This is a genomic window from Sphingobacterium litopenaei, assembly GCF_014692495.1.
GTDB classification, from domain to species: Bacteria; Bacteroidota; Bacteroidia; order Sphingobacteriales; family Sphingobacteriaceae; genus Sphingobacterium; species Sphingobacterium litopenaei.
Genome location: NZ_JACOIJ010000017.1, coordinates 1 through 57,671, shown reverse-complemented (window position 1 = coordinate 57,671; position 57,671 = coordinate 1). Strand labels below are relative to the sequence as shown.

At 39.4% G+C, this 57,671-nt stretch carries 49 protein-coding genes, 1 tRNA gene and 1 pseudogene; 36 read left to right on the top strand and 15 right to left on the bottom strand.

Annotation, left to right across the window (positions count from 1 at the left end; translation table 11 throughout):
- Window positions 1–72 precede the first annotated feature (72 nt).
- A pseudogene (locus H8B04_RS10075) lies at window positions 73–1,052 on the top strand (IS1634 family transposase); the annotation flags it as partial.
- A complete protein-coding gene (locus H8B04_RS10070; protein WP_190302277.1) occupies window positions 1,048–2,379 on the top strand; it encodes a glycoside hydrolase family 97 catalytic domain-containing protein in 1,332 nt (443 codons plus the stop codon). The pseudogene H8B04_RS10075 and the gene H8B04_RS10070, both read left to right, overlap by 5 nt.
- Window positions 2,380–2,870: 491 nt before the next feature.
- Here the strand turns inward: H8B04_RS10070 and H8B04_RS10065 are convergent, their stop codons facing one another.
- Together H8B04_RS10065 and H8B04_RS10060 are read right to left on the bottom strand one after the other, a co-directional pair.
- A complete protein-coding gene (locus H8B04_RS10065; protein WP_190302276.1) occupies window positions 2,871–5,378 on the bottom strand; it encodes a cation-translocating P-type ATPase in 2,508 nt (835 codons plus the stop codon).
- A 234-nt stretch (window positions 5,379–5,612) separates the two neighbouring features.
- Window positions 5,613–6,131, bottom strand: a complete 519-nt coding sequence (locus H8B04_RS10060) for a GNAT family N-acetyltransferase (protein ID WP_190302275.1) — start codon at window positions 6,129–6,131, stop codon at window positions 5,613–5,615.
- Window positions 6,132–6,349: 218 nt separating this feature from the next.
- Here H8B04_RS10060 and H8B04_RS10055 point away from each other — a divergent pair, with 218 nt between their 5' ends.
- The 7 genes from H8B04_RS10055 (at window position 6,350) to H8B04_RS10030 (ending at window position 10,728) form a co-directional block, all read left to right on the top strand.
- Window positions 6,350–7,423 carry a tyrosine-type recombinase/integrase gene (locus H8B04_RS10055; RefSeq protein ID WP_190302274.1) on the top strand — a complete coding sequence of 358 codons (1,074 nt, stop codon included), beginning with the start codon at window positions 6,350–6,352 and terminating at the stop codon, window positions 7,421–7,423.
- Window positions 7,424–7,446: 23 nt separating this feature from the next.
- Window positions 7,447–8,196 carry a hypothetical protein gene (locus tag H8B04_RS10050; protein ID WP_190302273.1) on the top strand — a complete coding sequence of 250 codons (750 nt, stop codon included), beginning with the start codon at window positions 7,447–7,449 and terminating at the stop codon, window positions 8,194–8,196.
- Between the two features lie 404 nt (window positions 8,197–8,600).
- A complete protein-coding gene (locus tag H8B04_RS10045) occupies window positions 8,601–8,876 on the top strand; it encodes a helix-turn-helix domain-containing protein (RefSeq protein ID WP_190302272.1) in 276 nt (91 codons plus the stop codon).
- A gap of 4 nt (window positions 8,877–8,880) precedes the next feature.
- Complete coding sequence (locus H8B04_RS10040) at window positions 8,881–9,198, top strand: hypothetical protein (RefSeq protein WP_223815363.1); 318 nt, start codon at window positions 8,881–8,883, stop codon at window positions 9,196–9,198.
- Window positions 9,185–9,739, top strand: a complete 555-nt coding sequence (locus H8B04_RS10035) for a BfmA/BtgA family mobilization protein (protein ID WP_190302270.1) — start codon at window positions 9,185–9,187, stop codon at window positions 9,737–9,739. The genes H8B04_RS10040 and H8B04_RS10035 overlap by 14 nt, the downstream gene beginning before the upstream one ends.
- 3 nt (window positions 9,740–9,742) lie before the next feature.
- The gene (locus H8B04_RS17340; protein ID WP_317170655.1) at window positions 9,743–10,048 is read left to right on the top strand and encodes a DUF5712 family protein; all 306 of its coding nucleotides are present in this window, start codon (window positions 9,743–9,745) and stop codon (window positions 10,046–10,048) included.
- A gap of 20 nt (window positions 10,049–10,068) precedes the next feature.
- Window positions 10,069–10,728, top strand: coding sequence for a DUF5712 family protein (locus H8B04_RS10030; RefSeq protein WP_317170654.1), 660 nt, complete (start codon window positions 10,069–10,071; stop codon window positions 10,726–10,728).
- A 248-nt stretch (window positions 10,729–10,976) separates the two neighbouring features.
- On the opposite strand, the gene H8B04_RS10025 is transcribed toward H8B04_RS10030, so the two are convergent.
- From H8B04_RS10025 to H8B04_RS17080, 3 genes are read right to left on the bottom strand one after another with little or no spacing between them, the layout of a single operon-like run.
- The gene (locus H8B04_RS10025) at window positions 10,977–11,585 is read right to left on the bottom strand and encodes a Fic family protein (RefSeq protein WP_223815362.1); all 609 of its coding nucleotides are present in this window, start codon (window positions 11,583–11,585) and stop codon (window positions 10,977–10,979) included.
- Window positions 11,561–12,298 (bottom strand): transposase, encoded by a 738-nt coding sequence (locus H8B04_RS17085; protein ID WP_449449427.1) that lies wholly within the window; start codon window positions 12,296–12,298, stop codon window positions 11,561–11,563. The genes H8B04_RS10025 and H8B04_RS17085 overlap by 25 nt, the downstream gene beginning before the upstream one ends.
- A 28-nt stretch (window positions 12,299–12,326) precedes the next feature.
- Window positions 12,327–12,692, bottom strand: coding sequence for an ISAon1 family transposase N-terminal region protein (locus H8B04_RS17080; protein WP_223815360.1), 366 nt, complete (start codon window positions 12,690–12,692; stop codon window positions 12,327–12,329).
- 560 nt (window positions 12,693–13,252) lie between these two features.
- Between H8B04_RS17080 and H8B04_RS10015 the strand changes: the two genes are divergently transcribed.
- The 16 genes from H8B04_RS10015 to H8B04_RS09935 all read left to right on the top strand — a co-directional run bounded on the left by H8B04_RS10015 (window position 13,253) and on the right by H8B04_RS09935 (window position 36,809).
- A complete protein-coding gene (locus H8B04_RS10015) occupies window positions 13,253–13,786 on the top strand; it encodes an efflux RND transporter periplasmic adaptor subunit (RefSeq protein ID WP_190302269.1) in 534 nt (177 codons plus the stop codon).
- Between the two features lie 61 nt (window positions 13,787–13,847).
- Window positions 13,848–14,426 (top strand): RNA polymerase sigma factor, encoded by a 579-nt coding sequence (locus H8B04_RS10010; protein ID WP_190302268.1) that lies wholly within the window; start codon window positions 13,848–13,850, stop codon window positions 14,424–14,426.
- Window positions 14,427–14,511: 85 nt separating this feature from the next.
- Window positions 14,512–14,886: a DUF1304 domain-containing protein gene (locus tag H8B04_RS10005; protein ID WP_093099140.1), complete on the top strand. Its 375-nt coding sequence runs from the start codon at window positions 14,512–14,514 to the stop codon at window positions 14,884–14,886.
- 10 nt (window positions 14,887–14,896) lie between these two features.
- Window positions 14,897–15,793 carry a 3-hydroxyacyl-CoA dehydrogenase gene (locus H8B04_RS10000; protein ID WP_190302267.1) on the top strand — a complete coding sequence of 299 codons (897 nt, stop codon included), beginning with the start codon at window positions 14,897–14,899 and terminating at the stop codon, window positions 15,791–15,793.
- Window positions 15,794–16,175: 382 nt separating this feature from the next.
- Window positions 16,176–16,541, top strand: a complete 366-nt coding sequence (locus tag H8B04_RS09995) for an ISAon1 family transposase N-terminal region protein (RefSeq protein ID WP_093099137.1) — start codon at window positions 16,176–16,178, stop codon at window positions 16,539–16,541.
- Between the two features lie 577 nt (window positions 16,542–17,118).
- Window positions 17,119–18,144 (top strand): LacI family DNA-binding transcriptional regulator, encoded by a 1,026-nt coding sequence (locus H8B04_RS09985; RefSeq protein WP_190302265.1) that lies wholly within the window; start codon window positions 17,119–17,121, stop codon window positions 18,142–18,144.
- A 219-nt stretch (window positions 18,145–18,363) separates the two neighbouring features.
- On the top strand, window positions 18,364–20,949 hold the full coding sequence (locus H8B04_RS09980; protein WP_190302264.1) for an alpha-amylase family glycosyl hydrolase: 2,586 nt from the start codon (window positions 18,364–18,366) through the stop codon (window positions 20,947–20,949).
- A 26-nt stretch (window positions 20,950–20,975) separates the two neighbouring features.
- A complete protein-coding gene (locus tag H8B04_RS09975) occupies window positions 20,976–23,936 on the top strand; it encodes a SusC/RagA family TonB-linked outer membrane protein (RefSeq protein WP_223815359.1) in 2,961 nt (986 codons plus the stop codon).
- 36 nt (window positions 23,937–23,972) lie between these two features.
- A complete protein-coding gene (locus H8B04_RS09970; RefSeq protein ID WP_093099668.1) occupies window positions 23,973–25,571 on the top strand; it encodes a RagB/SusD family nutrient uptake outer membrane protein in 1,599 nt (532 codons plus the stop codon).
- Window positions 25,572–25,579: 8 nt separating this feature from the next.
- On the top strand, window positions 25,580–26,599 hold the full coding sequence (locus H8B04_RS09965; protein ID WP_190302263.1) for a SusE domain-containing protein: 1,020 nt from the start codon (window positions 25,580–25,582) through the stop codon (window positions 26,597–26,599).
- A gap of 17 nt (window positions 26,600–26,616) precedes the next feature.
- Window positions 26,617–28,473 (top strand): glycoside hydrolase family 13 protein, encoded by a 1,857-nt coding sequence (locus H8B04_RS09960; protein ID WP_190302262.1) that lies wholly within the window; start codon window positions 26,617–26,619, stop codon window positions 28,471–28,473.
- 18 nt (window positions 28,474–28,491) lie between these two features.
- Window positions 28,492–29,148 (top strand): beta-phosphoglucomutase, encoded by a 657-nt coding sequence (pgmB, locus tag H8B04_RS09955; protein ID WP_093099127.1) that lies wholly within the window; start codon window positions 28,492–28,494, stop codon window positions 29,146–29,148.
- Window positions 29,149–29,157: 9 nt separating this feature from the next.
- A complete protein-coding gene (locus H8B04_RS09950) occupies window positions 29,158–31,476 on the top strand; it encodes a family 65 glycosyl hydrolase domain-containing protein (RefSeq protein ID WP_190302261.1) in 2,319 nt (772 codons plus the stop codon).
- 13 nt (window positions 31,477–31,489) lie between these two features.
- A complete protein-coding gene (locus tag H8B04_RS09945; RefSeq protein ID WP_190302260.1) occupies window positions 31,490–33,607 on the top strand; it encodes a glycoside hydrolase family 97 protein in 2,118 nt (705 codons plus the stop codon).
- A gap of 22 nt (window positions 33,608–33,629) precedes the next feature.
- Window positions 33,630–35,453: an alpha-amylase family protein gene (locus tag H8B04_RS09940; protein ID WP_223815358.1), complete on the top strand. Its 1,824-nt coding sequence runs from the start codon at window positions 33,630–33,632 to the stop codon at window positions 35,451–35,453.
- A 51-nt stretch (window positions 35,454–35,504) separates the two neighbouring features.
- Window positions 35,505–36,809, top strand: a complete 1,305-nt coding sequence (locus tag H8B04_RS09935) for an MFS transporter (RefSeq protein ID WP_223815357.1) — start codon at window positions 35,505–35,507, stop codon at window positions 36,807–36,809.
- A 160-nt stretch (window positions 36,810–36,969) separates the two neighbouring features.
- Here the strand turns inward: H8B04_RS09935 and H8B04_RS09930 are convergent.
- Window positions 36,970–37,041, bottom strand: a tRNA-Glu gene (locus H8B04_RS09930).
- 98 nt (window positions 37,042–37,139) lie between these two features.
- Between H8B04_RS09930 and H8B04_RS09925 the strand changes: the two genes are divergently transcribed.
- Window positions 37,140–39,611 carry a family 20 glycosylhydrolase gene (locus H8B04_RS09925; RefSeq protein ID WP_190302258.1) on the top strand — a complete coding sequence of 824 codons (2,472 nt, stop codon included), beginning with the start codon at window positions 37,140–37,142 and terminating at the stop codon, window positions 39,609–39,611.
- Window positions 39,612–39,652: 41 nt separating this feature from the next.
- Here H8B04_RS09925 and ribH read toward each other — a convergent pair whose 3' ends face one another.
- The 3 genes from ribH to H8B04_RS09910 form a co-directional block, all read right to left on the bottom strand.
- Window positions 39,653–40,141 carry a 6,7-dimethyl-8-ribityllumazine synthase gene (gene ribH, locus H8B04_RS09920; protein ID WP_190302257.1) on the bottom strand — a complete coding sequence of 163 codons (489 nt, stop codon included), beginning with the start codon at window positions 40,139–40,141 and terminating at the stop codon, window positions 39,653–39,655.
- A 68-nt stretch (window positions 40,142–40,209) separates the two neighbouring features.
- Window positions 40,210–40,866, bottom strand: a complete 657-nt coding sequence (locus H8B04_RS09915) for a tetratricopeptide repeat protein (RefSeq protein WP_165290351.1) — start codon at window positions 40,864–40,866, stop codon at window positions 40,210–40,212.
- An 86-nt stretch (window positions 40,867–40,952) separates the two neighbouring features.
- A complete protein-coding gene (locus tag H8B04_RS09910; RefSeq protein WP_190302256.1) occupies window positions 40,953–42,878 on the bottom strand; it encodes a polysaccharide biosynthesis protein in 1,926 nt (641 codons plus the stop codon).
- A 101-nt stretch (window positions 42,879–42,979) separates the two neighbouring features.
- Between H8B04_RS09910 and H8B04_RS09905 the strand changes: the two genes are divergently transcribed.
- The 3 genes from H8B04_RS09905 to H8B04_RS09895 are packed head-to-tail and all read left to right on the top strand — an operon-like array spanning window position 42,980 to window position 45,553.
- Window positions 42,980–44,182 (top strand): alanine dehydrogenase, encoded by a 1,203-nt coding sequence (locus tag H8B04_RS09905; protein WP_190302255.1) that lies wholly within the window; start codon window positions 42,980–42,982, stop codon window positions 44,180–44,182.
- Between the two features lie 4 nt (window positions 44,183–44,186).
- On the top strand, window positions 44,187–45,047 hold the full coding sequence (locus H8B04_RS09900) for an alpha/beta hydrolase (protein WP_165290348.1): 861 nt from the start codon (window positions 44,187–44,189) through the stop codon (window positions 45,045–45,047).
- Complete coding sequence (locus H8B04_RS09895; RefSeq protein WP_165290347.1) at window positions 45,044–45,553, top strand: TlpA family protein disulfide reductase; 510 nt, start codon at window positions 45,044–45,046, stop codon at window positions 45,551–45,553. The genes H8B04_RS09900 and H8B04_RS09895 overlap by 4 nt, the downstream gene beginning before the upstream one ends.
- On the opposite strand, the gene H8B04_RS09890 is transcribed toward H8B04_RS09895, so the two are convergent.
- The 6 genes from H8B04_RS09890 to porX all read right to left on the bottom strand — a co-directional run bounded on the left by H8B04_RS09890 (window position 45,528) and on the right by porX (window position 50,796).
- Window positions 45,528–46,577 (bottom strand): ABC transporter ATP-binding protein, encoded by a 1,050-nt coding sequence (locus tag H8B04_RS09890; RefSeq protein WP_190302254.1) that lies wholly within the window; start codon window positions 46,575–46,577, stop codon window positions 45,528–45,530. The genes H8B04_RS09895 and H8B04_RS09890 overlap by 26 nt on opposite strands.
- 63 nt (window positions 46,578–46,640) lie before the next feature.
- Complete coding sequence (locus H8B04_RS09885; RefSeq protein ID WP_190302253.1) at window positions 46,641–47,444, bottom strand: outer membrane beta-barrel protein; 804 nt, start codon at window positions 47,442–47,444, stop codon at window positions 46,641–46,643.
- A 16-nt stretch (window positions 47,445–47,460) separates the two neighbouring features.
- On the bottom strand, window positions 47,461–48,207 hold the full coding sequence (locus tag H8B04_RS09880) for a hypothetical protein (protein WP_190302252.1): 747 nt from the start codon (window positions 48,205–48,207) through the stop codon (window positions 47,461–47,463).
- A gap of 1 nt (window position 48,208) precedes the next feature.
- Window positions 48,209–48,748 (bottom strand): RNA polymerase sigma factor, encoded by a 540-nt coding sequence (locus H8B04_RS09875; RefSeq protein ID WP_190302251.1) that lies wholly within the window; start codon window positions 48,746–48,748, stop codon window positions 48,209–48,211.
- A 65-nt stretch (window positions 48,749–48,813) separates the two neighbouring features.
- On the bottom strand, window positions 48,814–49,230 hold the full coding sequence (gene tsaE / locus H8B04_RS09870) for a tRNA (adenosine(37)-N6)-threonylcarbamoyltransferase complex ATPase subunit type 1 TsaE (protein WP_190302250.1): 417 nt from the start codon (window positions 49,228–49,230) through the stop codon (window positions 48,814–48,816).
- A gap of 9 nt (window positions 49,231–49,239) precedes the next feature.
- A complete protein-coding gene (gene porX / locus H8B04_RS09865; protein WP_190302249.1) occupies window positions 49,240–50,796 on the bottom strand; it encodes a T9SS response regulator signal transducer PorX in 1,557 nt (518 codons plus the stop codon).
- A gap of 239 nt (window positions 50,797–51,035) precedes the next feature.
- Between porX and H8B04_RS09860 the strand changes: the two genes are divergently transcribed.
- The 7 genes from H8B04_RS09860 (at window position 51,036) to H8B04_RS09830 (ending at window position 57,513) form a co-directional block, all read left to right on the top strand.
- Complete coding sequence (locus H8B04_RS09860) at window positions 51,036–52,292, top strand: HD domain-containing protein (RefSeq protein ID WP_190302248.1); 1,257 nt, start codon at window positions 51,036–51,038, stop codon at window positions 52,290–52,292.
- Between the two features lie 35 nt (window positions 52,293–52,327).
- The gene (gene lpxD, locus H8B04_RS09855) at window positions 52,328–53,356 is read left to right on the top strand and encodes a UDP-3-O-(3-hydroxymyristoyl)glucosamine N-acyltransferase (RefSeq protein ID WP_190302247.1); all 1,029 of its coding nucleotides are present in this window, start codon (window positions 52,328–52,330) and stop codon (window positions 53,354–53,356) included.
- A 25-nt stretch (window positions 53,357–53,381) separates the two neighbouring features.
- Window positions 53,382–54,773, top strand: coding sequence for a bifunctional UDP-3-O-[3-hydroxymyristoyl] N-acetylglucosamine deacetylase/3-hydroxyacyl-ACP dehydratase (locus tag H8B04_RS09850; protein ID WP_190302246.1), 1,392 nt, complete (start codon window positions 53,382–53,384; stop codon window positions 54,771–54,773).
- Between the two features lie 10 nt (window positions 54,774–54,783).
- The gene (lpxA, locus tag H8B04_RS09845; RefSeq protein WP_165290337.1) at window positions 54,784–55,578 is read left to right on the top strand and encodes an acyl-ACP--UDP-N-acetylglucosamine O-acyltransferase; all 795 of its coding nucleotides are present in this window, start codon (window positions 54,784–54,786) and stop codon (window positions 55,576–55,578) included.
- A 19-nt stretch (window positions 55,579–55,597) separates the two neighbouring features.
- Window positions 55,598–56,218 carry an ABC transporter ATP-binding protein gene (locus H8B04_RS09840; protein WP_165290336.1) on the top strand — a complete coding sequence of 207 codons (621 nt, stop codon included), beginning with the start codon at window positions 55,598–55,600 and terminating at the stop codon, window positions 56,216–56,218.
- A gap of 73 nt (window positions 56,219–56,291) precedes the next feature.
- Window positions 56,292–56,852 (top strand): elongation factor P, encoded by a 561-nt coding sequence (gene efp, locus H8B04_RS09835; RefSeq protein WP_165290335.1) that lies wholly within the window; start codon window positions 56,292–56,294, stop codon window positions 56,850–56,852.
- A gap of 88 nt (window positions 56,853–56,940) precedes the next feature.
- Window positions 56,941–57,513 (top strand): 5-formyltetrahydrofolate cyclo-ligase, encoded by a 573-nt coding sequence (locus tag H8B04_RS09830; RefSeq protein WP_190302245.1) that lies wholly within the window; start codon window positions 56,941–56,943, stop codon window positions 57,511–57,513.
- Window positions 57,514–57,671 lie beyond the last annotated feature (158 nt).

Here is a 57,671-nt window from a genome sequence, read left to right as displayed (position 1 = left end):
AAAGGCCAATTTTTGATGTGTTTTGGGTGTCCCGCGGTTATATTGTCATCTATTTCATACATTTGAGACAATATGTTCGTTCGATGCAAACGTAATAAAAGCGGTTCCACTAGTGTTCAGATTATTGATAAATCTTCTGGTCGGTATATTGTTCATCAAACTGTCGGTAGTTCTTCAGATCAGCAAGAGATCGATCGTCTTATAAAAAAAGGTAAAAGGATTATTGAAAGTAATGGTGGGCAAACCAGTATTCCATTCCAGCGTTCCCAAGAACTAGACTTAATAGATACCTTTCTGAATAGCTTAGATGCAATGAATCTCGTTGGTCCAGAGTTGTTGTTAGGACATATTTTTAATGATATTGGCTTCAATGCTATTGATGAAGAACTATTTAAACATTTAGTTATCACGCGTATAGTCTATCCTGTCAGTAAGCTGAAAACGACTGATTACCTGATGAAGTATAAAGGTATAGACGTGAGCGTCTATTCGATTTATAGATATTTGGATAAACTTCATCAAGAGCAAATAGACCTGGTCAAAGAAATAAGTTTTGCACATACTCTAGGTATTCTTGGAGGAAAACTATCAATCGTATTCTACGATGTAACAACCTTGTATTTCGAGGCCAGTGATGAAGATGACTTGCGTAAAAGAGGTTTTAGCAAAGATGGGAAACACCAACACCCACAAATCGTACTTGGTTTACTAGTAAGTGAAAATGGGTACCCACTGGATTATGATATTTTTGAAGGGAACAAGTACGAGGGAGAAACCATGCTACCTATCATTGAACATTTCACTTCTAAATATTCATTTGAAAATTTGATTGTTGTTGCTGACTCGGGTCTACTATCTAAGAGTAACATACAAAAACTTAAAGATGGCGGCTATCAGTATATTTTAGGAGCTCGTATAAAGAATATGGGAAACAGCATAACCGAGCAGATCTTGAACCTTAAACTGAGGGACAAAGAGAGTGCAGAAATTAAAATGGGAGGGAAGATAAATTGATTGTTGGCTATAAGAAAAGCCGTGCCTCAAAGGATGGGAACACCTGAGCCCAATGGCACGCGTGGTTCATTACAAGCTCCTTGTAATACGCAATGGAGAACAATAATAGTAGGCGAAAAGGCAACAGATATTTTGGCTTCACGCATTACTTTAAATTTGAATGAACCATCCAAAATAGCAGATGTATCCTGGATTAAACCGACAAAATGTATAGGTGTATGGTGGGAAGTGATAACAGGTAAAAGTGATTGGTCATATTCTTACGATTTACCAGTGATTCAAATAGGCACTACAGATTATTCTAAACTAAAACCCCATGGTCGTCACGGTGCTTCGAATGATAACGTAAAAAGATATATAGATTTTGCATCGAAACATGGATTTGACGCGGTATTAGTAGAAGGCTGGAACATAGGCTGGGAAGATTGGATTGGTAATGCCAAGGATCATGTATATGATTTTGTTACGCCTTATCCTGATTTTGATATAAAAGGCATTCAACGATATGCTAAAGAGCGCGGTGTAAAAATGATTATGCATCACGAAACATCAGGATCTATTCGCAACTATGAACGCTATTTGGATACGGCATATCGTTTTATGAATGAATTTGGCTATGATGCGGTGAAAAGTGGATACGTGGGAGATATTGTTCCGATTGGGAATTATCATTACAGCCAATTTGTTAACAATCACTATCAATATGCAATAGAAAAAGCAGCTGATCACAAAATCATGGTAAATGCACATGAGGCTGTTCGTCCGACTGGAGTTAGCCGTACTTGGTCAAATCTGATTGCGAATGAATCTGCACGTGGGGCGGAATATCAGGCTTTTGGTGGCACAAAGACACCTCATGTGACAATTCTCCCTTTTACAAGAATGATTGGTGGTCCGATGGACTTTACGCCAGGGTTTTTTGAAATGGATTTGAAAAAGGTGAATCCTGGTAATAGCTCTTATGTTAATTCCACTATAGCTAATCAACTGGGATTGTATGTGGTAATATATAGTCCTTTGCAGATGGCTGCGGATTTGCCCGAAAATTATGAACGTTTTCCAGATGCTTTTCAATTTATTAAAGACGTGGCAATAGATTGGGATTATAGTAAATATTTGGAGGCAAGCCCTGGAGATTATGTTACAATCGCTCGCAAGGCGAAAGGAGAAAATAAATGGTTTGTTGGTAATGTAAGTGCAGAAGCTGGGCATAATTCGGTGATAGATTTTAGTTTATTGCCTGCAGGTAAGAAATACGAAGCTACTGTCTATGCAGATGCCGCGGATGTCCATTATAAAACAAATCCTCAGGCATATACTATCAAAAAGCTACAAGTGACTAATAAGACCAAATTCAAACAGTAAGTAGCTCCTGGCGGTGGTTATGCCATAAGTATTATAGAGAAATAGGTTTAGATAACTTAAATATGATGAGTACGTGGTAACAGCAATTTGTTGCCACCTTTTTTATTGATATGCATGTTAAAGTGTTACACACAAATAAAAAAAGCGACTCTTTTGAAGTCGCTTTTGTAGCCCGTAGGGGAATCGAACCTATCGGACATTAATCTCTTTGTCAATGTTTTACAACCACCCCTTTTCCCAACTCACCGAATCACTCACTGGTTTGACATACGTTTTAGCTGCAATTGCTATGCTGCTAAGATACAGAATTTCTGTGATGTAAGAATGATGGAATATTACGTTTTGGTGCTTGACGCAGTGGCGGATTTCGGAGCACCAAACTGTCAATACACCACAAAAGTTGATGCGAGGTAGAATGTTCAATTAACCACTTAACCCGCCATTGAGCCAAACGCCTGTTACAGGCTGGCGTTTTCGTTAACGGTGTAATTTTAGCTATTTATTTTCAACCTTTTAACCCATTTATACACTTCGACCCACAACACCGACACGGCAGCAATTAAAATTGAGATTAAGAATTGCTGGAAATTTATACTACTCAATTGAAAGAAAGAAGCGAATGGCGGAATATAGAGTATTGCAATAAGTAAAACCAAAGATGCTCCAAGTATTAATGGGAACAATGTATTTTTATTTTTAAAACTATCAAATACACTGTAAATGAATGAGCGATTAACCATACTCAAAAACACATTTGCAAATACTAAAGTTGTGAAAACTATTGAACGTGTAGTTGCTTCATTACTACCGTTTTGTACAGCATACTGATATGCAGTTAGAACGCCTACGGTAATGGCCAATCCCTGAATAATACTAATGCTTAATTCTTTCCAGCTCAAGAATGTCTCGGTCATTTTACGTGGTTTCTCTAGCATTGTATTTTTTTCCATCGGCTCATTTTCATAGACAATAGAACAGGTTGGCCCCATTATTAGCTCCAAGAAAATAACATGTACCGGTGTGAAAATATGCGGATATATCCAACCCAAAAACAAGGGTAAAGAAACCGTTAGAATAATCGGAATATGAATGGATATAATATATTGAATGGCTTTTTTGAGATTGGAATAAATTCTTCTTCCAGCCGCTATTCCAGTGATCAATTTGTCTAAATCATCATTTGCAATAACCAATGCTGCCGCTGCTTTTGCGATTTCTGTTCCTTTATTTCCCATCGCTACACCAATATGAGCTGCTTTCAAAGCAGGTGCATCATTCACGCCATCTCCCAGCATGGCCACCACTTCATCGTTCTTTTTAAGAGCGTTTACAATTGCCAATTTTGCCTCGGGGAACATACGCGTAAACAGTGTGGTGCTTTTAGAAAGTTCCATCAATTCGGTTTCTGTATGATGAACGATATCGGTTCCGTTTACTGCTGCTGTTTCGTTTATAATTCCTGCTTGATGCGCAATAGCCCTTGTTGTATCTGCATTGTCTCCTGTGATGACTTTTACCTTGATGCCTGCAGCATATATCTTTTTAAATACTTCTTGAATGTTCGCTTTCGGTGGATCGTAGAAAACAGTGAATCCTAAAAAGTCAAAAGAAAAATCTTGTTGTTTTTCAGGAAAGTGATTGCCTTCAAAATTACATTTAGCCACGCCCAGTACTCGGTACCCTTGCGCTCCGAAATTGATGATGTGTTGTCGTAAATTGTCCTTCTCGCTTTCCGTAAGATTAGAAACGGCAAGAATGGCTTCGGGCGCACCTTTGGCTGCAATAATTCTTTCACCTAAACTATTTTCAAAAAGATGCGTCATCATTGGAGGTTTCCCTTCTAATGGATATTCGTGTATCATTTGAAAATTCTTCCGCTCATCATTGGATTGTGTTTGCTCATAAATTTGATGCAGTGTTTTTTCCATGGGATCAAACGGAATGGGTTCACTACTCCACATAGCGAAACGAATAAGCTCTGAAAGCTCAGGTGTATTGAATTGCGTATCCTCAAAAACCTTGTTTGATTTGTAATCAAATAAAAGTTTCAGTCGCATGGAGTTTTCAGTAATAGTTCCCGTTTTGTCCGTACAGATCACTGTAGTACTGCCCAATGTTTCGACCACACTACTACGTTTAATTATCACACCTTCACTCATTAACTTCCAGGCACCTAAAGCCATAAAAGTAGTAAAGGCTACAGGGATTTCTTCTGGAAGCACAGACATGGCCAAGGTTAATCCAGCGAGTAAACTTTGTATGATATCTCCTGATTTCCAGTAACTAAATCCCCAAACCATCAGAAACACGATAACACCAATAATCGCCATTCCCTTTACAAATTTGGTAATCTGAATTTGCAGTGGCGAATGAACTTCTTTGATATCTTGAATGGATTGACTGATTTTCCCTAGTTTGGTTTCTGCTCCAATTTTCTCTACATTAAAGATGGCCAAACCAGATACTACCAGCGTTCCGCTATATATTTTTCTATCTTCGGTTTCTTGACTTTTAAATACTGAAAAACTTTCACCTGTTAGTGAGGCTTCATTAACTGAAAAATCATTGCTGTGCACAATTTCGCCATCAGCACTAATCATTTTTCCTTCTTCGACAATGCATAAATCGCCAACGGCAATTTCGTTTGTGGGAATTTGCATCACGATTGAATCTCTGATAACAGTACTTAACGGTTCGTTCAATTTTTTCAACGCTTCCAGTGCTTTTTTACTGCGATTGTCTTGATAGAATGAAATGCCAGAAACGACAATAATAGCGCCCAACATAAAAATAGCTTCGGAATAATTGCCAACTATTATATAAATAACTGTTACCGCAATAAGCAAAAGCAGCATTGGTTCTTTCAAAATATCGAGCAACATCCTATACCACGCATTTTTTTTAATAGCGTCTATTTGATTGAAACCAAATTTTTTTCGAGAGGTTTTTAATTCCTCAGTTGTGAGACCTTTAAAGTGTTTGGGGACATTATACTGCATCAGTCTAATTTTTTAAAAACATAAAACTGTTAGATTTATTTAAATTACTGTGAAAAGCGTTTTTGTGATTTTAGTGCATTTTTCCACGCTTGCCGCTAACGGGCGGGGTATTGCCGAAGGCGGGGATTTTTAGTACAAAAGTTCAATCGAAGAACGAAAGTTGAACTTTGTACAAATGCTCAATCGAAGCTGTTCAGCCCCGCTTTTGGCAATACCTTGTTAGCGGTTCGTTGTTTATTTATTCCAGTTGTTTCGTCTGATTGCATAAATTAATTCGTCTAATAAAATGCCATCTTTCATTAATACTTTCTCGAACTTCCCTTCCAAAACAAAGTTGTTCTTTTCCAAAACCTTTTGTGAAGGAGTGTTTGTTCCAAATGGTCTGGCAAATACTCGGTCAATGTCATATGTTTCAAAAGCAAAGTTTATTGCATGTTTGATGGCACTACTAATTATACCCTGTCCCCAGAACGGCTCTGCCAGCCAGTAGCCAAGTTCAGCATTTTTTCTATGTATGTCGTCTTGCGGATGAATGCCAATTCCACCGACAGCCTGCCCGTCAATTTCAATTGCAAAAATATGTATTGGGTCGTCTTTAGTCGCAAATTCAATAAATGCTTTTCCATTGTTTTCAGAATATGGAAATGGAAATTTATCTGTCATATTTTTTGCAATATTCCAGTTGTTGGCATATTTGACCAGACTATCTAAGTCCGCAATGCTCCACGGTCTAAGTTTGAATTCATTTTTCATATCAATTTCTCTTGTCTTTGGGTGTCGTTCTACAATGACCGCTAACTCTCAAATATACGCAATAATCTTATGTATGCAAGGACGTCAAACGTCCTTCTATTAATCCCTATAAATAGTTGTTCTTAAGTGTCTTGCTTTGGTGTTGTCGGATTTTATCTCTTGCGCATTTTGTGTAACTTTGTTAGATTTGCTTTATTAGGTAATACAAAATGCGCAGTATGGAAGCTATTGATTTTTCCGATTTTGCTTTCCGGGAGGGTAGGCATAATGATTCGGCGGTCATTTGGGTGGATTTCAAATACGACCGGGCAAAAATTGATTTAGTCAAATCGCTGAAAGGCAGGTGGAGCAGGTCTGAAAAGTGCTGGTATGTACCGGACAGCACCCATTTCCGCACACTGTTCGGGATGGAAACCCCACCGGTTGGCAAAGGGGTATTGTCCAAATTGTCACCGGTGAATGCTCGGGAGTTGCAAAGCATGAAAGAGGTGTTGCAGATGAAAGCCTACAGCCCATCCACCATAAAGACCTACATGGTCGAATTTGCACAGCTACTGTATATTTTGAAAGATGTGCCCGTTGATTCGCTGGGCTACGACCGTCTCCGAGCTTACATCCTTTATTGCATCAATACATTGAAGATTTCGGAAAGCCAGCTGCACAGCAGGCTCAACGCCATCAAATTCTATTTTGAACAGGTGCTCCATAAACCGGGTTTCTTTGCCGAAATCCCACGGCCGAAGAAGCCATCCACTTTACCAAAAGTGCTGAGTCAAAAGGAAGTAAAACGGATATTCGACACGGTACGAAACCGAAAACATTTGCTGATGCTGCAACTGTGCTACGGAATGGGATTGCGAGTAAGTGAGGTTGTCAACCTGAAAGTGAGTGACATCGACGGCGGACGGATGCAGGTGCTCATCGAAGCGGGCAAAGGAAAGAAAGACCGGTACGTACCGCTACCGTCCGCGGTGGTGGATTCGCTGCGGGAATATTATAAAGCGTACCACCCTAAAACTTATCTTTTTGAAGGTCAGTACGGTGGGCGGTATTCCGTCCGCAGTGTCCAAGCGGTGTTTAAGAGTGCGATGAAAGCCGCAAAGGTAAACAAGCCGATAGGGATACACGGTTTGCGGCATAGCTACGCCACACATTTACTGGAATACGGCACGGACATGTCATTCATACAGCAGCTACTTGGTCACAATGACATCAAGACCACGATGCTTTATGCAAAGGTTGGCAATGCGCAACTGAATTCAATCAAAAGTACATTGGACAGGATTTTGTAGCTACAGGTTTAAAGATTATCAAAATGGGATTAAAATACTTTAAAAGCAGTAAACGTTTTGATTTTTCCCCGCACCCATTTGATGTAGGTAACATATTTGGTTTGAAGACGTGGTACGGCGACAACCATTTCCTGCTCAAAATCTACGGATTGGACAAGGCCGAGTTCGAAGCCTATTACACCCACCACTTTAACCATTTCATATCAACCGGGAAGGGCACCGAAAAGGACTTCCTTGCCCATGTGTGGCAAATTGTGCAGAAGCGGATTGAATATTTCGAGCGAAAAGATCCGTTCTCATCCGGGCATTCACGGCATTTGTCAAACATCGGGAAACTTACCGAATTCCAGCAATACCTCGGCACACGCGATAAATGGAACATCCGGCCTAACGACGTGCTGCTGAAAGAAAAAGACGGAAAGATAGCCGAACTCGAAGCCCATATACTGGATTTGGAAGAACAGTTGAAAGCGCATACGAAATTTGGGATTTCACAGAAAGTGTACGTGGAGGACGGCTACCTGCCCACGCTCATCGACCTCATCCAGCAACTGCGCGTAGTGGAACTACCAAACGGGAGGAATCTGCTCAAAAGCGACCATCATAGCCCATATTACAAGCTAATAGCGAAATACTTCAACCACGGCGGCAAGGAAATCCCGCTGGATACCGCTCGCAACTATTTTGTGGGCAAGGGCGAAGCCCCGATAAAAGGTTCGCAGGTTCCCGAAGACAGGAAGCTATTCCGCATTGTCCCCGCAGACCAAGCCTGACCCCGACCCGTTCAATTTCCGAACATGACCATGCCGCTCCGGTTGGTCATCCACATCCCCGTTTTATCCCCCAACTTTGCCCCAACGGAATGGGTGCCGCCCGACGGAAACACCGGATATCACCCTGTTTGGCCGCAGCGCCAAACCGTGCTGTTCGCACACTCCACCAAATTGCCATTCCCCGATGGGAATGGAGCAAGCGGAAGTTGGGCATAGCCCTACTTGCTTGCCCCCACGCTATCGCCATGGGGGTTTCGGGTATCCTCCGGGGATACCCTTATACGCTGGCACAGCCCCAGCATAAGGTTTCGGTATACTTGGCGGTATACCATATGCCGTGTAAACGGCGTAAATCAATATCCCGCTACCGGGATATATGGATATGGGAACATAATGATAGAGATATGGAAATAGACATCGTCACACGGGAAGACCTCCGGCAGTTCAAGCGGGAAATGCTGGAAGAGTTCAAGCAAATCATCGGGAGCAGGGAAAAAGAAGGCCTTGACAGGGAATGGCTGAAAAGTGCCGAGGTGCGCAGGCTGCTGGGCATATCGCCCGGTACATTGCAGAACCTCCGTGCGGGCGCCACGTTTCCGTACCGCAAGGTGGGCGGCAGCATGTACTACCGCAGGGAGGACATCAGGAAAATGATGGAGGGAGGTAACTGCAATGGGTGAACGGATGGAATTGCCCAAGCACGCATTCAGTGCGTTCTTTGAGCGGGTTGGCGATGATAGGCGTTTACTGCCCACACACATCGGGTTGGTGGCGGCGTTGTTCTACCACCAAGATTGGGGCAATCCCAATAATCATTTCCACGCCAGCCGCCGGGAACTCATGCGCTTCTCGCGGATACGCTCCATCGCCACCTACCACAAATGCCTGTCGGAACTGGTGGCCTATGGCTACTTGGGGTACCGCCCCTCATGGCATCCGGCCAAGGGCAGCAGGTTCAGGTTCATCATCCACGGGGAGGGAGGGGTAAATGGTCAGGATTGACGAGAACACGAAATCCGTCCGTTTCCCCGAGGCGGTGGACGAACGGCTCACCCTGCTTGCGCGGAAACTTGTCCGCACCAAGCGGGAAGTGGTCATGCAGATGGTGGATTATTTCTACAAAAGCAAGAAAGACCCCGCCGACCTGAACGACGAGGTGCTGAAAAAGGAACTGTCAAGCGGTATCAGCCGCATCCTCTCGTTCATCCGCAAACAGGAGGGTGATATGCTGGTGCCGATGTATTCGGCAATGGAGGAACTGATGGCCATCGCCAAGATGCAAAGCCCGCTTTTGAAGAACATCGGCAAAGGGCGGTCGGAGGCAACCATCATGGGCAGGGAAACCATCGGCTACCTGAAACTGGTGGACGGTACACTGAAAAAGATACTTGGCAACATGCGGGAAAGGGAAACATTGAAGTCCAGGTTCCGGCAGGTACTGGATTACTACATTACCCAAAGGGAAACCCTCGGCTGGCCTGTATCGGCGGCCAAAAAGGAGGAACTGGCCAAGCATGCAAGGCAATCACTGGATAATCTGTAACGTATGTACATCAACATCACCAAGTCGGAAACGGGCGACAACAAGGGCAGCAGCGGTGCGCTGGTGCATTACCTCGAAAAGGAAAACCGGATGAAGCCCGAAAACGGGATGGAAAATAAGCCGGAGCGTTGGTTCAACGGGACGACCAACGACATCAAACCCCACGAGGTGCGGACGGGCATCGACCGCAACGTGGCCAAGCTGGGCAGGGACGACAGCAAGTTCTTCCTCATTAACGTCAGCCCCAGCCACAAGGAACTGGCGCACCTCGTGTCCAAATACGGCGAGACGGGGCAAGGGAAAAGCTAAAGGAATTTGCCACGAGGGTAATGGACGAATATGCCCGTAACTTCAAACGCCCCGGCATCGACAGCCACAGCGATTTGCTTTGGTTCGGCAAGCTGGAAAACCACCGCTATTACGGCCACAACGACAGGGAGGTGAAAAGCGGGCAAAAGAGAAAAGGGGAACGCAAGGAGGGGCGGCAGATGCACGTCCAGATTATCGTGAGCCGCAAGGACATCACCAATAAAATCAAGCTAAGCCCGCAGAACACGTCACGCGGCAAAAACAAAGCCCATTCGCGGAAGCTGGGGCAATTCGACCGCACGGCGTTCAAGCAGTCCGGCGAAACGCTGTTCGATGAACTGTTCGATTTTGAGCGTAACCTGAAAGACAGCCTGCAATATGCCAACACGATGAAGAACGGCACGGCACAACAAAAAGCGCAGATGCACACGCTCACGGAATTAACCGAGCGGCATCCGCAGGGTAAGCCGTTGGCGATGGAACTGGCACATGATGTTGCCCAAGGCATGTTCGAAAGCGTGGGCGAAATGCTGACCACCACGGGCAGCATGGCTGCCGACCTATTGGGATTGCTGATGGCTCCGGTGGAGGGAGCGGGTGAGCAGCAAAGCCCCATCGAGGAGGAGGAAAAGCGGCGCAAACGGAAAAAGAAAGCGCAGTCACGGGGTATCAGGAGGTGAGTTTACGGATGGTTCAGGATATCCGGCCTTTGCACCGCCCGGCCAAAATTACCCTCGGCGTGGGAAAGGTCAAGGGTATATAAACGCCGCTGCCCGCAGGCCTTTGCCCTCCGGCGCCCTTGACCCAATTCCCTCGCCTTGCGTTCGGTGGCCTAAGCGGTGAGAATGCCTTGGTTTGTGCAGATTTAGAAACACGGTGTCTGAAATGAGCCGATATGAGCCAGTAAGAACCAATGGTGAGCCGATGACTATAACAGTGTATAATAAGACCCGGGGCCGATTCCGTGTCTTTCTATCAGTTTTGCCGACAAAAGACTGTCCAACATCCTTTTCACTGTTGCACTTGAAACACCAAGTTTTTTCGCCATGTCGCTGGTTTTTATACCCGGATTTGCCTCAATTATGGTTAACAAATGTCTTTCCCTTTGTGAGATGGCCTGTTGTACTCCATGGGTTTCGATCTTCAGCATCAACGACTCCTGAACATTCTTCAAACTCGTCAGAAAAAACATGACCCACGGCGTGATATCCTCTCCCGGCCTTTGGGATTGGCAAGTCCTTAAAACCCTGTAATACTCATTTTTTTGACTCTCGATTTCGTGTTCAAAACTTACATATCGTATCCATTTATACCCATATTTGCGTAAAAGCAGCGTAGCAAGCAAGCGGCTTAACCTCCCGTTTCCATCCTGAAAGGGATGGATGGATACGAAATCATAGCAAAAAAGCGCACATTTAACCAAAGGATGTGTATCCTTGTCGGCATCATGCCATGTTATTAATTCACGCATCGCGTCTTCTGTGGGAAATCCCGGCGCGGTGGTTTGAAATATTATCTGTGTTGTTCCGTCAGGCATATTCGCTTCGACAGCATTGGAGTGCTGCTTATAGTTTCCCCTATGCCATCTATCTTTTCACTATATTTCAAAAGAACATTATGCAGGTTTTTTAAACCGTTTTCAGTCACCGGAATTTCTTCAAAATTTTCATCAATAACGTCCAGGGCCTCATAATATCCGACGACTTCTTGCTCATCCCGCTCTTGAAGTTTTGAGATGTCCATGTTCTTAAGAAGAATATCGACTTCTTCATCCGTTAGTTTGGAGCCCTCAATTGCCTGATTTTCATCGTCAATGGCCTGCCAGCGGTGCTTTATCCTTATTTCCTGAGGCGCTTCGGTAGCAAGTTGCTGAACATGGAAACGGTCTATTACCTGAACAGCATTGGGAAAGCATCTTTTGGCTATCAATCCCATATTACCGGCTAAATCAAGCGTTATCTCCTGAACTTTATTTCGTAATCTCTGTGGGATCTTTTGAAGGATCGGGATAATGTTCTCTGATTTTGTCCCGTTCAGTATGGCTACAATGGTCTCTTTTTTGCCCCGTGCTTCTTTATTGGTGACCACGGTATAGAGCTCGCCATGGGATAGGCAGGTCTCGTCAATAGAAAGATGGCCGCTGACATTCTGTGGGAAGATCAATCCATCTCGCGCATTTTCGCGATGCTCCCAATCCTGGAAATCGCTCAGTTTATTGCGGTAGTATCTCCTTAGTTTACTGGCTGATATCCCATAGAATGAACTGATGGTCTGAATGCTATGAGCCTGGTTGTCCGCTGATACCTTTTAAAAAAGCTGCGAAATCCTGTGTGATGCGCGTCCCTTTGGCTACTAGTTCCCAATTTCTGTAGACTACTTTATCGGTATCCTGGTTGAGCCACCTGCGGCGCTTAACATGACGATAGACCTGCATGCCATGGATAGGAAAATCTTGAAGGGTAACGGGTTCGAAAAACCCCTTGGAAATCAACTTCTGGCCTTGATATTCTTCAGGTGTATTATTGAGTTCCTCCAGAAAGATATCCAGTCTTTTTTCTTCTTTGGAATAGTGGGTCATCTCAAAATAATCGGAAACTCCTTCGGGAATAATTAAGGGCATTAACGCGTTGAAAGATTCGTGCATCTGTATAAATATCAAAACACAAATATCTAATTATTTTTTATCCCCTCCACAACTTTTGTACATGACCCTTTTTATGCGAATAATTGAATGAATCAAGATGCTGTAAAAAACAAAAAGCCTGCAAACGTTTAATTTGCAGGCTTTTGTATGTTTTGACTTCAAGATGTGTAGCCCGTAGGGGAATAACACCTTTAGATCATTAGTCTCTTTATCAGTGTTTTAAAATCCATCTATTTCTCTACTCACCGAATCGCTCACTGGTTTGACATACGTTTTAGCCGCAATTGCTATAAATCTAATATAGGCTTTTTTTATAAATAACAAACAAATTTTAAGTGTTTCACCGAATCGCAAGTCTGCACGTAAAGGTAACTACTTTGTTGTACCCGTATATAATTTATGCAGTTGGTTTCGTAGCATTTAAATGACATACTACGAATTCAAATATAGAATTAAAAAAACTTAGCTCACGATTTTCCCCACTTCAGTTTCTTTTACATAAATGCAAGTGCGTAACAGATTTACTTTTGTTACCAATAATGATTTTAAAGAAAGAATCGATGATACGTCTGATAAGTAAAAAAAACAATGTAATGGTTTTGTTCTTTGCCGCTGTGCTGGCTTTGCAAAGCTGTAATTGGAAAGAGCAAAATAACCAAGAGACTCCGCAAGCTGTGGATGCAGAAGTGTTGACGCTTCAACTAACTGATGCTGTTATTGAACAGTCTTTTCCGGCAAGTCTACAAGGTAAAACCAATATCGACCTGCGTCCTCAAATAAGCGGTTATATCGACAAAATATATGTGGATGAGGGTGCGTATGTACAAGCAGGACAACCTTTGTTTCGCATCAATGCTAGCGTTTATGCTGAACAGAAAAATAACGCTTTAGCTTCATTAGATATGGCTAACTCACAGTTAGCGACAGCAGAATTGGAATTGGAAAAATATAAAGTATTAAGTGACAAAAAAGTTGTTGCTGATTTCCAGTACCAAAAAGCAAAAACCGCCTACGACAACGCTAAAGCAAGTGTTAAGCAGCAGCAAACCTTGGTCGCTTCGGCTAATGTAAACATAGGCTTAATGGGGGGCTGAGTTTTTTAATTAAGATAATATCACTATTTTTTAGCTAACTTGCGGTCCATTTTTTTTGCCAATGACCGATTACACATCATATAGTGATATAGAGTTGGCTGATCTTGTACGGTCAGCAGATGATCGTGCATTCAAAGAAGTCTACGATAGGTACAATAAGCTGCTTTATTTATTCGCCTACAATAAGCTCCACAACAAAGAAGAGGCTAAGGATGTTGTGCAGGAGGTATTTGCTTGGCTCCTTAACAATAGGGCCCGTTTTGCCATCAATTCCTCGGTTTCTAGCTTTCTTTACAAATCAGTACTCAATAAGATCTTTGATATCTTTAGACACCAGTCCGTAATCCGTAAATATATTGAACAGGGAGATCATTATATTGATATTGATAGCACGGAGACCGACTATCTGATTCGCGAAAAAGACATTGCCCAGATGATCCGGCAAGAGATCGATGCTATGCCGCAAAAGATGAAAGAGGTATATCTACTTCGCTTTGAACAGTATCTCAGTGCTAAGGAGATCGCCGAGCAACTGAATATCTCTGAAAATACCGTAAATACGCATTTGAAAAGAGCCGCAAAAAAGCTTAGAGATAATCTTGGGATGCTGATCTATGTGGTCTACATCATGAACAGATAGTTTTTTTTATATTGTAAAACAAGTTGTCCGTTTATATTGTTTCTTAGGTTAGGAAAGCATGTTAGAAGTTATGGAGATTTAAAATATGGAAACTTTAAGCTTAATATTAACGGGAATTGTAGCTCTTGAACATTTGTATATCCTTTGGATGGAGATGTTCGCTTGGGAAACGGTTGGCAAAAAGACTTTTAGAGGTGCTTTACCGGAAGAACTGTTTAAGGCAACCAAAGGCTTAGCGGCTAATCAAGGTTTGTACAATGGCTTTTTAGCGGCGGGGCTGATATGGTCTTTTTTTATCGAAAACCCAGAATGGAGTTTTAATATCCGTGTATTCTTTCTGGGATGCGTGATTGTTGCAGCACTTTATGGAGGTATAACCTCTTCTAAAAGTATCCTTTTAAAACAAGGGCTGCCCGCAATACTTGCGCTGATTTGTGTATTGATTTCTTATAATTCTTAAAACAAAAAGTATGGAGTTTAAAAATGTAATAATAGCGGGAAGCGGTGTATTAGGCTATCAAATCGCTTTTCAAACGGCTTTTCATAACTTTAATGTAACTGTTTACGATATTAATGATGAAGTTTTAGAAAAGGCAAAAGCAAAGTTTGCTATTTTAAGTGCTGCTTTTAAAAGAGACTTAGGTGCTACAGATGAACAATTGGCAGCTACCAAAGCAAGATTATCCTATAGTTCGGATTTGGGAGAGGCTGTAAAAGATGCCGATTTAGTTATTGAAGCTGTTCCTGAAAATCCGGAAATTAAGATTGATTTCTATCAGAAATTGGCAAAATTGGCACCCGCTAAAACGGTATTTGCAACAAATTCATCGACTATGTTGCCTAGCCAGTTTGCCGAGTATACGGGGCGTCCGGAAAAATTTGTTGCACTTCATTTTGCGAATGAAATATGGAAACATAATACCGGTGAAGTGATGAAGCACGCAGGTACATCTGATGAGGTATTTGAAAGTTTGCTGCTATTTGCTAAACAGATAGGCATGGTGGCCTTGCCTTTGCACAAGGAACAGCCCGGTTATATTGTAAATTCCCTCTTAGTACCGCTTTTAAGTGCTGGTATGGATTTGTGGATAAGAGATATTGCGGATATTGAAACGATCGATAAGACTTGGATGGTAGCTACAGGAGCGCCGCTTGGTCCCTTTGGAATATTGGATGTAGTAGGTATTACTACTGCTTATAATATTAACAAAATGGCCGCAGACGCGACTAAAGATCCTGTAAAGGTTGAAATTGTAGAAAAATTAAAATCGGAGTTTATAGATCAAGGTAAATTAGGCGTTGCAACAGGTGAAGGATTTTATAAGTATCCTAATCCAAAATATAAAGTAGAAGATTTCTTAAAGTAATTAAAAATGCCTAATTATCAATATCTTCTGGCTTGTAACCTTTAATGTTATAAGGGTTGAAGGTTGAGATGTTAAACATGAACTTTATAAAATGGTAATTGTCAGTCCAAGAGGCACTGGGAATTACCATTTCTAGTTAGTACTGCTGCCTTGATACTATAATCTATTTGACCCAGATCTGCGATTTTTCGGTGATTTTTACCTTTAGTAGCACTATTTATCCTTGTCAAACACCTACTTGATTTTGTTTTTTTGAGTTGTTTTTGAAATAATCCAAAAAAAAGTTTTCTCCTTGTCACCAATTGGGTATAGTTGGATCATGTACAAAAGTTGTGGAGGGGATAAAAAATAATTAGATATTTGTGCTTTGATATTTATACAGATGCACGAATCTTTCAACACTTTAATGCCCTTAATTATCCCCGAAGGAGTTTCCGATTATTTTGAGATGACCCACTATTCCAAAGAAGAAAAAAGACTAGATATCTTTCTGGAGGAACTCAATAATACACCTGAAGAATATCAAGGCCAGAAGTTGATTTCCAAGGGATTTTTCGAACCCGTTACCCTTCAAGATTTTCCTATCCGTGGCATGCAGGTCTATCTTCATGTCAAGCGCCGCAGATGGCTCAGCCAAGATACGGACAAAGTAGTTTACAGAAATTGGGAGTTAGTAGCCAAAGGGACGCGCATCACACAGGATTTCGCAGCTTTTTTAAAAGGTATCAGCGGACAACCAGGCTCATAGCATCCAGACTATCAGTTCATTCTATGGGATATCAGCCAGTAAACTAAGGAGATACTACCGCAATAAACTGAGCGATTTCCAGGATTGGGAGCATCGCGAAAATGCGCGAGATGGATTGATCTTCCCACAGAATGTCAGCGGCCATCTTTCTATTGACGAGACCTGCCTATCCCATGGCGAGCTCTATACCGTGGTCACCAATAAAGAAGCACGGGGCAAAAAAGAGACCATTGTAGCCATACTGAACGGGACAAAATCAGAGAACATTATCCCGATCCTTCAAAAGATTCCACAGAGATTACGCAATAAAGTTCAAGAGATAACGCTTGATCTAGACTTCCTCCACTCGGGGGCCTGTCTCGGCCTGCTTGATCGTAAAAGCGATCTGCGCTTCAAGATTAGTAATTCGATCCCGAATTCTTTACTTTTTAAATACTCCAGCTTTTGGGGATGAGGTTAGTTTTTCGTAAAGTACGCTGAGACTTAAACGGTTAATTCATAGGAAATTCAAAATTATAATATGCAACGGTTGTGGATCGTCCTCCGAAATAGTATCTTTGTAAGATTTATCATAAAAATGGCAAACAGCATCACTATCATCGAGTTGGCAGCAGCGTTGGGGTTATCAAAATCTACTGTGTCACGTGCGTTCAGGGGCAATAATGATATTAATGCCGCTACCAAAGAGCGGATATTAAAAAAAGCCGAAGAATTGGGATTCTCCCCAAATCTGTATGCCAGTAATTTAAGAGGAAGTAAGAGCTCTACTATTGCGATTATCATTCCGGAATTTGGCAATAAGTTTTTTTCCCAGGCTATTAAGGGAATTGAACTTATAGCCAGGAATAATGATTTTCATGTATTGGTGTATGTCACGGATCATAGTGCTGACAAAGAGGCTGCAATAATCCGCACATTGGTCAATGGCCGGGTGGACGGCGTGATCATGTCGGGGTCGGGAGAGGGCAAGAGCCATCAATACCTCAAACTGTTAAAGAAACACAATCTTCCTTTGGTTTTTTTTGACAGGTATTATGAAGATATCAATACCATTTGTGTAACTGGTAATGACTTTGAGTCCAGTTACCTGGCCACGTCGCACCTGATTGAGAATGGATGTAAAAAAATAGCTTACCTGGCTATCAATAAGAATGTCTCTATCGGTAAAATCCGTATGGATGGTTACGCTAAAGCGCTGTCTGATGGAGGCATTAAGTTTGATGAACAGCTGACTCTTGACACTTCGAATGATGCCGAAATCAACTATCGAGATATTGAGCAATTAATAAAAGAGCAATCGCCAGATGCCATATTTGCTTCCGTGGAACGGTTGGCAATTAGTACCCTGCGTGTGACAAAAACCTTAGGCATACATATCCCTGATCAAATAAAATTGATCTGCTTCTCCTGTCTTGAAATCGCAGATATGCTGAGTCCCGCTTTGAGTGTGGTAAAACAACCCGCTTATGAAATGGGGAAAAAAGCCACTGAATATCTTTTTGAGATCATGCGCGGTAACCGAGAGGCTGATATACAGGAAGTGTTATTTTTGGAATCTGACCTTATCTTCCAGGAATCAAGTCAAAAAAAATTAACTAAATAGCATTTTTTATTTTCAAAATATTTTTTTTTCCCTACTTTAGCAGAAGTTTCGGGAACGTTCCCAAATCTAGCAGTACATCTTTTTGGAAAAAGATAATGCACCAATTATAAGTTTTAAAAATAAGATTTAGCATTAGTTAGTGATATATAGAAGTTTTTGCAATGCCAAATTTGGTTATGATATCATCTGCTACTTTCTGACGCCCTTATTACAATAGTTATGATAAACAGGTTTCCGCTCATATTATTTGTGTTGTTTTCGACAACCGTAATGCTATCGTGTAAAAAAGATATACGAAATGGAAATGAAATAGAAATTCCTGCTGAAACAGCGAAAGAGGGATTCATAATTTCTACGACTGATTTTGTATTTCTGGATGAAGAAGTTACCCTAGTCTTCGACTTATCTAAGGGGAACAAAGAATTGATGCAGGAAAAGGATGGCCTTTATTTACATGCAGGCTTGATTACCAGTGCGAGTGCTTCAGAAAAAGACTGGAAACATGTGACTACAGAATGGGGAAAAGCTGATGCGGCTTATAAGCTCAAGCACCTTGAAGCCAATAAATTTAGCATTAGCTTTGTACCAAAGGACTTCTTTAATATTTCGGAGCAGTTATCTGCCACACATATCGCGCTATTGATTCGGAATATGGATGGATCTAAGGTCGCCCGTAATAAGGATGGCTCGGACATGTATATCCCGATCCGGGCAAAGAGCCAGTTGCAAATAGGTGTTTCAGCACCCGTTCTGCAGCCAACCTATCAGGAAATAACAGAACAGGATGAGTTTGAGAAGGGTTATGATTTGCCTTTGGTTTTTGCGGTATCAGCAGCTTCTGCTGTAGAAATATCACTGAATAACGAGGTTGTAAATACTTTCTCGCAAACGACTAAAGTTGATACTAAGATCAGGTTAGACAGTGGTGGACTGAACAGGCTATCGATAAAAGCTACCTCAGCTAATCAATCGGTCCAGCGGGATATTTATGTGATGGTATCTCAGGATGTGACGACTGCCGAACTGCCTTCCGGAGCCAAAGCTAATGGTGTTACGATCAATAATTCGACTAAGAAAGTTGTTTTTGCCTTATCCGCACCCTCAAAAAGCAGTGTCTACCTGTTGGGTAGCTTTAATGATTATGTGGCTACGGAACAGTCTTTTATGAAAAGAACGGCTGATGGCAATACCTGGTGGATAGAAGTTTCGGATCTTGATTTTTCTAAACAGCATACGTATCAGTTTTTGGTGGGTGGGCAGATTAGGATAGCAGATCCTTATGCCGTTACCGTTTTGGATCCGGAACATGACACATCTATCCAAATACCTGCTGAATTGCCGTCATATCCTACCGGAAAGACATCGGGTATTGTTTCTGTCCTGAATCTCTCTCCGGAATCCTATACCTGGCAATCAACTTCATATGTACGTCCGCATCCCTATGATTTGGTTATTTATGAACTGCATGTCCGTGATTTCTTGGAAAAGAAAAATTATACGACGCTACGGGATTCTATTCCTTACCTCAAAGCTTTAGGAGTGAATGCTATAGAATTGATGCCAGTGCAGGAATTTGAAGGCAACTCAAGCTGGGGTTACAATCCTTCCTACCATTTTGCACTAGATAAGTATTATGGTAGTGCAAAAGCATTTAAACAATTTGTCGATGCGTGTCACGCGAATGGTATTGCTGTAATATTGGATGTCGTGTTGAACCACGCGTTTGGACAATCGCCTTTGGCCCAACTGTATATGCAAGGAGGAGTGTTGCAAGCTAATAACCCATGGTTTAATGTAGTGCCGACACATCCATTTAATGTAGGATACGATTTTAACCATGAAAGTCCACTGACCAAGCAGTTTGCAAAAGATGTGATGCGTTATTGGATAGAAGAATATAAGATTGATGGCTATCGGTTTGATTTATCCAAAGGTTTTACGCAGAAAAATTCGGGAACGGCTGAGAGTAGTGTTGGGACATGGTCTGCGTATGATGCAAGCCGCGTAGCATTATGGAAAGAGTATAACAATTTTATCAAGGCCATTGATACGGATTTCTATGTGATATTGGAACATTTTGCGGACGATCAGGAAGAAAGGGAATTAGCGAATGAGGGTATGTTTTTGTGGAACAATTTAAATCACAATTTCAATGAGGCATCCATGGGATATATTGCTAATTCGGATTTAAGCAGGTTGTTTCCACAAAGCCATGGTTTTACGCAGCCGCGTCTGATTTCTTATATGGAATCTCATGATGAAGAGAGGCTGATGTTTAAGAATCAAATGTATGGGAATACAGGTTCAGGCTATTCTACCAAGACATTGACAACCGCCCTGAATCGCATGGAGCAGGCAGCCACCTTTCTGCTATTTGCTCCGGGTCCAAAGATGATATGGCAGTTTGGAGAAATTGGTTATGATATTTCCATCAATGAGAATGGACGTACAGGCGATAAGCCGTCGAAATGGAATTATCGTTCGGATGCCAACCGTGCTAATCTTCTTAAGCATTATGCCCGATTGATTCATTTTAAGAAAGAGAATACTGTATTTCGGAACCCGGCTAGTGAATACGTTCTGACAGGTGCTGTAAAGTATTATATCCTGCAACAGGGTAATCAAAAGGTGATGGTTATCGGAAATTTCGATGTCGTGAACCAATCTTTTCAGGTCAGTGCGGCAATGGAAGGCCCCTGGTATGATAACCTGAATAGCGGAACAACAGTCAATTGGTCCGTAGGGCAAACAATCCAGTTGTCTCCGGGACAATATTATTTATTGAGTAAGGATATTTTAAAATGAAATTATAAACCCAAGAAAGCAATATTATGATGAGCAAATTTACAATTCAGCGGATCATGCTGTTCTATCTCATGATTACCTTGTCGCTCACCGCATTTTCACAACAGCTTACCATATCTGGTAAGATTACGACTACGGCTGGGGAATCATTGGCTGGTGCGACAGTACGGATTAAGGCATTGAACCGATCTACTTCGACCAGTGTGCTGGGCGAGTATCGTTTTGATGGTTTGGCTGCAGGAAACTATATTGTAGAGGTGAATAGTGTGGGGTACGTATCGCAGTCTAAATCTGTAGCTACTCAAAACAACAGTATACAGTTAGACTTTACGCTGGAATCAGATCAGGCTAATATCGATGAAGTCGTCGTTATCGGATACGGTACGCAGCGTAGGGGAGAAGTAACGGGTGCTGTGTCCACAGTAAATGAAAAAGATTTTCAAAAGGGAGTTATTTCAAGCCCTGAACAATTGATTACAGGAAAAGTGTCGGGCGTTCAGATTACTTCGGGTGGCGGACAACCTGGTGCAGCCAGCACGATCAGGATACGTGCCGGAGCATCGCTCAATGCCAGCAATGACCCGTTGATCGTGGTAGATGGTGTGCCGTTTGGCGGACAAGGTATATCCGGTGTGGCTAACCCGTTAAGCCTGATAAACCCGAATGACATTGAGACATTTACAGTCTTGAAAGATGCGAATGCTACCGCTATCTATGGATCAAGGGCATCTAATGGTGTTATTTTGATTACCACTAAAAAGGGAAGCAGGAGTCCAAAGATTAATTTTTCGACACAAAATTCCTATGCTACTATTGATCGTACAGTCGATCTGTTAGATGCTAACCAGATCAGAGACTATGTCAACGCGAACGGAAGTGATATCATGAAAGCCTTGTTGGGGTCGGAGAATACCGATTGGCAGGATGCCATTTATAGGAATGCCTTTGCTTCAGACAATAACCTAAGTGTGGCTTCCAGTGTTAAAAACATACCTTACCGTGTTTCTTTAGGTTATCTAAATCAGGATGGGGTATTGAAAAATGACAATATGCAACGGACGTCTGCAGCACTTTCATTGAATCCGAAATTATTGGACAATCACTTAACCATAGACCTGAATGTTCGTGGTGCCTGGTCTAAATCGAAGTTCGCAACCCAGGATGCGATCGGGGCAGCTATACAGTTTGATCCTACACAACCTATATATAGCGATCAGTTTGGAGGATATTACGAGTGGGCCAATGGCACTTCTCCAAACCCTAATGCCCCTCGTAACCCGTTGGCATTGCTTGACCTAAGAAAAGACAATGGACAGGTGTTTCGTACTTTTGGAAATATTCAATTGGATTATTCTTTCCATTTTCTGCCAAAGCTACATGCAAACCTGAATTTAGGTTATGACAAGAGTCGCGGAGAGGGCAACACATTCACACCGGCTATCGCTGCCCGTAATTTTAATGAAGGTGGAGAACGTATACAGTATAAAAATGATATCGATAATACGATGGCAGAGTTTTATCTGAAATATGCCAACAATTTTGAAAATATCAAGAGTAATATTGACGCTACGTTGGGATATGGTTATTATGACAATAAAACCACGGTTAATAATTTTGATCGGGTAAATGAAGCAGGAGATGTATTAAATACACCGGTATTTCCATTTGATGTGCCTCAGAATAGATTGATTTCTTACTATGGGCGATTGATCTATACATATGATAGCAAATATATCGTATCAGCTACACTGCGTGCCGACGGATCATCACGCTTTAGTCTGGCTAATCGTTGGGGATATTTTCCTTCGGTTGCTTTCACCTGGAAATTAAAAGAAGAAGGATTCTTACAATATAGTGAAGCACTATCTGATCTGAAATTAAGACTAAGCTATGGACAGACCGGTCAACAGGATGGGATAGCGAATTATTCGTATATGCCTAATTATATCAATAGTTCTAATGAATCTATGTACCGTATGGGCGACGAATACTATTACCTGTATTCGCCGGTAGCTTACGACGAGAATATCAGGTGGGAAAGTACGACCATATCAAATATTGGTGTCGATTATGGTTTTGCTAATGGAAGAATATTTGGTAGCCTGGATGTATATACCAAGAAGACGAAAGATCTGTTGAGTTCTATACCTGTTGCCGTGGGTTCTAATTTCAATAATTTCCTGTTGACAAATGTGGGTAATATGGAAAATTTCGGGGTAGAATGGAATATCAATGGGGCACTTATCAATCGTGAAAAATTAAACTGGGATCTGGGTCTCAACTTTACGTACAATACAAATAAAGTGACGAACCTGACTTTGGTAGATGACCCGGATTTTATGATTGAGACAGGAGGAATACAAGGTGCAACGGGTAACAATATCCAGGCACATACGGTTAATATGGCACCCAATAGCTTCCGTGTATTTAAACAAGTGTATGATGAGGCCGGAAAACCAGTAGAGGCTTTGTATGCAGATACAAACGGAGAAGGAACCATAAGCGACAATGACCGTTATTTTTATAAATCACCATTGCCTAAATTTTTACTAGGGTTCTCTACTTCGGTAGACTATGATAAGTGGTCTATAGGTACAGTGTTGCGTGCCAATATCGGAAACTATATTTATGACAACGTTTCTTCAAACTTTGGCAGTAGCTATAATGTGATTGATGCCGCTTCGCTGGTCATTAATAATGCACCGGTGGACTTCTTAAATACAAATTTCAGGGAGAAACAGTTGCTAAGTGACTACTATGTTAAGAACGCTTCGTTCCTGAAAATGGACAATATCAATGTTTCTTATCGGATCGGTAACGTATTGAAAGGTAACCGTACCGCGAGCCTGACTTTGTCCGGTACTGTTCAGAATGTATTTACGGTGTCTAAATATAAGGGAGTGGATCCGGAAATAGCAAATGGTATAGACAACCGTTTCTATCCTAGGCCAAGGACATTTATAGTAGGTGTTAATTTGGCATATTAACAGATGAAGATTGGTAAACGTGAAAAAAACAGCGCAATGAAAAGATTTAATAATTTCAACTATATCATTCTGGTATTTATGGCGGCAATAGTGATGTCTTGTCATAAAGACTTAGATTTAAAGCCAACAAATGATGTTACGGCAGATATTGTTTTTAAGGATGCAAAAGGTTATAAAATGGCGTTTGCACGTCTTTATGGCTCACTAACATTAACCAGTAGTACAGGTCCTAATAATTCGGATCTGGGAGGCCTGGATCCGGGTACTTCCGATTTCCTGCGGTTATTTTGGAATGCTCAGGAACTGACCACAGATGAGGCTGCTAGCGCCTGGCTCAATGACCCGGGTATCAGTGGTTTGGACTACCTGACCTTTGAAGATAGTAATCCTATGTTAAGAGGATTGTACACACGGTGTGTCTATACGGTAACACTCGTTAACGAATTCCTCAGAGAGAGTACTGATGAAAAACTAAGTAGTAGGGGAATAACGGCAGCAGAAGCAGAGGAAATAAGGGTTTACAGAGGTGAAGCCAGGTTTTTACGGGCATTTAGCTATTGGGTTTTGCTGGATTTATTTGGCAACCCGCCTTTCATTACCGAAGAGAATGGAGTCGGTAAAGAGGCGCCACAGCAAATTATGCGACCAGATTTATTCGACTATGTAGAGTCTGAGCTATTGGCTGCAGCTGATATTATGAAAGCTCCCCGTCAAAATGAGTATGGACGCGTAGACAAATCAGCAGCTTGGGCATTGCTGGCACGGTTGTACCTTAATGCCGAGATTTATTTAGGCACTGGTAATGCGCATTATACAGAAGCGATCACCTATGCGAAGCAGGTCATAGAATCTGGCTTTTCGTTAAAGAGTAATTATGCGCATTTGTTTTATGCGGATAATGACAAACAAAATAATGAGTTTATCTTTTATCTACCCTATGATGGTACCTCTACGCAGAATAAAGGTGGTACTACCTACCTGCTCAACGCAGCGATAGATGCGTCCATGGATCCTACATTGTTTGGTATACCGGGAGGTGGCTGGGCAGGAAACAGGGTTCGTGATAATATAGCTGACATATTTGGCGATTGGAGTGGAGCCACGGATAAGAGAGCGATGTTTCATCTGAATACTTCGGTAGAGATAGAAGATATCAGTGTCTACAAGCAGGGATTGGCGGTCACTAAATTCCGAAATGTTAATCAGGATAATTCAGTTCCAAACGCGGCAGAAGGTTTTATTACGTCTATTGATTTCCCATTGATACGTTTGCCGGAGCTTTATCTGATTTATGCGGAGGCAGTGCTGAGAGGTGGCAGTGGGGGAAGTACAGCTACGGCTTTGACCTATTTCAATGATTTGAGAGAACGGGCTTATGGCAATACATCCGGTAATGTGGCGACGATTACATTGAATGATATTTTAGATGAGCGTGTTCGGGAATTGTACTGGGAGGGATTTCGCAGAACAGATTTAATTCGTTATGGATTGTTTACGGGTGGTAACTATTTGTGGCCTTTTAAAGGAGGTGTTCTTCAAGGTCAGGCAGTTCCGGCCTATCGCAATTTGTTTCCACTGCCAGCGGCAGATTTGATTGCCAATCCAAATTTAGATCAAAATCAAGGGTATAACTAAGTAATGATATGAAGACATTGACATATTTATGGTTGTTGATAGGTATAGTTTTTACCTTGCAATCTTGTGATAAAGATGAAACAAAAACGGTATTGCTTGATGAACAAAGCCGTACGTCAGCAGTACTGGCAGTCAGCTCGTCTACTATAGTCCTGAGCAAAGAGGTGGCGGATCAGACTATGCTGCAGATTCGGCTTTCACCTGCAAGTTTTGGTTACCAGGCCGCGATTAGCAATACCTTACAGTTTGCTGTCAAGGGGAGCAATTTTGCCGAAGTCAAAGAAGTTCTTATTCCTAATGGACAAGATAGCCTAGACTTTACGGGGGATAACCTGAATACGCAGGTGTTGGCATTGAATGTTCCTACAGGAGAACCTACTGCTATTGAGGTGCGTATCAAGTCTTCGATATCCGGTAGTATTGCTCCGGTTTATTCCACACCGGTATCTTTGGAAATTACACCTTATGCTGCGGTTAGCTATTTGTATGTGCCGGGTGCTTACCAGAATTGGGTTATTGAGGTAGCCGAATCATTAATTTCGCCAACGAGTAATTCGATCTACACGGGTATAATTTATTTTCCGGAAGCAGACTCTGAGTTTAAAATTACACCTTTACGTGATTGGGCTCAATCGTTTGGTGATGCCGGTGACAATAAGATTATACTGAATGGAGGAGGCAATATAAAAGCTCCACGTGCAGGTAATCTGGAGCTTACCGTGAATACCAATAATAATACCATAGCATACGCCGATCATTCCTGGGGTGTTATCGGGGATGCTACTCCGGGAGGATGGGGAGCAGATACGGATATGCGCTATGACAATGCCAATCAAGTCTGGAAGGTGACTGTCGATTTTGTGGTCGGTAATTTTAAATTCCGCAAGAACCATGATTGGGGTACAAACCTGGGCGGTGCAAACGGAACCCTTAGTGCAGGTGGTGCCGATATCGCTGTATCACAAGCCGGAACGTATGATATCATACTGGATGTAACGAATAATACCTATACCCTTGTTAAAAAATAAGCATTGAAACAAAAAACATGAAAAGAAGAACTTTCGGAACCTTAGTCCTCTCTAGTATACTGCTGTTGGCTAATCAGGTCATAGCACAATCTATTCAGCGTATCGAACCATTGCACTGGTGGGTAGGTATGAAAACTAATAAAATACAGCTAGTGGTATATGGGGATGCGATTGGAGAATGTACACAAGTGAAAATTTCCAAACCGGGAATAGACTTGCTAAGCGTACACCATGCCGATAATAAGAATTACCTGTTCTTAGATATTCATATTGGTGCTGATGCGCAAGCAGGACAGTACCCGATTGAATTTTATAAAGGCAATAAGAGGGCCGGAAGTTTTTCTTATCAATTAAAGGAAAGAGATTCAAACGCAGTAAAAGCGCAGGGAATCAATTCTTCTGATTTGATTTATCTTATTATGCCCGATCGGTTTGCGAATGGAAATCCAGGTAATGATATCGTAAAAGACATGCGTGAGACTGCTTTAAATCGGGATTCTATGTACTATCGTCACGGAGGAGATTTGGAAGGTGTAGTTGGTAAATTAGATTATTTGCAAGATTTAGGTATTACATCTGTATGGCTGACTCCGGTATTGACTAATGATATGCCCCAGGCATCTTATCATGGTTATGCCAATACCGAAAATTATCATATCGATCCTCGCTTTGGCACGAATGCGGATTACAAGCGATTGGGGGATGAGCTTCATCGCAGAGGGATGAAACTGGTACATGATGTGGTACCTAATCATGTCGGTCTGTACCACTGGACCGTCGTGGATAAACCGATGACAGATTGGCTTCATGAATGGCCTGAGTTTACGCAGACTACCTATAAGGACCAAACGGTCTTTGACCCCTATGCATCGCAAGATGATCGTCGTAAGATGGAAAAGGGATGGTTTGACACCACAATGCCGGATATGAACCAAACAAATCCCTATGTCAGAAATTACATTACACAAAGTCATATATGGTGGATCGAGGAAGCGGGTATCGACGGATTCAGGATAGATACCTATCCCTATAATGATCTGCAGTTTATGGCGGATTGGACACAGTCTATTGTTGATGAATATCCTGATTTTACATTTTTTGGAGAGACCTGGGTACATTCGGTTCCTAATCAGGTTTATTTTCTGGGAGGACAGCAGGTAGGACAGTCTATCGATACGAAGTTGATGGGGGTTACAGATTTTCAATTGAATTATGCTATCGGTGAAGCTTTAAACAAAGAGATGGATTGGACAGGAGGAGTCAATAAGTTGTATTCAGTGCTGGCTGCAGATTATCAATATCCTCATCCGGAGTGTAACGTACTGTTTCTTGATAATCATGATAAAGACCGCTTTTTCTCCGTGGTAGAAGAAGATATTACCAAATATAAGTCTGCTGTTGCCTGGTTGATGACTACCAGGGGTATACCCCAACTTTACTATGGGACCGAAATCCTAATGAAAAATTTTAGTAATCCGGATGGTCTGCTACGGGAGGATTTTAAAGGGGGCTTTTCAGGAGATGCGGTTAATAAATTTGAAGCGTCCGGTCGTACCGGGGATGAGCAGGATATGTGGAGGTATGTGAAAACATTAGCTAACTACAGAAAAAATAACCCGGTGCTACATACCGGTAAGACGATGCAGTTTGTCCCCGAAGATGGGATCTATGTCTATTTCAGATATGATGATGACAAGACAATCATGGTCATTATGAATACGAATAAAGAATCGAAAATGATAAAAACAGGTCGTTTTGCTGAGCGTATACAAAACTATAAGCAGGCAAAGAATATCATGACGGATAAGGTTTTCAATATTCATGAAGACCTGTCGTTGCAGGCAAAAGAAACTATGGTATTAGAGTTATTTTAAGGATATATAGGGTTTATTATGGATTTGAAAAGAATAGCGTTTTTGGAAAAGCCGGCTTACATATTTGATCTGGACGGGGTATTGGTCGATACAGCGGTATTTCATTATCAGGCTTGGAAAAGATTGGCTAATTCGTTGGGTTTCGACTTTTCGGAAGAGCAAAATGAGCAGTTGAAAGGAGTAAGCAGGATAGAATCATTAAACAAAATTTTGAGTTGGGGAAGTGTGGAAAAATCAATAGTGGAAAAAGAACAGTTGGCTCAGCTAAAAAATGAATGGTACCTGGAATTGGTGGCAAAAATGACACCTGAGGATGTATTACCGGGCGCATTATCTTTTTTGAAAGCGGCTAAGAAAGCAGGTAAGCTTATTTCCTTAGGATCAGCCAGTAAAAATGCACCGCTAATTTTAGAAAAAACAGGCATAGCAGCCTATTTTGATACCATCGTGGATGGTAATGAGGTGTCTTTATCCAAACCAAATCCTGAAGTTTTTTTATGTGCCGCACGAAAGCTAAATGTTGCAGCAGAGGCTTGTGTGGTATTTGAAGATGCCCCGGCCGGTGTGGAAGCAGCACGGGCAGGAGGAATGGCTGTAGTAGGCATTTCGTTGGATGGTGGATTGCAACATGTTGATTTGAATGTCAAAAATTTGGGGGAGTTGTTAAGTAATTAAAGATTGAGTATGAAAGATTATATAGTAAAAGATCCTTGGCAGATTATCGAGGATCAATACCGGGCCGAATACAATGAAATTTCAGAAAGTATTTTTTCGATCGGTAATGGGAGAATGGGGCAACGTGCCAATTTTGAAGAAGATTATACAGGCAAATCGCTGCAGGGGAGTTATATCGCGGGGATTTACTACCCGGACAAAACCCGTGTAGGCTGGTGGAAGAACGGCTATCCTGAATACTTTGCTAAAGTCATTAATTCAACCAACTGGATAGGCTTACATCTCGTCATTAATGGTCATACACTTGATCTGGCAAAGATTGAAGTCTTAAATTTTGAGCGTCGTCTGGACATGAAGACTGGTGTTTTATATCGAAATTTTAAAGCCAAATTACCAGATGATACCGTTGTTGAAGTTTCGGCAAAGCGTTTATTTAGTATTGTAGAAACAGCGGCTGCAGGATTGTCGTACTGCCTGACAGTCATGCAAGGTCGTGCAGCGATCGAGTTGGAAAGTTATTTGGATGGTGATATAGAAAATCGGGATTCGAATTATGATGAAAAGTTTTGGGAAGAGGTAAGCCGTTCTGCAAACGATACGCTAGGTTTGCAATTAAAAACGAAGAAAACTGCATTTCATGTCCATACCGAAGCATTGAATAACCTGTTTGTTGGCGATGCTGGCATTCCTTCTACTGCTCTAGAAAACCGGGAAAAGTATGTTGCACAGAAATTTCAATTTTCTCTTGAAGAAGGGCAGCATTTTGAATTGAATAAGTATGTTGCCATTACCACGAGTGAGAATCATAAGACCGAAGATCTGCAGCATGTGGCAAAACAGGTCCTTGAACGCGTGAGCCACCAGGGAATAAGAGGCATGCTTCAAAACCAGGCTGACGCCTGGGCTAAGGTATGGAATTATGCTGATGTTCAGATTGATGGGGATGTGTCTGCCCAACAGGCTATACGTTTCAATATTTTTCAACTTTTCCAAACTTACACAGGTGAAGACGAAAGGCTAAATATTGGTCCAAAGGGATTCACAGGAGAGAAATACGGAGGGGTAACTTATTGGGATACCGAGGCTTATTGCCTGCCTTTCTATATGGCAACAACAGATTCAAAAGTAGCGCGTAATCTATTACTATATCGTTATCATCATCTTCCAAAGGCTATTGAAAATGCAGAGAAGCTAGGGTTCCGAAATGGTGCAGCCCTGTATCCTATGGTAACCATCAATGGAGAGGAATGTCATAATGAATGGGAAATTACATTTGAAGAAATTCATCGAAACGGGGCTATCGCATTTGCCATTTACAACTATGTTCGTTATACCGGAGATACGGACTACTTAGCAGCATATGGGTTAGAAGTTCTTATTGCGATATCCCGATTCTGGGCACAGCGTGTGAATTGGAGTGCTGATAAAAATAAGTATGTGATGTTAGGTGTTACGGGACCTAATGAATATGAAAATAATGTCAATAATAATTGGTATACGAATCGTATCGCATCCTGGTGTATGGAATATACAGGGAAGGTTATCAAGGATCTGGAACAGAATGCACCCGAACGGCTAAGGGAAATACTGGAAAAAGTCTCGTTAGAAAATAAGGAGCAAGTCACATGGAATCATATCGTTGAACAGTTTTATTATCCTGAGGATGCTAGTAAAGGAGTATTTTTGCAGCAAGACGGATTTTTAGATAAAGAATTAATAACTGTTTCTGAACTTTCGGACGCGGAACGCCCATTGAATCAAAAGTGGAGTTGGGATAGGATTCTGCGTTCTTGCTATATTAAGCAGGCCGACGTATTACAAGGGCTTTACTTTCTGGAAGACCAATACGATCTGGAGACTATTGAGCGTAACTATAATTTTTATGAACCATTGACCGTACATGAAAGTTCTTTGTCACCCTGTGTACATGCGATTATTGCAGCCAAGCTCGGTAAGGAAGATAAAGCTTATGAATTTTATCTGCGCACTTCACGGTTAGATCTGGATGATTATAATAACGATACTGAGGATGGCCTGCATATTACCTCAATGGCTGGAACGTGGATGACGATTGTAGAAGGGTTTGCCGGCATGCGGGTTCTGGATGGAAAATTACATTTTCAGCCTATATTGCCGAAAGAATGGAGCGGCTACAATTTTAAAATCAACTTTAGAGGAGCCCACTTACATGTCAGCATCCAACAGGATAAAACTATTATAGCCAATGAGACTGGCCCTGCGGCTGTCGTAGTGATCGATAATGAGGAGCAAGAAATAAATGAGGGGCAGGAATTTCGGTTTTCCAATCCGCGATTAGCGCTGAATTAATAGAAGTTAGTATATGAAGTCAATTAAACATATCGTTATCATTTCAACCCTGTTTGCTTCTATGTTAACACATGTGGCAGCACAGGAACTGCTTTCTCCTGACGGAAGACAAAAACTGGAGGTGGGGCTTAGCCAGGAAGGAAGACCCTATTATAAATTGGTATTCCGGAATAAAGAAGTTATAAAACCTAGTTTTTTGGGTTTGGAGCTTCAAGACCAGGAGTCTCTGCTGGACAACTTTTCCCTTGATAGTATTTCAACGGGTACATTTGATGAAACCTGGAATCCGGTTTGGGGAGAACAAAGGGAGATTCGTAACCATTATAATGAGCTTGTATTATATCTTAAGCAACAAAGTACACCGAATAGGTTGCTAAATATACATTTTCGTCTTTATAACGACGGACTTGGTTTTCGGTACGAATTTCCGAAGCAGGAAAACCTAAGTTATTTCATTATCAAGGAAGAGAAAACTGCGTTTGCCTTAACAGGAGATCACAAGGCTTTTTGGTTACCGGGAGATTATGATACCCAAGAATACAATACGACGACATCAAATCTATCGGAAGTCAGGGCTTTGATGTCAGAGGCCGTGACACCCAATGCTTCTCAGACTTCATTTTCGCCTACAGGATTGCAGACACCACTTCTTCTCAAGAGCAAGGACAATCTGTATATTAATATTCATGAAGCAGGTCTGATCGATTACGCTTGTATGTCGCTTAACCTGGATGATAAGAACATGATCTTAAAATCGTGGCTGACACCTGATGCTGTTGGTAATAAAGGATATTTGCAGACACCTGCGGTATCTCCCTGGCGTACGATTATGGTGAGTGACAAAGCGGCAGATATATTGACATCCAGGTTAATCTTAAACTTAAATGAGCCTACCGCATTTGAAGATGTATCCTGGATTAAACCGATCAAATATGTTGGGGTCTGGTGGGAAATGATTAGCGGTAAGAGCAGTTGGTCTTATACCAGTATGGAAAACCTGAAACTGGATGAGGTAGACTATAGCCAGGTCAAGCCTAATAGGACCCATGCGGCAAATACCAGGCGGGTAAAAGAGTATATTGATTTTGCAGCCAAGCACGGCTTTGATGCTGTGCTGGTAGAAGGCTGGAATATAGGATGGGAAGATTGGTTTGGAAAATCAAAGGACTACGTGTTTGATTTTGTAACTCCTTATCCTGATTTTGATGTCAGGGAATTGCAGCAATATGCCGCGGAGCGAGGGGTTAAGATGATGATGCACCATGAAACATCCAGTTCTGTCCGAAACTATGAAAGACACCTGGATACCGCATATAGATTCATGGTGGAGCATGGTTACAATAGTGTGAAGAGTGGCTATGTGGGGGACATTATCCCACGGGGAGAGTTTCACTACGGTCAATGGATGGTAAATCATTATCTCCACGCTATCAGGAAAGCCGCGGATTACAAAATCATGGTCAATGCACATGAAGCCGTTCGTCCTACAGGGTTGAGCAGGACTTTTCCCAACCTGATCGGTAATGAATCTGCCCGTGGTCAAGAGTATGAGTCTTTTGGAGGGAATACCCCGGACCACCTGACGATATTGCCTTTCACGAGATTGGTTGGGGGACCAATGGACTATACACCTGGAATTTTTCAAACGGATATTAAGGCCTATAATCCGAACAACAATTCTCGTGTCAATACAACCCTAGTCAAGCAGCTTGCACTGTATGTCACATTGTATAGCCCCTTGCAGATGGCAGCAGATGTACCCGAGGTTTATAACCGGTTCTTGGATGCATTTCAGTTTATAAAAGATGTGGCTATTGATTGGGATGAGACGCACGTACTCGATGCGGAGCCTGGCGACTATATTGCGATGGCCCGTAAGGCGAAAGGAAAAGATGAGTGGTTTATAGGTGCAATCACAGATGAAAATGCACGTACCTTAACGTTGTCTTTTGACTTTCTGCCTAAAGGTAAAAAATATGTAGCCATAATTTATGAGGATAGTAAGGATGCTGATTTTGAAACAAACCCACAGCATTACCATATCTATAAACAAACTGTTACTTCAAAAACAAAACTGAAACAATGGCTGGCAAGAAGTGGCGGGGTCGCTATTCATATTAAAGAACAATAAAGCATTTATAAAGTTACAGCAGATGAAAAACAGTCTTTGGGGAATATTGATAATACTGCTTATGGTTGTATCCTGTTCGTCAGGCGCTAATCAGCTTGATTTGCTTAATAAAGAAAACACGTTGAATGAACCTTTGGTAAATAATAAATTTGTTATTTATCAGGCCCTGGTAAGGCATTTTGGAAATACCCATACAACCAACAAATATTATGGATCAATAGAAGAAAATGGTGTAGGTAAGTTTAATGATTTTACCGCTACGGCACTTCAGGAGCTTTATGATTTGGGAATTACGCATATGTGGTATACCGGTGTGATCGAACATGCGACAATGACAGATTACAGCGCCTACGGGATTAAGCCGGATGACCCGGATGTGGTCAAGGGTAGGGCGGGTTCACCATATGCCATTAAAGACTATTATGATGTGTGTCCGGATTTCGCTGTTGATGTAAGCAGACGAATGCAGGAGTTTGAGCAGTTGATCGAGCGGACACATCAGCATAAGATGAAGGTCATTATAGATTTTATTCCAAACCATGTCGCACGAACCTATTATTCTGATAGTAAGCCTGACAACGTAAAGGATTTTGGTGTGGACGATGATAAGACAAAACAGTTTTTGCCTGCAAATGATTTTTATTACATCCCCGATAGTGATTTTCAGGTGCCTGGCGGATATATTCCCGGCGGAGGCGAATTTTATAATGTCTTGAAGAATGGAAGTTTTCCTGAAAGTCCTGCAAAAGCTACCGGAAATAATGTGTTCTCGTCTTCTCCAGCCAAGGATGACTGGTTTGAGACCGTTAAACTTAATTATGGTGTAGATTTTCAACGCAATGAGACGAAGCATTTCGACCCTGTTCCTCCATTATGGTTCAAGATGCGCGATATACTTTTGTTCTGGGCCGGAAAGGGAGTTGATGGATTTCGGTGTGATATGGTGGAGATGGTTCCCGTGGAGTTTTGGGCCTGGGTGAATGATGAAGTTAAGAAAAGCCATCCGGATATATTGTTTATTGGGGAAGCGTATAACAAGCAGGAATATGCTAACTTTTATACTACCGGGAAGTTTGATTTTTTGTATGACAAGGTAGGGCTTTATGATACCTTAAAAATGCTTATGCGAAATGACGACTATGCTGGTGTAAGAGGTATTCAAGATGTGTGGAGGAATGAAGTTAAGGGATATTCTGCACGAATGTTACGTTTTCTGGAAAATCATGATGAACAGCGTATTGCTTCAAAAGACTTTGCAGGTGATCCATTCGTGGCAATACCGGCTATGGTACTGAGTGCTACCATGGCTACAGGACCTGTTATGATCTATTCCGGACAAGAAGTCGGGGAACCTGGTATCGGACATGAAGGATTCGGGGGAGAAGACGGCCGTACCTCTATTTTTGATTACTGGGGAGTACCACAGCACCAAAAATGGATGAACAAAGGGAAGTTTGATGGTGGTTTGCTTGCTGAAAATGAAGTGCGGTTAAGAGCTTTTTACAAAGCTTTATTTAATATTGTCAAGACAGAGCAGAGTATACAGGCCGGCGGCTTCTATGATCTGATGGCTACCCAACAAGTACAACCTATTTTTCCAAATCGCATTTATGCGTATCTTCGTTATACGCATAATGAACGTTTACTGGTAATTGCCAATTTTGAAAAGGCAGTTCAAAATTTCACGTTGATCTTGCCGGATGATGTTATTCAGGCATTTCATATGGAAGGAAAGCAGCTTGTATTTAAAGATCTGCTTGGGCAAGAAGCGATAACAGTAAATAAATTCAGTAACCAGATTGATTTGAAATTAGAAGCGAATCAAGCACAGATACTTAAGTTTTAAAAGATGAATCGTATATATAAAGCTAAACTTAGTCTTGCTCAGATTTTTAATATGAGTATAGGGTTCCTAGGTATTCAGATGGGTTTTGCCCTACAAAACGGAAATGCTTCCCGAATATTACAAACGTTTGGTGCAGATGTTGAGCACTTGTCATTGTTTTGGTTGGCGGCTCCGTTGACAGGCATGATTGTTCAGCCCATTATAGGACATTATAGTGATCGAACGTGGAATAAATTAGGACGACGAAGACCCTATTTTCTCGGAGGTGCTATATTTACCGCTATAGCACTGGTTTTGATGCCTAATGCGGCTGTGTTAACAGCGATTCTACCTCCTTTGATGATTGGAGCAGGTATGCTGATGATTATGGATGCGTCTATAAATGTGACAATGGAACCGTTCAGGGCACTAATTGCTGATAACTTGTCAAGTGAACAGCGCAGTCTGGGCTTTTCTATTCAAACATTTTTAATCGGATTAGGAGCTGTTATAGGTTCGTGGCTACCCTATATCTTAGCAGAGTATGTAGGTATCTCTAAAGTTGCGGAGGTTGGTTTTGTTCCGGATAATGTGATCTATTCTTTTTATGTAGGGGCTTTTGTTTTGGTTGTGAGTATACTTTGGACAGTATGCACGACAAAAGAATACACGCCTGAGGAGTTGGCGAATTTTGATGAACCATCCACTGAATTGGCTGTAGAGGAAGCTTCAAAAAAGAGTTTTTTTACTGGGCTGCTGTATGATATCAAGCATATGCCTGTCGTTATGAAGCAACTGGGACTGGTTCAGTTTTTCTCTTGGTTTGCATTGTTTCTCATGTGGGTTTTTACGACTCCTGCTATTGCTGAACATATCTATGATGTAAAATCAGGAGACACGACATCCCTTGGATATGCGGATGCCGCCAACTGGGTAGGCGTACTTTTTGGTATTTACAATGCCGTATCGGCTATTTATGCACTTTTTTTACCCCGTATTGCTCGTCGAATCGGACAAAAATCTACACACGCATGTTCATTGCTGGTAGGAGGAGTTGCTTTAAGCTCAATTTACCTTATTAACGATCCGACGGTTTTGGTTATTTCAATGATCGGAGTCGGTATTGCTTGGGGAAGTATTCTGGCAATGCCGTATGCTATTCTGAGTGATAGTTTACCAACAAAGAAAATGGGAGTATATATGGGGCTTTTTAATTTCTTTATTACTTTTCCCCAGATCGTCAGTGGGGTAATAGGTGGCTACCTGGTTAAATATGCTTTTAGCGGACAGACTGTATTTGCTTTGGTATCTGCTGGGGGATTAATGATTCTTGCTGCGATAAGTGTACTGCGTATAAAAGCCACAAGAACAGCTTAGCGATAGTTATCAAGCTTTTTTTGATTTTGAAATACTTTATATGGCTATTCGCATATTTTGACCCCGGAAAAGTTGAAATATTTGTAGACACCTATAAAACAAAAAAAACCTGCAAACATTTGATTTGCAGGCTTTTGATATGTTTTGACTTTTAAGTCTGTAGCCCGTAGGGGAATCGAACCCCTGTTTCAAGAATGAAAATCTTGCGTCCTAACCCCTAGACGAACGGGCCGTTATTTGTTTCGGTGTGCAAATATAGTTTTAATTTTTTGACGTGCAAAAAAAAGTGAAAAAAAATTGTTATATATGTATGCATATACACTTCTAATTATGATTAAGTTCCAACATACTACACTTATTTTATTGCTTCTCATGAGTTTGGTTAATTTGCAAAATACTGTTGCTCAGGGATATAATTTAGATTTAGTCCTTCATTGGAAACCTTCATCTTCTTATAATGGAAAGGATAATCTCGGATTGTCACTTGTGATAAAAAATAATGGTCCTAAAGATTTTTTATTATCTGAATGGGATTTGTTTTTTAATTCTATGTATCCAGTCCATGATGCCACTACTTCGGATTATGCTATTAAAGATCTACGTGGCAATCTTTTTAAAATTTCTTTTACAAAGAATCTGAGAAAGAATGATTCTATTCAAATTGATTATACCACAAAATATCCTATTTCGGGAGTGTCAACATTACCGAATGGGTTTTATCTTCTCAATAAGGCGGATAAAAAAACGTTTGTAGGGTTGAATAATGTCACTTATGATCCTATTAAATTAAGTGAAGAGGACAATAGAGCATTTTTAGAAAAATTATATGCTAAGAATACAACTTTTGACAAATCGGCTAAGCCAATTTTAATTTTTCCTACTCCAAAATATTTGAAAGAATTAGATGGAAAATTTTATATCAATAGAATCCTAAATGTTTATGGCATTGAATCAGATTACACCGTTTTTTCTAGGGAACTAAATAGACTTTTTGTGAGCCATTCTACTTCTTCTAAAAAAGAAGCAGATATTTTACTAATTCCAAATCCTTCCTTAAGCAAGGAAGCGTATAATCTGACTATTTCAAAGAAAAATATTACGATAGAATATGCTACTTCGACTGGATTGTTTTATGCGCTACAAAGCCTCAAGTCGCTGCATAAAGGATTAGAGGATAAGAGTTCATTGCCTTGTGTAGAGGTGAGAGACGTGCCGCGTTATGGTTATAGAGGTTTTATGTTGGATATCGCGCGCAATTATCGTGACAAAGCTGTTGTATTGAAGTATCTTGATTTGATGGCTGAAAATAAGTTAAATGTGTTGCATTTTCATTTTATAGAGGATGAAGCCTGGCGTATAGAAATCCCAGGATTACCCGAGTTAACTGAAGTTGGCGCGGTTCGTTCGCCTTTGTATCATTTGGGGCAATCTTTACAACCTGCCTATGGTTCTGGAGTGGATCAAGCGAAAAGATTTTTGACACGTGATGATTTTATCGAGATATTAAAATACGCACAAGAAAGACACATCCAAGTAGTACCAGAAATTGAGACACCGGGACATTCTCGTGCTGCCATTAAGGCGATGGAATCTCGTTATCACAAGTATATGAAAGCAGGGAATAAACAGGCCGCTGAAGAATATCTATTGCACGATTTTGAAGATGTTTCGGAATATAACACTGCTCAGAATTTTGGTGATAATGTGTTGAATCCAGCATTGCCTTCTGTCTATCGATTTTTGGATAAAGTGTTGGCTGAGTTTAAAAATATGTATGCAGAGGCTGGAGTGCCTTTCGAAAAAGTTTCATTAGGAGGGGATGAAGTTCCTCCGGGCGTTTGGGAAAAATCACCTAAAATTAAAGCACTGATGCAAAAGGAAGGTTTAGCAAGCGTATATGATGTTTGGACCTATTATATTTCAAAAATAAATGATCTGTGTATTAATAAGGGATTAAAACTAGCGGGATGGGAAGAAATCGGAATGGTGAATAAGGGATCAGGCATGGTGGCAAATGAGGAAATGCCTAATAAACAAAATATGCAATTGGATGTGTGGAACAATATCATTGGTGGTGGCCAAGACGATTTAGTTTACAGGTTAGCTAATGCGGGTTACCCGACCGTATTAATTAGTGCCTCCAATACTTATTTTGATATGATGTGGGATACTACTTTTGAGGAGCCAGGACTTAATTGGGCTACTTATGCCGATTTGTATCATTCTTATTCACTTTTCCCTGAAGATTATTTTGCAAATATTCACACCTATTATAGAGGTGAAAAACTGGACAAGTCATATATAAATAAACTTGAACGCATTACAGAAAAAGGAAGATCAAACTTTTTGGGAATAAAAGGAGGAGTGTTTGCGGAAACATTAATAGGAGATGCGAATTTGGATTATTTGGCTTTTCCAAGATTTTATGTGTTAGCTGAGCGCGCTTGGTCTCCTCGTAGAGCATATGAAAGCGAAGCTACATACAATAAAAATAAATTCGATAAAGATTATATTTCTTTTGCCCATCGTGTAGGAACTGTGGAACTTCCTTCTATTGCAGATAGCATTAGTTTTAGATTGCCACGCGTCGGCCTCAAAATGGAAAATGGAATTTTAAGAGGAAAAGCAGAGTATGGTGATTTTCCTGTTTATTATACAACAGATGGTACTATCCCCTCTTTGAAAAGTAAACGATTCGATTTAAAGAATGGAATAGCTGTTGCTTCGGGTCAAAACATAAAAGTAGCCGTGGTGGATGATAAAGAAAGAATTGGTCCACTGTCTTGGATAGTTATTCCATAAAAACAAAAACTGCCAGATACAATCTGGCAGTTTTTGTTTTATTAATATTTTTTACTGATGTGTGCCATTTGAATGGCTGTAACAGCAGCTTCTTCTCCTTTGTTACCGTGTTTGCCGCCCGCTCGATCTGTTGCTTGCTCTAAATTGTCTGTCGTAAGCACACCGAAGATAACTGGCTTATTATATTTTATAGCCACATTACTTATTCCATTTGCCACCGCATCGCAAATAAAATCGAAATGTCTAGTTTCTCCTTGGATGACACAGCCTAGACATATTACGGCATCAAAATCTTTATTGCGTAATACAATGTCTGCTCCTGAGATCAATTCGTAACTTCCAGGTACTTCAATGATGTCAATATCTTCTTCTTTTCCTCCATTTTTTAATAAGCCTTCAATAGCGCCGTTCAATAAAGCTCCAGTCACTTGAGCATTCCATTGAGATACTACGATAGCAAATTTAAACCCTGCTGCACTTTGGACTTGAATATGAGAGAAATCGGATAAATTTTTAAGCGAACTTGCCATAATTTTCTTCTTTTAACTAAAAAGGCTGCTTGATAGCAGCCTTAATATATAATGATAACTTAATTCAATTATTGTTTTGCTTGTACACGAGCTAAAGGACCATCAATAGTCGAAGCTTCGTTACTTTGAGGATAATCCGTTTTAATTTGTTGATATGCCTCTTCTGCTTTTTTGTATTCGTTCAATTGTTCGTAAACTAATCCTAATTTTTTAAGGAAAAGAGGAGTAGTGTAAGAATTTTTAGATTTACCAACAGCTTTGCTGTAATAGTCTGCAGCATTTTTGTAGTCGTGGCTATCTGAATATGCATCACCAATCAAACCTACAACCAAAGGATCTACAATGTCACTTCCTGTATCAGAATATTTTTTCAAATAATTGATAGCTTCTTGGAAATTACCTTGACGTAGATATAAACCACCTAAATAAGCGTATGCAATATTTGCTGATGGTGTATTCGAATATTCATCTGCGATTTCTTTTAGACCAGCAAAATTGCCGTCACCTTCGATAGCTTTCTTTTGTAAAGAATCTATCAATACATATTCTTCGGCTTGATACATAGCATCAGCAGCTGTTTCAACTCGAGGCGCTAGGTACAATTTTTGGTATCCAATATATAAAAGAATTAATACGACAATAGCACCCAAAATAAAAATTAGGCTCTTTTGATTGTCTTGAAAGAAAGATCCTTTTTGATCTGTAGAATTAAGATTTGTTGACATTAGTTTATATTAAATATACTATGGAACGCAAAAATACACTTTTATTGAAAAATTCCAATACTAAAAGCTAGAAAATGCTAAATAGATTATTCTTTCGTAATGGTGATGCTAGGATGATCTAACGTCTCATATTCAGAATTTTGACTTTTGAATTCAGGCACAATCGCTTTCATTTGTTTTACAATATTAAATTGATGTTGAGTTTTGACAATGTCAAACAATAAATCAATTTGAGCTTTAACATCTTCAAAGCAATTTTCTCTTACTTTAGCAATCATGATTTTCTCATGGTGCGTAGGCATGGTGTTCTCTAAGTCATTCAATAATTCTTCGTATAACTTTTCGCCTGGACGTAAGCCTGTGAATCTTATTTCAATGTCTTTGTTGGGCTCAAAACCTGAAAGTTTGATCATTTTTTTAGCTAAATCTACGATCTTTACAGATTTACCCATGTCAAATACGAAAATTTCGCCGCCTTGACCCATATTACCTGCTTCGATCACCAATTGACAAGCTTCAGGGATTGTCATGAAATAACGTGTGATCTCTGGGTGTGTAACAGTTACTGGACCTCCTTTTTCAATTTGTTCTCTAAATCTTGGAATTACAGATCCGTTGGATCCTAATACGTTTCCAAAACGTGTAGTAATGAATCTTGTTCGTTTTTCTACATTATCTTGTTCCAATTTATTATTCAACGCCTGAACATAAATTTCAGCGATACGTTTTGTTGCCCCCATCACATTGGTAGGATTTACCGCTTTATCCGTAGAAACAAATACAAATTTTCTTGCTTTGAATTCAACAGCAAGATTAGCCAAATTTATAGTACCCAATACGTTGGTGCGCACTCCTTCAATTGGGTGATTCTCTACCATAGGTACATGCTTATATGCTGCTGCGTGATATACAATTTGAGGTTTGAATTCCTCAAATAAATAACGCATACGTTCGTAATTTTTTACGTCAGCAATGAATGTATGGTAAATTTGATCTTTAAATTTCTCTTGTAAATCAAGTTGAAGATTGTGTAATGGAGTTTCCGCTTGATCACATAAGATTATGACTTGGGGATCGTATTTACTGATTTGAGCAGCAATTTCACTACCAATCGATCCTGCAGCTCCAGTTACTAATACACGCTTTCCTTTCAATTGTTCTAAGATCGATTCATTATCGATTTTAATAGGTGCGCGTTCTAATAAATCCTCAATCTTGACATTTTTGATATGGTTTACTGACAAATCTCCATTCATTATTTGTTTCGCAGGAGGTAGAGTTAAAACCGATATATTATTTTCAAGACATAATTCTATTATTTGAGATTTCTTTTCGGAAACAAGAGATGGAGTAGCAATAATCAACTCGTCAACAGCCAACTTGTTGATTACAGTTGTTAGATTATCAGATTTGTAAATTCTTACACCATCAATGGACTTACCTACTTTGGAAGGATTATCGTCTAAAAACCCTACAATGATTTTATTTGTGGTTAAATCATGGTCAAAAGTTCTTTTTACTGCAATACCTAATTCACCAGCGCCAAAAATGATCACATTCTTCTTAATTTTCTTTGCTGTTCGAGAATATTGGAAGAAAACTTTAATTGACGTTCTATATATAACCAATCCTACAAAAAGTAATAAACTGTATATAATTATTAATGAACTGTCTATTATGTGTGGTGCACGGATAGCCAACACGAAAAGTTTAGCGCCAAATAAAATAATTACAGTTAGTAAATTACAAGATAGAATACGTATAGAGTCAGTAGAACTTGTATACCTTACAATACCAGAATATAATTTAAAAACGACAAAAGAGATCACAGTCGCTCCTAGACACAATAGAAATTCGGAGGCAAAATCATTTGGATTAAAGATTATATTTTTAGTATCTTGATACAAAAAATAAGCAATCAAAAAAGCAAAAATTGCAGCCGTTAGGTCTAGAAAGAATATTACCCAACGTGGTAATATCTGGACATGGTTAATAACTTTAAAGAATTTCATTTATAATTCGTGCGCTTGTATAGTGCAAAGCTATTAAAATTTGGAATATAACTATATATTCTTTTTATAATTAATAGGCAAATTATAGGAAAAATGAAGATATGGCAAAAATCGAAGAAAGTGTGTTGGGACAAACTCAAGAATTATTAAAATCTAATAATAAGACTAAAAGAGAATTAGTTATTGGTATTCCCAAGGAAACGGTTTTTCAAGAAAAGCGTATTGCATTGACACCATTGTCAGTAGCCTTGCTAGTCGAATATGGTCATCGGGTAATTATTGAATCTGGGGCGGGAGATTGTTCTAATTTTTTAGATCACCATTACAGCGAACAAGGAGCTCAGATTGTCTATGATTCCACTCAGGTTTATAATGCTGATATCGTCATTAAAATAGCAGGACCTACGGTTGAAGAGGTTCGAATGATGCGTAATAAGCAGATTTTAATGTCATCCCAGCAACCTAGCTTATTGGAAAAGGAAGTGCTGCAGGCATTGATGAAAAAACAAATCACCGCATTATCTTATGAATATTTACAAGATGAAGGCGGCCATTTGACAGTAGTCCGAGCGATGAGTGAAATTGTAGGAGCAACCTCTATTTTAATCGCGGCCGAATATCTCTCTAATATTTTTGATGGCAAAGGGTTAATGCTAGGTGGTATTACTGGTGTTCCTCCTACTGAAATAGTCATCATTGGAGCGGGGACGGTAGGTGAGTTTGCAGCTCGAACTGCAATAGCATTAGGGGCGGAGGTTAAAGTATTTGATAGTTCGGTATATAGACTTCGAAGGTTGCAGAACAATATAGGTTCACGCGTGTATACATCTGTCATACAACCTCTCATTTTGAACAAAGCAATAAAATCTTGTGATGTCGTAATTGGTGCCTTAAGAGCAAAGAATGGTCGTTCTGCATGCCTTATCTCCGAAGAAACTGTTTCGGAAATGAAGCCAAATTCTGTTATCATTGATGTGTCAATTGATCAAGGTGGTTGTTTTGAAACTTCAGAAATCACGTCCCATGATAAACCTGTTTTTAGGAAATATGATGTGATTCATTATTGTGTACCTAATATTGCTTCTCGTGTTGCCCGTACAGCCACATATGCTTTGACAAACATTTTTACGCCAATTTTATTACAAATCGGTGAATGCGGAAGTTTCAGCAGTTTGATATGGAGTCATGCTGGGATCAGAAATGCGGTTTATCTTTATCAAGGAAGTTTGACAAACAAAGATATTGCTGATCGATTCAATATAGCTTATAAAGATTTATCTTTGATGATAGTCGCTAATCAATAAACCTATGAAATTACATCTTACCTTAATCATGACATTATTGTATGGATTTTTGCAGGCACAGGATAAAATAGCCTTGTATTCAGTTATTCCTAACCTAAAAGACACGGCCAATATTGAGAAAAATACCCCTGAGCTGTATAGTTACATCCCGCAAGAAATCAAACATTCTAAAATATTCTTAATCCTTCCGGGAGGAGGATATACCCATCATGCTATGGATCATGAAGGGCATCAAGTTGCCAAACGATTAAATGAGCAAGGGTATTGTGCTTTTGTGCTTAAATATCGATTACCAACTTCAAAACAACAAATCGATAAGCGTATTGCGCCCATTGAAGATGCTCAGCGAGCTTTGATTGTTGTCAAAGAATATGTGAAGGGATTAAAAATTAAGAAGCCTAAATTTGGCGTATTAGGGTTCTCTGCAGGTGGGCATTTAGCTTCAACATTGTCTACACACTTTGCCTCTGATTATAACCATCAGAATTTGTCTTCAAAAGATTTAAGACCTGATTTTTCGGTGTTGGTGTACCCTGTAATTTCTATGGAAGATGGTGTTACCCATAATGGCTCCAAAACAAATTTGATAGGGCCAGATTTTCAGCCTGAAGATGTGATTCGTTTTTCTAATGAAAAGAATATTAATAAAAAGACTCCGCCGGCATATTTAATCCATGCAAAAGACGACAAAGCAGTGCCTATTGAAAACAGCCTTCGCTATCAGAATGAGCTAAATAAGTATAAAATTCCTAATTATTTATTTGTATATGAGAAAGGTGGGCATGGTTTTGGAATGAATAACAAGCAAGAACCATTGGATTGGTTTGAAAATATGCTTGAATGGTTAGAAAATGTTAAACTATGAAAAAACTATTATGGATTATTGGGTTAATTGTATGTTCGTTTATAACAACAAAAGCTCAAGAGTGGAAAGTTAATTTAGGGGAACAAACTCCAAAATTTGAAGTTAAAGCTAAAAATAATCAACTAATTAGTTCTGAAAGCCTGAAAGGTAAAGTTGTTTTGTTGAATTTCTTCGCGACATGGTGTCCTCCGTGTAGGAAAGAATTACCAAGGTTACAAAAGGAAATTTGGGATGATTTAAAATCCAATAAAGACTTAGCCGTTTTTGTATTAGCACGAGAAGAAGGATGGGAAAAAATTGATCCTTTTATTGATGAAAATAAATATACATTTCCTGTGTTTCCAGACTTAAAACGTGAAGTGTTCGGTCTTTTTGCAGAGCAATCTATTCCTCGAAATGTTGTATTGGATAGATCCGGAAAGATTATCTATCAATCCATTGGATTCGAAGATGAAGAATTCTCAAAAATGGTAGAGCTTATTAAAGCTGAACTGGAAAAGAAATAAAATTTAGAATATCTATATCAACTCCTGTTCCTATAGGAAGAGGAGTTTCTGTTTTAACTATAGCGTGTAAGCTAATTTCTTTATTTCCTAAAACATACTCACTATAAAACCCTCTAAATTTGATGTCTAAGATTTTGAAGGTTGAATTCCGATTTTCTTTTACATTGATCCACTCCTGATGTATAGCAACAGAGTCTTCTTGCTGAATATTCAGTATTAAAGCTTGTTTGGGAGAAAGAATATTGCTTTTTGCTAATAAAATCGCAGTATAGTGATGTTTAGGTCGAAAATATAAGTCTTTTGGGTTTCCAGCATCGACAATTTTACCATTGCGCATAACGATTAATGCATCCGCCATTGCAAGGACTTCTGCAGGATCATGAGAGACCAAAATAACAGTCAATCCCGTTTCCATTACAATTTGCTTGATGTCCTGTTGTAAGCCATCGCGAAATGCGGCATCCACTTGATTGAATGGCTCGTCCATAAGCAGCACTTCTGGGTCATTGATTAAAGCACGGGCAATAGCTACTCGCTGACGTTCTCCACCACTCAAATCAGCAACTCTATGTTGAGCTAAATGGTCAATACGTAGTTTCTTTAAGATTTCGGCAGTGCGACTTTGTTTGTAATCCAAATTGGTATTTGGAAGTTGGGATGCAATGTTATCCCAGACTTTAGCATATAAATTAAGGTCATCAAATCCTTGAGACACCATCTTCATGGCGTCGTGACCTGGAATCAATTTGTCTTTGCGTGTAGGAACCAGCCAGCCTTTATAGCGAACTTCTCCTTCATTAGGTTCCAACAGTCCATAAATAAGCTTTAGGAGTGTACTTTTGCCACTTCCTGATTCTCCAATTATTGCGGTTATTTTATTCTCTTCAATATCAAACGATACATTGTCAACAGCTGTTACATCTTCTTTTCCAGTAAAAATCGAAGTAAGATTTTCTCCGTGAATTGCAGCAACGCCCAATTTTTGAGTATCCGTAGGAATATATTGACAAGATGAAGTAGCCATAAAATAAAAATGCCGAAAATTTCTTTCGGCATAAAAATAGGTTTTATAAATGAATTATTTGGATTAAAATCCTAAACTAATACCAAATGCTAAATTGTTAAGGTTTTTCTGCGCTGGACTTTTTTCAAAGAAATCATTTACATAATATTTTGCGAAGATTCCGAAATCATCGTAACCTAATCTAATGAAAGGTCCGTATTGGAATGAAGCTAAACTGTAATTATCTTTGAATTTTTGTTTACCATTTTCTTTGCTTTTCAAACGTTGTGTACCTTTTAATAAGACACCTGTCATCGCACCAAAAGCCACTTTTACACGTTCTCCTTTCCTGTTTTTGTCACTTCTCCATTCGAAAGTTAAAGGCATGCGGAAGTAAGTTGTGGTAAAAACATTCTTTTTATATTCCACATCCCCGTCTTCATAAGAAATTGGAGAGGTATTTTCATTCAGCAAGATATTTTTCTCTAATCGTAAATAATTCCATTCAAAACCAGCTGAAATATAAGTTTTGAAATTGTCGCTTGCACGAAGCCCGAATTGCGCTACATCAAAACCAAAGTTTGATGCTTTTTTATATTTCAAGAATTGATTATCTTCTGATAAAGTAAATGCTCCGTCATCCATGATTCTGGAGAATCCCCAATCTATTCTTGAAAAGGTAATTCCACCAAAGGCACGAGGATATTTTGTGGTTTCATCGCCATCTTTTGCACCAATAGAAATTTCTATATCAGTTTTCTTTTTGACAACAGTTGAATCCTGTGAAGTGATGGTTGTTACAGTGGAAGTATAGCTTTGTGCGACGGCAATATTAACAATACTGAATAAAATAAGTAAGGTACTCGTTATGTTGTAGATCTTTTTCATGATTATATATATTAGGTTATTTTTTTGCTAATGAATTGAATATATTGAGTGTTATGGATCCTTCTTCGTCGTTTCTAAATTCGATTTCTTTATTATCTTGGATATCGATGCTTTTTGTTAAAATATTCTTGGTTATTCCATTTAATACTTTGGTGACAATAGAAGATTTTGTTTCTTCTTTTGGTGCAGCGAAAGTATATGAATTTGGTGTTTCAATTAAGTGCTCAATTATTTTTACTTCTTCTGTATAATTTGGTTTTACCACGATATCCGCTTCTACGGTTGCTAATAAATGATCTGTTTGCAAATTTTCTTTAGCCTCCTCGGTAGCATAGCGTTCAAAATGGTTAATTGCTGCAAGTTCTTCTTTAACGGGAAGCTTTTCTTCCATATTTTTCGCTACCGATCTTTTTGGAGAATAGTTTGAGCTTTCTTGGATAGATTCTACAACCTCAGGTTTCTCTTGAGCATTAATTTCTTCGCTTTTAGAAGGTTCATTATTATTTTCAATAGCAGTCAACACCTCTTCAATTTTTTCTTTCCCAGTAGGAATAGGTTTTTTATAGAATGTCAATCCTATTCCGAAAAACAGAAGCAATGTCGCTGCTATAGAAAGTTGGGCTCTATATTTGATGTAAAAAAGAATTATCTTTTTCTCTTTAGCTAATTCTTGTTCAATACCTTCCCAAACACGGTTATTTGGTGTCTCTTCCGCTTGCTCGAAAGCATCTCGGAATAATTTGTCTAAATCTTGTGACTCCATATTATATAGTGTTTTCTTTTATCAATTTTTGTTGTAATGCCTGTCTTGCTCGGGAAAGTTGAGATTTCGAATTTCCTTCCGAAATGCCCAACATCTCTGCTATTTCTTTGTGACTGTAACCTTCAATAGCATACAAGTTGAAAACAGTTCTGTATCCAAGCGGTAATTCTTTTATGAGTTTCAATAAGTCCTTGTATGAACTGGTGTCACTTGTCAAGTGACTATGAATCGTGTTTTCATGTTGCTCGCCGATGCTGTCCGTATATTTCTCTTTGCTCTGACGATAGCTTTCTATAGCTGTATTGACCATGATACGTTTTATCCAACCTTCCAATGATCCTTTGCCATCAAATAAATGATGCTTAGTAAAGACTTTTATGAATCCATTTTGAAGAATGTCTTCCGCTTCTAGTGTTGTCTGCGCATAGCGCATACACACCACAAACATCTTTTTGGAGAAAATAGAATAAAGTTGCGCTTGCGATTTTTTATCCTGCGCCTGACAGCTTTGCCATATTCTATTTAAGTTAATATTCTCCAATTGATGTTAGTTTAATAGGAAGACGCAAGGATTTGGAGAAAGGTTGCATGAGTTCGAAAAAAAAATTATTTTTTTTCGATGGTAATAAGTCGATGTTGGTTTTCCAATACCTCAATTGCGATTTTAACATAATGAAGCGGTATTAGATTAGGGATTTTTTCAGACCATTCTACAAAACAGTAATCTCCTGAATAAAAATATTCTTCGTAGCCCATATCAAGGGCTTCCATTTCATTCTTTAACCTATAAAAATCAAAGTGATAAATACTGCCTTGAGGTATACTATATTCGTTTACAATAGAAAATGTTGGGCTAGAAGTATGTTCGGTGACACCTAAAGCAAGACAAAGCTCATTGATAAATGTTGTTTTTCCTGCACCCATACTTCCGTAAAAAAGAAATATGCGATCATCCGAAAATGTTTTAACTACCTGTTGAGCTGCTTCTTTTAATTCACCTAAATCTTTTACCTCTATTTTCATGTTGCAAAATTATGATTTTGGAATGTAAGTGGCATAAGGAATAATCATTTCTTCGAGTGAAATACCTCCGTGCTGAAATGTTCCTAAAAAATAATTGACAAACTGATTGTAATTATTAGGGTAGACAAAATACACATCATCTTTTGCAAACAAGTAAATTGAAGTCATATGCAACAAAGGAAGTTGTGCTTCCAAAGGATTTTTTACTGTAAAAACATCTTTACCGATATAGTTTAGGTTCTTACCTTGTTTATACCGTAGATTGGTATTTGTGTTTTTATAGCCAACTACTTTACTTGGTTTCTTGACACGTATTGTTCCATGATCCGTTGTTATTACTATCCGCACGTTCTTTTGCGAAAGCCATTTCAAAGCATCTAATAATGGAGAATGTTCGAACCAAGAGAGCGTCAATGAACGATAAGCCGCCTCATCATTTGCTAATTCTCGTATCATGGCCATATCTGTGCGTGCATGTGACAACATATCGACGAAATTATATACCAAGACATTGAGATTATTATTCATCAAATTGCTCAAATTGTCTACTACATCCCGTCCTTGTTCTAAAGTCAAAACTTTGGTGTAGCTGTGCTTGATCTCTTTTCGGTACAACCTTCTTAATTGATCGGCTAAAAATTTGTCTTCGTTTAAATTCTTGCCACCTTCATCTTCATCATTCTGCCATAAATCTGGAAATCTTTTGGACATTTCTAAGGGCGTAAGTCCGCTAAAGATAGAGTTGCGCGCATATTGTGTTGCCGTAGGTAGAATGCTGTAATAATTATCTTCTTCTTCAAGACGGAAATAATCTGTTATCACATCATTGATTTGCTTCCATTGGTCATATCGCAAATTGTCTATTAAAAAGAAGAAAGTAGGTCTTTCCTCATTTAATGTTGGAAGGACTTTTTTGCGGAACAATTGATGTGAAAGAATAGGGCCTTCCTCTGGATTTTTCATCCAGTTGATATAGTTCTTTTCGATGTATTTAAAGAATATATTATTGGCCTCTGCTTTCTGAGTCTGAAGAATCTCATGCATGCTGTCGTCTTCAAGCTTTTCTAACGAAAGTTCCCAATAAATAAGCTTTTTGTAGGCTTCTACCCAGCCTTTGTAATCCAACCCATCATTGATCAATAAACCTAAATTTTGAAACTCTTGTTGATAAGCCATTGATGTTTTTTCATTCACAATACGTTTGTTCTCAGTGAATTTCTTGATTGTTATAAGGATTTGTTTTGGGTTTACGGGTTTTATAAGATAATCATCAATCTTAGCGCCGATTGCTTCTTCCATGAGGTGTTCTTCCTCATTTTTGGTGACTAAAACGTTCGGAATAGTGGGATTAATAGATTTAAGAATGCTTAATGTTTCTAATCCAGTAAGTCCTGGCATATTTTCATCCAAGAAAACTAAATCAAAAGGTTCGTTGCGGAATGCTTCTACAGCATCTGTTCCGTTGTTCACTGTTTTTACCTTATATCCTTTGTCTTCTAGAAGTAGAATGTGGGGTTTGAGAAATTCAATTTCATCGTCTGCCCACAATATATGTGTTTTTGCCATTTTGAATACGCTAATTTGAAAAGAACAAAATCGTCAATCAAAAGAGTATAATTGACTACTTTGCTCACGCAATTAATATGTATAATAGTTAGAATTGTACTTATATTCCAAATAACTACCTTTTTTTAACATTAATTAACTGTAATCTTAATATCTTTGCATTTAACTTAGATTAGGTGTTCTTTGGAAAAACCGTAGCATAAGTATAAAGATAACAAACTTCATAAGGTAAAAGACTGTTGAATAAGAAAAAAATCATTAATGACCCCGTATACGGTTTTGTTTCAATACCGTCAGGTTTTATTTTTGATCTGATTCAGCATCCTTATTTCCAACGTTTACGATATATCAAGCAAGTGAGTATGACGCACATGGTCTATCCAGGTGCTTTGCATACGCGTTTTCAGCATGTCATAGGAGCAATGCATTTGATGCAGTTGGCTATTGATACGTTGCGCAGTAAAGATGTGTTGATATCCGAAGAAGAGGAGGAGGCGGTATTAGTTGCTATTTTGCTGCACGATATAGGCCATGGCCCATTTAGTCACTCCTTAGAGCATACTTTGATTGAAGGCGTGTCTCACGAAGTAATTTCATCCATGTTGATGGATCGCTTGAATGAAGAATTTAAAGGTCATTTATCTTTAGCTATTACAATTTTCAATGACAATTACTCAAGGCGATTTTTACATCAATTAGTCTCCGGGCAATTGGATACTGATCGAATGGACTATTTAAATAGAGATAGTTTTTTTACAGGTGTCTCTGAAGGTGTCATTTCGTTTGATCGTATCATTAAGATGCTAACTGTTGTTAATGATGAGTTGGTCGTCGAATCGAAGGGGATTTATTCGGTAGAGAAATTTTTGATTGCTCGCCGGTTAATGTATTGGCAGGTTTATCTCCACAAAACAGTTATTGGAGCAGAGCAAATGCTGATAAAAGCACTAAAAAGAGCGAAGGAAATGAGTAATCAAGGAGTTGAGCTTTTTGCAACACCAGCCTTGCAGCACTTTTTGAAAAATAGAATCAATGCGACAAATTTTATATCGGATGAAATACATTTGAATTGGTTTACCAAATTGGATGATACTGATATACTTTCAGCATTGAAATGTTGGGTAGATCATGATGATTTCATACTGAGTACACTTTGTCAAAAAATATTACGTCGAGACTTATTCCGTACAGAACTAAGATCTAATCCTTTTGCTGAAGAAGAAATCGAAGTGTATAAAAATAAAACTAAAGCTTATTTTGGGTTAAGCGATAGAGAATTAGAATACTTTATTTATGAACAGGTCATACACAATTCGGCTTATAGCGCTGAAAAGGAACCTATTCGTATCGTAAATAACAAAGGGCAATTAGTGGATATTGCAGAAGCATCTGATTTATCCAATTTAGAAGCTTTATCTAAAAAAGTGGTGAAGTATGCCTTGACATATCCCAAAGAAATTGGCTTTGTTGAGTTGGAAGAGAGCCCAAAAGATTAAATTATTTTCAGGAAAAAAAGATACATTTGTAGTACATGCAGTTTACAGCGGAGCAAATAGCGACATTATTAAATGGGACAGTAGAGGGAAATCCAGAAGCTTTGGTATCACAATTAGCCAAAATTGAAGAGGGTTTTGAAGGCGCATTGTCTTTTTTGTCAAATCGCAAATATGAGCATTATTTATACGAAACAGAATCAAGTATTGTAATAGTAAATCAAGATTTAGTATTACAAAAGCCTGTTAAAAGCACTTTAATTCGTGTAGAAGATGCTTATACCTCTTTTTCAGAATTATTGAAAATTTATCATGCCTTGCGTGTAGAGCGTGCAGGTCGTGAAGATCAAGCTTTCGTACACGAGACAGCACAGATCGGTGATGGGGGCTATATTGGCGCCTTTTCGTACATCAGTAGAGATGTAAAAATAGGTAATAACGTAAAGATTTACCCGCGTGTATATATTGGAGACAATGTTACAATCGGAGATAACTCCATTTTGTTTCCAGGTGTAACTGTTTATTACGATTGTGTAATAGGTTCCAATGTTACCATCCATTCTGGATCCGTAATAGGCAGTGATGGGTTTGGATTTGCACCTCAAGCAGATGGTTCATACGAGAAAATACCTCAAATCGGTAATGTGGTATTGGAAGACAATATAGAAATAGGAGCTAATACGGTAATTGATAGAGCTACGTTAGGATCTACAATCATTCATCAAGGTGTGAAATTGGATAACTTAATTCAGATTGCCCATAATGTAGAAATTGGTTCTAATACAGTTATTGCCGCGCAAACAGGTGTTTCTGGTAGCGCCAAAGTGGGTAAGCAAGTGGTGTTAGGAGGACAAGTTGGGGTAGTTGGTCATATCAGTATTGCTGATGGTACCCAAGTACAGGCACAATCTGGAATTAACCGTAGTATTACCGAATCATTTAAAAAATGGGGAGGTTCTCCATTTGCACCGTACACTAGCCAATTGCGATCGCAAGTAATTTATACTCGATTACCCGAATTGGAAAAGCGTATCGCTGAATTAGAAAAACTTTTGAAAGACAAATAAAACTATTTACCATAAAATGGATGAAATGAACACAAAGCAAAGGACAATAAAATCTGAGGTTACAATTTCTGGAATAGGTTTACATACTGGTAAATCCGTTACTTTAACCTTAAGACCAGCTCCTGAGAATCATTGGTTCAAATTTAGAAGAGTTGATTTAGAAAATCAACCTATAGTATCGGTTGACGCAGATAACGTTTCAGATACATCAAGAGGTACTACTATTTCTGAAAATGGAGCGTCAGTAAGTACAATCGAACATTTGATGGCCGCTTTAGTAGGTCTTCAAGTAGATAATGTATTGATTGATCTAGATGGTCCAGAAGTTCCGATTTTAGATGGTAGCTCAAGCATTTTTATCGAAAAATTAACTCAAGTCGGATTTGTTGATCAAGAAGCCGATAGAGATTTTTACGAAATAAAAGAAAATATCCACTATTCGGAGCCTGACCGCAAAGTTGAAATCGTAGGTATGCCTTTAGATGGCTACCGTTTAACTTGTATGATTGACTTTAATTCACCAGTGTTAGGAAGTCAACATGCGTCTATTAGCTCAATTGATGATTTTGAAAAAGAAATTTCATCATCGCGTACCTTCTGTTTTTTACATGAACTAGAAGCACTTGTTAACAATAATCTAATTAAAGGTGGCGATTTATCCAATGCTATCGTTATAGTAGACAGAGAAGTATCAACAGAAGAGTTGGATAAACTTCAAACTCTATTTAACAAACGTGTAACTGTAGCAGATGAAGGTATCTTGGATAATATTCAGTTAAGATATCAAAATGAACCAGCGCGTCACAAGCTGTTGGATATGATTGGTGATTTAGCGTTAGTTGGTCGTCCTGTGAAAGGACATATTATGGCAGCAAGACCGGGTCATGCAGCCAATGTAGCTTTTGCTAAACGCATTAAAAATCAAATCAAAAGAGACAAAAACAAGAAAAAAATAAATACGTACGATATTCATGCTAAGCCAGTATACGATACCGTACAAATCATGAAAATCCTTCCACATCGTCAACCATTCTTGATGATAGATAAGATTCTCGAATTGTCAGAGACTCATGTAGTGGGATTGAAGAATGTGACAATGAACGAAGATTTGTTCATGGGGCATTTTCCAGGAGCTCCAGTATTCCCTGGGGTTTTGCAAATTGAAGCGATGGCACAGACTGGGGGTATTTTGGTCTTGAATACTGTTCCAGATCCTGAAAACTGGTTGACACTGTTCTTGAAGATTGAAAATGCAAGATTCAAGAATCAAGTGCATCCAGGAGATACCATTATATTCAGTTGCGAATTGTTAGAGCCAATTCGTAGAGGCATTGCTCGTATGAAAGGTGTAGGCATGGTAGGGGAGAAAATAGTGAGCGAAGCCGAATTAATGGCTCAAATAGTAAAAGTGAAATAATCAAAATATAATGATACAACCTTTATCGTATATACATCCTGAAGCAAAGATTGCTGAAAATGTCGTGATTGAGCCATTTAGCACGATACATAGGGATGTTGTAATTGGCGAGGGTACGTGGATAGGGTCTAATGTGACCATTATGGACGGGGCTCGAATCGGGAAGAATTGCCGTATCTTCCCTGGCGCTGTAATCTCAGGAGAACCTCAAGATTTGAAGTTCGAAGGTGAAATCACTACTGCCGAAATCGGTGATAATACAACAATACGTGAATGTGTCACTATCAATAGAGGCACAAAAGACAGATATAAAACTGTAATCGGAAAAAATTGTCTTATACAAGCTTATAGCCACATTGCACATGATTGTATTGTGGGAGATAACTGTATTTTTTCAAATTCAAGTACTCTTGCGGGACATATCACTGTTGGTGATCACGTGGTATTAGCTGGACTAGTTGCGGTGCATCAGTTTTGTAAAATTGGTTCCCATTCGTTTGTGACTGGTGGTACTTTAGTTCGTAAAGATGTTCCTCCATTTATTAAAGCAGCACGTGAACCTATCTCTTATGCGGGTATCAATTCTGTAGGACTTCGTCGTAGAGGATATACTTCGGATCAGATTTCTGAGATTCAAAATATCTATCGTGTACTTTTTGTTCAGCATAGAAATTTATCTAAAGCATTAGATATTGTAGAAGCTGAATTTGAGGCGACCGAAATTAGAGATGAAATCTTAGGATTTGTTCGCAGCTCGAATCGAGGTGTGGTTCGAGGATTCAACACAGGTAAAACTGGAGTTTAATCAATTAAAAGAAAGATTATTGAAGATAACTTTACAAAATCTAGGGAGAAGGTTTAATCAAGAATGGATTTTCAGAGGTATAGATTATACCTTCTCCTCATCACAATCTTATGCCATCCTTGGACCTAATGGTTCGGGTAAATCAACGCTTATCAAAGTATTGACTGGGCAGCTTACGCCTAGTGAAGGAAAACTTGAATATACTGTTGAATCTTCTTCTATCGAGGTAGATACTGTTTATTCATACGTGTCTATAGCAGCACCTTATATCGAGCTTATAGAAGAGTTCACCTTGAATGAATTGTTGGATTTCCATTTCAAATTCAAAAATTATCTATCCGGTTACGATGCTAAATCCATCGTTAATCTGTTGGGCATGGAAAAGTCTGCTAATAAAGGGCTTAAATTCTTTTCTTCGGGCATGAAACAACGTGTTAAATTAGCAATAGCCTGTTGTAGTGACTCGAAGATATTATTTTTGGATGAACCTACATCCAATTTGGATACCTCCGGCGAAGATTGGTATTTGAATCTCGTGAAGGCTACTTCTTCAACCGACAGATTGTTGATCATTGGATCCAATCAGGAGAAGGAATATAGCTTTTGTGATGAAAAATTCTCCATTACTTCCTATAAGTAAGCCAATCGTTTTTATAAGCGCATAGTTTTTTCTATTTTTGCATTTATAATTTATTAACAATAATATAAATCAAATGGCTAAAGCTTCAGAAGTAAAATCAGGAAATGTTTTACGTTTCAATGGTGAATTAGTAACTGTTGAAGAATATATACACCGTACACCAGGAAACTTACGTGCTTTTTATCAAGCCAGAATGCGTAACGTTAAAACTGGAAAATTAGTTGAATATAGATTTCGTGTAGACGAGGCGGTAGAAATTGCTCGTGTAGAGACTAATGATTATCAGTATCTATATGAGGATGGCGAATTTTTTGTAGTGATGGATAATGCTACTTACGAACAATTCAATATTCCTAAATTTTTATTCGGAAGTTCGGCACGATTTTTGAAAGAGGGTATGAACGTAATCGTAGCTTTTGAAAGTGAGGAACCTATAATGGCCCAAGCTCCTAAAAGTGTTGAATTAGAGATTACGTATACAGAGCCAGCGGTGAAAGGTGATACATCTACTAACGCATTGAAAAAAGCAACTGTTGAAACAGGTGTCGAAATCAATGTTCCTTTATTCATCAATCAAGGAGATAAGGTAAAAGTAGACACTACGACTGGTGATTACATCGAGCGTGTAAAATAATACATATAAGAAATTAGGTTTAGGTTGATTATTTCGGTCTTGTTAGTACTCCAGCTACAAGGCCGTTTTTTATTTAATACCTTTAATTATGACCAAATCCGAGTTACGTAAAGAGTATAAAAAACGTCGAAACAATCTTAGTATTCAAGATCAAGCTACTTTAAATGATCAGCTATTTGAGAAGTTGCGAATGTTAGACTGGGAGAAATATACGTATGTACATGTGTATTTGACCTTAGAAAAATTCAATGAGCCTGATACGACCCGATTGATTAAGTGGCTACGCGAATTCCATCCACATATTCAACTTGTTATTTCAAAATCAGACTTTACAAATGGTTATATGCAAAATTATATTCTAAATGATAAGACAGAGCTGATAGAGAATGCATATGGTATTTTAGAACCTGTAAAGGGAGAATTAGTGGACGAAATATTAATTGATTTAGCATTTGTGCCTTTACTTGTCATCGATATAAAAGGTAATCGTGTAGGATATGGAAAAGGTTTTTACGATCGGTTTTTGAGTAAATGTAGGCCTGATATCAAATCTTACGGCATTAGTTTTTTTGAGCCTGTACAATGTATTTCAGACGTTGATGAATGGGATAGAAGGTTAACGCATTGTATTACTCCGTTGAATATTTATTCATTTCAATAAAAAAACCTTAGAAGTTATTTCTAAGGCTTTCTGTTGTGCGCCCGGCATGGGCGATAACTCTAGGGTGCAAGTCCCGAACACGCCATTACAGTTGGAAGTGTTAGCCGAAGGCAAGGGTGTCCACCGTGAGGTGGAATCTGAAGGAAGCCTCAGGCAAA

Bases quoted from the DNA above. Each gene is read 5' to 3' on its own strand.
- H8B04_RS10070 (WP_190302277.1), top strand. From the start codon at position 1,048: ATGGGAACACCTGAGCCCAATGGCACGCGTGGTTCATTACAAGCTCCT.
- H8B04_RS10065 (WP_190302276.1), bottom strand. From the start codon at position 5,378: ATGCAGTATAATGTCCCCAAACACTTTAAAGGTCTCACAACTGAGGAA.
- H8B04_RS10060 (WP_190302275.1), bottom strand. From the start codon at position 6,131: ATGAAAAATGAATTCAAACTTAGACCGTGGAGCATTGCGGACTTAGAT.
- H8B04_RS10055 (WP_190302274.1), top strand. From the start codon at position 6,350: ATGGAAGCTATTGATTTTTCCGATTTTGCTTTCCGGGAGGGTAGGCAT.
- H8B04_RS10050 (WP_190302273.1), top strand. From the start codon at position 7,447: ATGGGATTAAAATACTTTAAAAGCAGTAAACGTTTTGATTTTTCCCCG.
- H8B04_RS10045 (WP_190302272.1), top strand. From the start codon at position 8,601: ATGGAAATAGACATCGTCACACGGGAAGACCTCCGGCAGTTCAAGCGG.
- H8B04_RS10040 (WP_223815363.1), top strand. From the start codon at position 8,881: ATGGAATTGCCCAAGCACGCATTCAGTGCGTTCTTTGAGCGGGTTGGC.
- H8B04_RS10035 (WP_190302270.1), top strand. From the start codon at position 9,185: ATGGTCAGGATTGACGAGAACACGAAATCCGTCCGTTTCCCCGAGGCG.
- H8B04_RS17340 (WP_317170655.1), top strand. From the start codon at position 9,743: ATGTACATCAACATCACCAAGTCGGAAACGGGCGACAACAAGGGCAGC.
- H8B04_RS10030 (WP_317170654.1), top strand. From the start codon at position 10,069: ATGGACGAATATGCCCGTAACTTCAAACGCCCCGGCATCGACAGCCAC.
- H8B04_RS10025 (WP_223815362.1), bottom strand. From the start codon at position 11,585: ATGCCTGACGGAACAACACAGATAATATTTCAAACCACCGCGCCGGGA.
- H8B04_RS17080 (WP_223815360.1), bottom strand. From the start codon at position 12,692: ATGCACGAATCTTTCAACGCGTTAATGCCCTTAATTATTCCCGAAGGA.
- H8B04_RS10015 (WP_190302269.1), top strand. From the start codon at position 13,253: ATGATACGTCTGATAAGTAAAAAAAACAATGTAATGGTTTTGTTCTTT.
- H8B04_RS10010 (WP_190302268.1), top strand. From the start codon at position 13,848: ATGACCGATTACACATCATATAGTGATATAGAGTTGGCTGATCTTGTA.
- H8B04_RS10005 (WP_093099140.1), top strand. From the start codon at position 14,512: ATGGAAACTTTAAGCTTAATATTAACGGGAATTGTAGCTCTTGAACAT.
- H8B04_RS10000 (WP_190302267.1), top strand. From the start codon at position 14,897: ATGGAGTTTAAAAATGTAATAATAGCGGGAAGCGGTGTATTAGGCTAT.
- H8B04_RS09995 (WP_093099137.1), top strand. From the start codon at position 16,176: ATGCACGAATCTTTCAACACTTTAATGCCCTTAATTATCCCCGAAGGA.
- H8B04_RS09985 (WP_190302265.1), top strand. From the start codon at position 17,119: ATGGCAAACAGCATCACTATCATCGAGTTGGCAGCAGCGTTGGGGTTA.
- H8B04_RS09980 (WP_190302264.1), top strand. From the start codon at position 18,364: ATGATAAACAGGTTTCCGCTCATATTATTTGTGTTGTTTTCGACAACC.
- H8B04_RS09975 (WP_223815359.1), top strand. From the start codon at position 20,976: ATGATGAGCAAATTTACAATTCAGCGGATCATGCTGTTCTATCTCATG.
- H8B04_RS09970 (WP_093099668.1), top strand. From the start codon at position 23,973: ATGAAAAGATTTAATAATTTCAACTATATCATTCTGGTATTTATGGCG.
- H8B04_RS09965 (WP_190302263.1), top strand. From the start codon at position 25,580: ATGAAGACATTGACATATTTATGGTTGTTGATAGGTATAGTTTTTACC.
- H8B04_RS09960 (WP_190302262.1), top strand. From the start codon at position 26,617: ATGAAAAGAAGAACTTTCGGAACCTTAGTCCTCTCTAGTATACTGCTG.
- pgmB (WP_093099127.1), top strand. From the start codon at position 28,492: ATGGATTTGAAAAGAATAGCGTTTTTGGAAAAGCCGGCTTACATATTT.
- H8B04_RS09950 (WP_190302261.1), top strand. From the start codon at position 29,158: ATGAAAGATTATATAGTAAAAGATCCTTGGCAGATTATCGAGGATCAA.
- H8B04_RS09945 (WP_190302260.1), top strand. From the start codon at position 31,490: ATGAAGTCAATTAAACATATCGTTATCATTTCAACCCTGTTTGCTTCT.
- H8B04_RS09940 (WP_223815358.1), top strand. From the start codon at position 33,630: ATGAAAAACAGTCTTTGGGGAATATTGATAATACTGCTTATGGTTGTA.
- H8B04_RS09935 (WP_223815357.1), top strand. From the start codon at position 35,505: ATGAGTATAGGGTTCCTAGGTATTCAGATGGGTTTTGCCCTACAAAAC.
- H8B04_RS09925 (WP_190302258.1), top strand. From the start codon at position 37,140: ATGATTAAGTTCCAACATACTACACTTATTTTATTGCTTCTCATGAGT.
- ribH (WP_190302257.1), bottom strand. From the start codon at position 40,141: ATGGCAAGTTCGCTTAAAAATTTATCCGATTTCTCTCATATTCAAGTC.
- H8B04_RS09915 (WP_165290351.1), bottom strand. From the start codon at position 40,866: ATGTCAACAAATCTTAATTCTACAGATCAAAAAGGATCTTTCTTTCAA.
- H8B04_RS09910 (WP_190302256.1), bottom strand. From the start codon at position 42,878: ATGAAATTCTTTAAAGTTATTAACCATGTCCAGATATTACCACGTTGG.
- H8B04_RS09905 (WP_190302255.1), top strand. From the start codon at position 42,980: ATGGCAAAAATCGAAGAAAGTGTGTTGGGACAAACTCAAGAATTATTA.
- H8B04_RS09900 (WP_165290348.1), top strand. From the start codon at position 44,187: ATGAAATTACATCTTACCTTAATCATGACATTATTGTATGGATTTTTG.
- H8B04_RS09895 (WP_165290347.1), top strand. From the start codon at position 45,044: ATGAAAAAACTATTATGGATTATTGGGTTAATTGTATGTTCGTTTATA.
- H8B04_RS09890 (WP_190302254.1), bottom strand. From the start codon at position 46,577: ATGGCTACTTCATCTTGTCAATATATTCCTACGGATACTCAAAAATTG.
- H8B04_RS09885 (WP_190302253.1), bottom strand. From the start codon at position 47,444: ATGAAAAAGATCTACAACATAACGAGTACCTTACTTATTTTATTCAGT.
- H8B04_RS09880 (WP_190302252.1), bottom strand. From the start codon at position 48,207: ATGGAGTCACAAGATTTAGACAAATTATTCCGAGATGCTTTCGAGCAA.
- tsaE (WP_190302250.1), bottom strand. From the start codon at position 49,230: ATGAAAATAGAGGTAAAAGATTTAGGTGAATTAAAAGAAGCAGCTCAA.
- porX (WP_190302249.1), bottom strand. From the start codon at position 50,796: ATGGCAAAAACACATATATTGTGGGCAGACGATGAAATTGAATTTCTC.
- lpxD (WP_190302247.1), top strand. From the start codon at position 52,328: ATGCAGTTTACAGCGGAGCAAATAGCGACATTATTAAATGGGACAGTA.
- H8B04_RS09850 (WP_190302246.1), top strand. From the start codon at position 53,382: ATGAACACAAAGCAAAGGACAATAAAATCTGAGGTTACAATTTCTGGA.
- lpxA (WP_165290337.1), top strand. From the start codon at position 54,784: ATGATACAACCTTTATCGTATATACATCCTGAAGCAAAGATTGCTGAA.
- efp (WP_165290335.1), top strand. From the start codon at position 56,292: ATGGCTAAAGCTTCAGAAGTAAAATCAGGAAATGTTTTACGTTTCAAT.
- H8B04_RS09830 (WP_190302245.1), top strand. From the start codon at position 56,941: ATGACCAAATCCGAGTTACGTAAAGAGTATAAAAAACGTCGAAACAAT.